51 protein-coding genes and 1 pseudogene (2 of these 52 running past the window's edge) are annotated in these 56,019 nt (G+C 67.2%); 13 read left to right on the top strand and 39 right to left on the bottom strand.

Going from position 1 to position 56,019, the window contains the following annotated elements:
- Nucleotides 1-816, top strand: the 3' portion of a protein-coding gene (gene tauD, locus NOM55_RS00915) for a taurine dioxygenase (RefSeq protein ID WP_047967260.1). Its footprint begins 18 nt before the window's first position; only the last 816 of its 834 coding nucleotides appear in the window; the start codon falls outside the window, past its left edge; it ends in the stop codon at nt 814-816.
- A 192-nt stretch (nt 817-1,008) separates the two neighbouring features.
- A complete protein-coding gene (locus NOM55_RS00910) occupies nt 1,009-2,007 on the top strand; it encodes a sulfate ABC transporter substrate-binding protein (protein WP_255907056.1) in 999 nt (332 codons plus the stop codon).
- Between the two features lie 243 nt (nt 2,008-2,250).
- On the opposite strand, the gene NOM55_RS00905 is transcribed toward NOM55_RS00910, so the two are convergent.
- On the bottom strand, nt 2,251-3,144 hold the full coding sequence (locus NOM55_RS00905) for a LysR family transcriptional regulator (RefSeq protein WP_255907055.1): 894 nt from the start codon (nt 3,142-3,144) through the stop codon (nt 2,251-2,253).
- 97 nt (nt 3,145-3,241) lie between these two features.
- On the opposite strand from NOM55_RS00905, the gene NOM55_RS00900 reads away from it, so the two are divergent.
- Nucleotides 3,242-4,444, top strand: coding sequence for an MFS transporter (locus NOM55_RS00900; protein WP_255907054.1), 1,203 nt, complete (start codon nt 3,242-3,244; stop codon nt 4,442-4,444).
- Nucleotides 4,445-4,550: 106 nt separating this feature from the next.
- On the opposite strand, the gene NOM55_RS00895 is transcribed toward NOM55_RS00900, so the two are convergent.
- The 4 genes from NOM55_RS00895 to NOM55_RS00880 all read right to left on the bottom strand — a co-directional run bounded on the left by NOM55_RS00895 (nt 4,551) and on the right by NOM55_RS00880 (nt 8,505).
- The gene (locus NOM55_RS00895; protein WP_255907053.1) at nt 4,551-5,231 is read right to left on the bottom strand and encodes a Crp/Fnr family transcriptional regulator; all 681 of its coding nucleotides are present in this window, start codon (nt 5,229-5,231) and stop codon (nt 4,551-4,553) included.
- A 201-nt stretch (nt 5,232-5,432) separates the two neighbouring features.
- Entirely contained in the window at nt 5,433-7,016 is a 1,584-nt protein-coding gene (locus NOM55_RS00890) for a nitrite reductase (protein ID WP_255907052.1), read from the bottom strand.
- Nucleotides 6,977-8,188 (bottom strand): heme d1 biosynthesis radical SAM protein NirJ, encoded by a 1,212-nt coding sequence (gene nirJ / locus NOM55_RS00885; RefSeq protein WP_255907050.1) that lies wholly within the window; start codon nt 8,186-8,188, stop codon nt 6,977-6,979. The genes NOM55_RS00890 and nirJ overlap by 40 nt, the downstream gene beginning before the upstream one ends.
- A gap of 98 nt (nt 8,189-8,286) precedes the next feature.
- On the bottom strand, nt 8,287-8,505 hold the full coding sequence (locus tag NOM55_RS00880) for a hypothetical protein (protein ID WP_047967253.1): 219 nt from the start codon (nt 8,503-8,505) through the stop codon (nt 8,287-8,289).
- A gap of 179 nt (nt 8,506-8,684) precedes the next feature.
- On the opposite strand from NOM55_RS00880, the gene NOM55_RS00875 reads away from it, so the two are divergent.
- Nucleotides 8,685-9,557: an EamA family transporter gene (locus NOM55_RS00875; RefSeq protein WP_255907048.1), complete on the top strand. Its 873-nt coding sequence runs from the start codon at nt 8,685-8,687 to the stop codon at nt 9,555-9,557.
- Nucleotides 9,558-9,765: 208 nt separating this feature from the next.
- On the opposite strand, the gene NOM55_RS00870 is transcribed toward NOM55_RS00875, so the two are convergent.
- From NOM55_RS00870 to NOM55_RS00840, 7 genes are all read right to left on the bottom strand, one after another.
- On the bottom strand, nt 9,766-11,166 hold the full coding sequence (locus tag NOM55_RS00870; RefSeq protein WP_255907044.1) for a diguanylate cyclase domain-containing protein: 1,401 nt from the start codon (nt 11,164-11,166) through the stop codon (nt 9,766-9,768).
- A gap of 158 nt (nt 11,167-11,324) precedes the next feature.
- Nucleotides 11,325-12,365, bottom strand: coding sequence for an Lrp/AsnC family transcriptional regulator (locus NOM55_RS00865; protein ID WP_255907042.1), 1,041 nt, complete (start codon nt 12,363-12,365; stop codon nt 11,325-11,327).
- A 13-nt stretch (nt 12,366-12,378) separates the two neighbouring features.
- Nucleotides 12,379-13,353 carry an Lrp/AsnC family transcriptional regulator gene (locus NOM55_RS00860; RefSeq protein ID WP_255907039.1) on the bottom strand — a complete coding sequence of 325 codons (975 nt, stop codon included), beginning with the start codon at nt 13,351-13,353 and terminating at the stop codon, nt 12,379-12,381.
- Nucleotides 13,353-14,531, bottom strand: a complete 1,179-nt coding sequence (locus tag NOM55_RS00855; RefSeq protein ID WP_305118815.1) for a cytochrome D1 domain-containing protein — start codon at nt 14,529-14,531, stop codon at nt 13,353-13,355. The genes NOM55_RS00860 and NOM55_RS00855 overlap by 1 nt, the downstream gene beginning before the upstream one ends.
- Nucleotides 14,528-14,893, bottom strand: coding sequence for a cytochrome c (locus NOM55_RS00850; RefSeq protein WP_120809606.1), 366 nt, complete (start codon nt 14,891-14,893; stop codon nt 14,528-14,530). Before NOM55_RS00850 ends, NOM55_RS00855 begins: the two co-directional genes overlap by 4 nt.
- A gap of 109 nt (nt 14,894-15,002) precedes the next feature.
- Nucleotides 15,003-15,311, bottom strand: a complete 309-nt coding sequence (locus NOM55_RS00845) for a c-type cytochrome (RefSeq protein ID WP_047967249.1) — start codon at nt 15,309-15,311, stop codon at nt 15,003-15,005.
- A gap of 42 nt (nt 15,312-15,353) precedes the next feature.
- Entirely contained in the window at nt 15,354-17,048 is a 1,695-nt protein-coding gene (locus NOM55_RS00840) for a nitrite reductase (RefSeq protein WP_255907036.1), read from the bottom strand.
- 269 nt (nt 17,049-17,317) lie between these two features.
- Here NOM55_RS00840 and NOM55_RS00835 point away from each other — a divergent pair, with 269 nt between their 5' ends.
- Nucleotides 17,318-18,235, top strand: coding sequence for a bestrophin family protein (locus NOM55_RS00835; RefSeq protein ID WP_255907032.1), 918 nt, complete (start codon nt 17,318-17,320; stop codon nt 18,233-18,235).
- A 228-nt stretch (nt 18,236-18,463) separates the two neighbouring features.
- Here NOM55_RS00835 and NOM55_RS00830 read toward each other — a convergent pair whose 3' ends face one another.
- From NOM55_RS00830 to yfcF, 7 genes are all read right to left on the bottom strand, one after another.
- Entirely contained in the window at nt 18,464-20,290 is a 1,827-nt protein-coding gene (locus NOM55_RS00830) for a nitric oxide reductase activation protein NorD (RefSeq protein WP_255907030.1), read from the bottom strand.
- Nucleotides 20,291-20,307: 17 nt separating this feature from the next.
- Complete coding sequence (locus NOM55_RS00825) at nt 20,308-20,697, bottom strand: hypothetical protein (protein ID WP_255907029.1); 390 nt, start codon at nt 20,695-20,697, stop codon at nt 20,308-20,310.
- On the bottom strand, nt 20,687-21,496 hold the full coding sequence (locus NOM55_RS00820) for a CbbQ/NirQ/NorQ/GpvN family protein (RefSeq protein ID WP_120809603.1): 810 nt from the start codon (nt 21,494-21,496) through the stop codon (nt 20,687-20,689). The genes NOM55_RS00825 and NOM55_RS00820 overlap by 11 nt, the downstream gene beginning before the upstream one ends.
- A gap of 12 nt (nt 21,497-21,508) precedes the next feature.
- On the bottom strand, nt 21,509-21,766 hold the full coding sequence (locus tag NOM55_RS00815; protein WP_255907027.1) for a hypothetical protein: 258 nt from the start codon (nt 21,764-21,766) through the stop codon (nt 21,509-21,511).
- 85 nt (nt 21,767-21,851) lie between these two features.
- On the bottom strand, nt 21,852-22,808 hold the full coding sequence (locus NOM55_RS00810) for a DMT family transporter (protein WP_255907026.1): 957 nt from the start codon (nt 22,806-22,808) through the stop codon (nt 21,852-21,854).
- A 268-nt stretch (nt 22,809-23,076) separates the two neighbouring features.
- Nucleotides 23,077-23,943, bottom strand: coding sequence for an AraC family transcriptional regulator (locus tag NOM55_RS00805; RefSeq protein WP_255907025.1), 867 nt, complete (start codon nt 23,941-23,943; stop codon nt 23,077-23,079).
- Nucleotides 23,944-24,020: 77 nt separating this feature from the next.
- Nucleotides 24,021-24,650 carry a glutathione transferase gene (yfcF, locus tag NOM55_RS00800; protein WP_255907024.1) on the bottom strand — a complete coding sequence of 210 codons (630 nt, stop codon included), beginning with the start codon at nt 24,648-24,650 and terminating at the stop codon, nt 24,021-24,023.
- A 150-nt stretch (nt 24,651-24,800) separates the two neighbouring features.
- On the opposite strand from yfcF, the gene NOM55_RS00795 reads away from it, so the two are divergent.
- A complete protein-coding gene (locus tag NOM55_RS00795; protein WP_255907020.1) occupies nt 24,801-25,721 on the top strand; it encodes a LysR substrate-binding domain-containing protein in 921 nt (306 codons plus the stop codon).
- A gap of 6 nt (nt 25,722-25,727) precedes the next feature.
- Here the strand turns inward: NOM55_RS00795 and NOM55_RS00790 are convergent, their stop codons facing one another.
- From NOM55_RS00790 to NOM55_RS00780, 3 genes are all read right to left on the bottom strand, one after another.
- Nucleotides 25,728-26,312 (bottom strand): cytochrome c oxidase subunit 3, encoded by a 585-nt coding sequence (locus tag NOM55_RS00790; protein WP_255907019.1) that lies wholly within the window; start codon nt 26,310-26,312, stop codon nt 25,728-25,730.
- A 62-nt stretch (nt 26,313-26,374) separates the two neighbouring features.
- Entirely contained in the window at nt 26,375-27,829 is a 1,455-nt protein-coding gene (locus tag NOM55_RS00785; protein ID WP_245961051.1) for a cbb3-type cytochrome c oxidase subunit I, read from the bottom strand.
- Nucleotides 27,830-27,870: 41 nt separating this feature from the next.
- A complete protein-coding gene (locus tag NOM55_RS00780; protein WP_047967298.1) occupies nt 27,871-28,296 on the bottom strand; it encodes a cytochrome c in 426 nt (141 codons plus the stop codon).
- A gap of 162 nt (nt 28,297-28,458) precedes the next feature.
- Here NOM55_RS00780 and cobA point away from each other — a divergent pair, with 162 nt between their 5' ends.
- A complete protein-coding gene (gene cobA / locus NOM55_RS00775) occupies nt 28,459-29,253 on the top strand; it encodes a uroporphyrinogen-III C-methyltransferase (RefSeq protein ID WP_255907018.1) in 795 nt (264 codons plus the stop codon).
- A gap of 141 nt (nt 29,254-29,394) precedes the next feature.
- Here the strand turns inward: cobA and NOM55_RS00770 are convergent, their stop codons facing one another.
- The 3 genes from NOM55_RS00770 to NOM55_RS00760 are packed head-to-tail and all read right to left on the bottom strand — an operon-like array spanning nt 29,395 to nt 31,278.
- Nucleotides 29,395-30,630, bottom strand: a complete 1,236-nt coding sequence (locus NOM55_RS00770) for a hypothetical protein (protein ID WP_255907017.1) — start codon at nt 30,628-30,630, stop codon at nt 29,395-29,397.
- Nucleotides 30,631-30,638: 8 nt separating this feature from the next.
- The gene (locus NOM55_RS00765; protein ID WP_170152084.1) at nt 30,639-30,854 is read right to left on the bottom strand and encodes a DUF2249 domain-containing protein; all 216 of its coding nucleotides are present in this window, start codon (nt 30,852-30,854) and stop codon (nt 30,639-30,641) included.
- Entirely contained in the window at nt 30,841-31,278 is a 438-nt protein-coding gene (locus tag NOM55_RS00760; RefSeq protein WP_120809593.1) for a hemerythrin domain-containing protein, read from the bottom strand. The genes NOM55_RS00765 and NOM55_RS00760 overlap by 14 nt, the downstream gene beginning before the upstream one ends.
- A 163-nt stretch (nt 31,279-31,441) precedes the next feature.
- Between NOM55_RS00760 and NOM55_RS00755 the strand changes: the two genes are divergently transcribed.
- The 4 genes from NOM55_RS00755 (at nt 31,442) to NOM55_RS00740 (ending at nt 36,253) form a co-directional block, all read left to right on the top strand.
- Nucleotides 31,442-31,951: a MarR family transcriptional regulator gene (locus NOM55_RS00755; protein ID WP_120809592.1), complete on the top strand. Its 510-nt coding sequence runs from the start codon at nt 31,442-31,444 to the stop codon at nt 31,949-31,951.
- A 125-nt stretch (nt 31,952-32,076) separates the two neighbouring features.
- On the top strand, nt 32,077-33,483 hold the full coding sequence (locus NOM55_RS00750) for an efflux transporter outer membrane subunit (RefSeq protein WP_255907015.1): 1,407 nt from the start codon (nt 32,077-32,079) through the stop codon (nt 33,481-33,483).
- 19 nt (nt 33,484-33,502) lie between these two features.
- Nucleotides 33,503-34,699, top strand: coding sequence for an HlyD family efflux transporter periplasmic adaptor subunit (locus NOM55_RS00745; protein ID WP_255907009.1), 1,197 nt, complete (start codon nt 33,503-33,505; stop codon nt 34,697-34,699).
- Nucleotides 34,700-34,711: 12 nt separating this feature from the next.
- Complete coding sequence (locus tag NOM55_RS00740; protein WP_255907008.1) at nt 34,712-36,253, top strand: DHA2 family efflux MFS transporter permease subunit; 1,542 nt, start codon at nt 34,712-34,714, stop codon at nt 36,251-36,253.
- A 107-nt stretch (nt 36,254-36,360) separates the two neighbouring features.
- Here the strand turns inward: NOM55_RS00740 and NOM55_RS17315 are convergent, their stop codons facing one another.
- Nucleotides 36,361-37,452 carry a methyl-accepting chemotaxis protein gene (locus tag NOM55_RS17315; RefSeq protein ID WP_082133658.1) on the bottom strand — a complete coding sequence of 364 codons (1,092 nt, stop codon included), beginning with the start codon at nt 37,450-37,452 and terminating at the stop codon, nt 36,361-36,363.
- 409 nt (nt 37,453-37,861) lie between these two features.
- Between NOM55_RS17315 and NOM55_RS00725 the strand changes: the two genes are divergently transcribed.
- Both NOM55_RS00725 and NOM55_RS00720 read left to right on the top strand, forming a co-directional pair.
- Entirely contained in the window at nt 37,862-39,709 is a 1,848-nt protein-coding gene (locus tag NOM55_RS00725; RefSeq protein ID WP_255907006.1) for an ATP-binding protein, read from the top strand.
- A complete protein-coding gene (locus NOM55_RS00720) occupies nt 39,702-41,030 on the top strand; it encodes a sigma-54 dependent transcriptional regulator (protein ID WP_047966401.1) in 1,329 nt (442 codons plus the stop codon). Before NOM55_RS00725 ends, NOM55_RS00720 begins: the two co-directional genes overlap by 8 nt.
- A gap of 170 nt (nt 41,031-41,200) precedes the next feature.
- Here NOM55_RS00720 and prmB read toward each other — a convergent pair.
- From prmB to NOM55_RS00655, 13 genes and pseudogenes are all read right to left on the bottom strand, one after another.
- Nucleotides 41,201-42,088, bottom strand: a pseudogene (prmB, locus tag NOM55_RS00715) (50S ribosomal protein L3 N(5)-glutamine methyltransferase); the annotation flags it as partial.
- Between the two features lie 127 nt (nt 42,089-42,215).
- Nucleotides 42,216-43,589, bottom strand: a complete 1,374-nt coding sequence (locus tag NOM55_RS00710; protein WP_255907005.1) for a phosphomannomutase/phosphoglucomutase — start codon at nt 43,587-43,589, stop codon at nt 42,216-42,218.
- A gap of 70 nt (nt 43,590-43,659) precedes the next feature.
- The gene (trpD, locus tag NOM55_RS00705; protein ID WP_120809585.1) at nt 43,660-44,682 is read right to left on the bottom strand and encodes an anthranilate phosphoribosyltransferase; all 1,023 of its coding nucleotides are present in this window, start codon (nt 44,680-44,682) and stop codon (nt 43,660-43,662) included.
- A gap of 35 nt (nt 44,683-44,717) precedes the next feature.
- Nucleotides 44,718-45,287: an aminodeoxychorismate/anthranilate synthase component II gene (locus NOM55_RS00700; protein WP_047966405.1), complete on the bottom strand. Its 570-nt coding sequence runs from the start codon at nt 45,285-45,287 to the stop codon at nt 44,718-44,720.
- Between the two features lie 262 nt (nt 45,288-45,549).
- Entirely contained in the window at nt 45,550-45,936 is a 387-nt protein-coding gene (locus NOM55_RS00695; RefSeq protein ID WP_255907002.1) for a ParB N-terminal domain-containing protein, read from the bottom strand.
- Between the two features lie 115 nt (nt 45,937-46,051).
- Nucleotides 46,052-46,807, bottom strand: a complete 756-nt coding sequence (locus NOM55_RS00690) for an ABC transporter ATP-binding protein (RefSeq protein ID WP_255907000.1) — start codon at nt 46,805-46,807, stop codon at nt 46,052-46,054.
- Entirely contained in the window at nt 46,801-47,862 is a 1,062-nt protein-coding gene (locus NOM55_RS00685) for an iron ABC transporter permease (protein ID WP_255906998.1), read from the bottom strand. The genes NOM55_RS00690 and NOM55_RS00685 overlap by 7 nt, the downstream gene beginning before the upstream one ends.
- Nucleotides 47,859-49,052 carry an ABC transporter substrate-binding protein gene (locus tag NOM55_RS00680; RefSeq protein ID WP_255906997.1) on the bottom strand — a complete coding sequence of 398 codons (1,194 nt, stop codon included), beginning with the start codon at nt 49,050-49,052 and terminating at the stop codon, nt 47,859-47,861. Before NOM55_RS00680 ends, NOM55_RS00685 begins: the two co-directional genes overlap by 4 nt.
- Nucleotides 49,053-49,133: 81 nt before the next feature.
- Nucleotides 49,134-50,360, bottom strand: coding sequence for an MFS transporter (locus NOM55_RS00675; RefSeq protein WP_255906996.1), 1,227 nt, complete (start codon nt 50,358-50,360; stop codon nt 49,134-49,136).
- Nucleotides 50,361-50,528: 168 nt separating this feature from the next.
- The gene (locus NOM55_RS00670; protein ID WP_255906994.1) at nt 50,529-52,727 is read right to left on the bottom strand and encodes a TonB-dependent siderophore receptor; all 2,199 of its coding nucleotides are present in this window, start codon (nt 52,725-52,727) and stop codon (nt 50,529-50,531) included.
- A gap of 589 nt (nt 52,728-53,316) precedes the next feature.
- Nucleotides 53,317-54,330: a TRAP transporter substrate-binding protein gene (locus NOM55_RS00665; protein WP_255906992.1), complete on the bottom strand. Its 1,014-nt coding sequence runs from the start codon at nt 54,328-54,330 to the stop codon at nt 53,317-53,319.
- A 50-nt stretch (nt 54,331-54,380) separates the two neighbouring features.
- Entirely contained in the window at nt 54,381-55,658 is a 1,278-nt protein-coding gene (locus tag NOM55_RS00660) for a TRAP transporter large permease (protein ID WP_255906990.1), read from the bottom strand.
- A gap of 10 nt (nt 55,659-55,668) precedes the next feature.
- Nucleotides 55,669-56,019: the 3' portion of a TRAP transporter small permease gene (locus NOM55_RS00655; protein ID WP_047966449.1), read on the bottom strand. It continues 168 nt past the right edge of the window; the window shows 351 of its 519 coding nt (coding positions 169-519); the start codon falls outside the window, past its right edge; the stop codon is at nt 55,669-55,671.

Raw genomic sequence — 56,019 nt, 5'->3', positions numbered from 1 at the left:
CGCCTCAGCCCGGCACTGGGCGCCATCGTCAGCGGCATCGACCTGGCACAGCCGCTGGACAGCGCACGGCAACAGGCGCTCAGCGCCGCGCTGCTGCAACACCAGGTGCTGTTTTTCCGGAATCAGGACCTCAGCCCGCAGCAGCAGCGCGATTTCGCCGCCTGGTTCGGCGACCTGCACATCCACCCGCTGTACCCGAAGATAGCGGACACGCCGCAGATCATGGTGCTGGATACCGCGCTGAACGACCTGCGCGACAACGCCATCTGGCACACCGACGTCACCTTCATCGACACCCCGCCGCTGGGCTCGGTGCTGGTGGCACGGCAGCTGCCGGAATACGGCGGCGACACGCTGTGGGCCAGCGGCACCGCCGCCTACGCCGCGCTGTCGCCGCGCCTGCAGCAGCTGCTGGACGGGCTGACCGCGACGCACGACTTCACCAAGTCGTTCCCGCTGGAGCGCTTCGGCCACACGCCGGAGGCGCTGGCCAATTACGAGGCCACCCGCCGCAGCACGCCGCCGGTCAACCATCCGGTGATCCGCACCCACCCGGTGAGTGGCGACAAGGCGCTGTTCGTCAGCGACGGTTTCACCACCCGCATCAACGAGCTGCCGCCGGCGGAGAGCGACGCGCTACTGGCGTTTTTGTTTGCCCACTTTGCCAAGCCGGAGTTCAGCGTGCGCTGGCGCTGGCAGCCGGGTGACATCGCGTTCTGGGACAACCGCGTCACCCAGCACTACGCGGTGGACGACTACCGCCCTGCGCACCGCATCATGCACCGCGCCACCATTCTGGGCGACAAGCCGTTCTGAACGGCCACGCAGCACAACACAGGCCGGCCTGCGGGCGCGGCCTGTGTTGCGTTGTCGCCGCCACAACGTTGGCCGCAACGGGTCCGCCCCGGCATCGGCCGCCAGCGTTGATTAGCTTGTGAATTTTGCTTGGTTCACCGCCGCCGGCCGCCCCCGGACAATGACAGTCACATTCAACACCGGGGTGCACCCATGAAACTGAAACCACTTGCCGGCGCGCTGCTGTTTGCCAGCCTGCTGAGCCAAACGGCCATTGCCGATGTCAGCCTGCTCAACGTGTCCTACGACCCGACGCGCGAGCTGTACCAGGAGTTCAACGCCGCCTTCGCCAAGCACTGGCAAGCGCAAACCGGCGAAACCGTCAGCGTCAAGCAGTCGCACGGCGGCTCCGGCAAGCAGGCACGCTCGGTGATCGACGGGCTGGAGGCGGACGTGGTGACGCTGGCGCTGTCCAACGACATCGACGAACTGAACAAGAACGGCGCGCTGGTGCCGGCCAACTGGCAAAGCCGCCTGCCGCACAACAGCACGCCGTACACCTCCACCATCGTGCTGCTGGTGCGCAAGGGCAACCCGAAAGCCATCCGCGACTGGAACGACCTGGCCCGCCCCGGGGTGGAGGTGATCGCCCCCAATCCGAAAACCGGTGGCGGCGCACGCTGGAACTACCTGGCGGCGTGGGGCTACGCGCTGCAACAGCCCGGCGGCAACGACGCCAGCGCCCGCGCACTGGTGCAGAAGATCTACCGCAACGTGAAGGTGCTGGATTCCGGCGCCCGCGGCTCGCTGGTCACCTTCTCGCAACGCGGCATCGGCGACGTGCTGATCTCGTGGGAAAACGAGGCCTTCCTCGCCAGCAAGGAGCTGGGGCCGGACAAGTTCGACATCGTGGTGCCGTCGGTGTCGATCCTGGCCGAGCCGCCGGTGAGCGTGGTGGACAAGGTGGTCGACAAGCGCGGCACGCGCAAGGTGGCGGAGGCCTACCTGCGCTACCTGTACAGCCCGCTGGGGCAGGAGCTGGCGGCGCAGAACTACTACCGCCCGCGCGACGCCAAGGTGGCCGCCAAGTACGCCGCCCAGTTCAGCAAGGTGAGGCTGTTCACCATCGACCGGGTGTTCGGCGGCTGGGCCCGCGCGCAGAAAACCCACTTTGACGATGGCGCGATCTTCGACCAGATCATCAGCCGTTGAGGCCGCCGCCGCGCCGGAGCAGGCACCGTTCCCGGTCCGGCGCGTGCCCCATTACACCGGCAATACCGCGGCCCAGCGCTGCTGCCTGGCTTACCGCCACGCAGCAGCGCGAGCGGGCCTCCCGGCGCAGCGAAGCTGCCGTGTCTCGCACCAAGGTTGGCCGCAACCCGGCGGGCCGCGCGCGGCGGCCGCCTGCCCCATATCGACCTGCGCACGGTAACACCGCCGCCGGCGCGGATCGCCCTAGCTACGCTGCAGCGGCAGCTGCCGGGCCAGATAGTCGACCAGGCACGCCACCCGCGGTGCCAGCTGCCCCTGCTTGTAGAACACCGCCCAGACCTGCTGCCGCCACGGCAGCACCTCGGCCGCCAGCACCGGCTGCAGCCGGCCGGCGCGCAGGTCGTCGCCAACCAGAAAATCGGCGAGACAGGCAATGCCGGCGCCGGCCAGCGCCAGATGGCGCAGCGTCTCGCCGCTACTGGCGCTCAGCGCCGGTTCGACCGGCCAGCCGTGCTGCCCCGCCTGTGCCAGCGGCCACACATTCAGCGCTGCCGGACTGCTGAAACCGAGCAGGCGGTGCTGCGCCAGCGCCGCGGCCTGTGTCGGCTGGCCGCAGCGCTGCAGGTAGTCCGGCGCCGCCACCAGCCGCAACGGGCTGCTGCCGAGCAGGCGCGCGTTGAGGGTGGAATCCGCCAGCGCACCGACGCGGATGGCGACATCGGCCCCCTCCTCGATCAGGTCAACAATCGCTTCCGCCCCGGTCAGCTCCAGCCGGATCTGCGGGTAGGCGGCCAGGAAGCCGGGCACCAGCGGCGCCAGCAGATGGTTCAACACCGGGCTGGCGGCATTGACGCGCACCACGCCCGCCGGTGCGGCGGCACTGGCCTGCAGCCGGGCCTCGGTGTCGCCCAGGCGCGCCAGGATGTCGCGGGCGCGCTCCAGCAGCCAGCGCCCTTCTTCGGTCAGCTCCAGCCGGCGCGTGGTGCGCGTGATCAGGCGCACCCCCAGCTGTGCCTCCAGCCGCGACAGGGTGCGGCTGATGCCGGACGGCGTCTGCTGCAGCCGGGCCGCGGCGGCGGAAAATGAGCCGCCATCTATGATTGCGACAAAGGCAATCAGCGCATCGGTGGCAATCATTATTGACTCCCAGTCAAAAGTATTTGCCAGTAGAGACGGTTTTTCCGTGGCTGGCAAGCGGTGACAATCGCCGCACACCCACCAACCGGAGCACATCATGCCTCTTGCCCTGTGGGCGCTGACGCTCAGCGCCTTTGCCATCGGCACCACCGAATTTGTCATTGTCGGGCTGATCCCAACCATTGCCGCCAACCTGCAGGTATCGCTGCCTTCTGCCGGCCTGCTGGTCAGCCTGTACGCGCTGGGGGTGGCCATCGGCGCACCGGTACTCACCGCGCTGAGCAGCCGCCTGCCGCGCAAGCCACTGCTGCTGGGACTGATGGCGCTGTTTACCATCGGCAACCTGGTGGCGTGGCAGGCGCCGGGCTACCAGGCGCTGATGGCCGCCCGCGTGCTGACCGGTCTGGCGCACGGCGTGTTCTTCTCCATCGGCGCCACCATCGCCACCAGCCTGGTGGCCAAGGACAAGGCGGCCAGCGCGATTGCACTGATGTTCTCCGGCCTGACCGTGGCACTGGTCAGCGGCGTGCCGCTGGGTACCTGGATCGGCCAGCACTTTGGCTGGCAGAGCACCTTTCTGGCGGTGTCGCTGCTGGGGGTGATCGCCTTTGTCGGCAGCCTGCTGCTGATCCCGCGCAACATCACCACCCCGGCGACCGGCGGCCTGCTCACCCAGCTGGCGGTGCTGGGCCGGCCACGGCTGCTGCTGGTGTACGCGATGACGGCGCTGGGCTATGGCGGTTCCTTCATCGCCTTTACCTACCTCGCGCCGATCCTGCAGCAGGTCAGCGGCTACGCGCCGTCCAGTGTCGGACTGGTCATGCTGGTGTACGGCGTGTCGGTGGCATTCGGCAATATCTGGGGCGGGCAACTGGCCGACCGGCACGGGCCGGTGCGCGCGCTGCAGATCATCTTCCTGCTGCTGGCGCTGGTGCTGCTGGTGCTGACCTTTACCGCCAGCTCGCCGTGGCTGGTGCTGCTGACGGTGCTGGCCTGGGGTGCGGTGGCGTTCGGCAATGTCGCCGGCCTGCAGGTGTACGTGGTGCAGCAGGCGGAGCGCGAAACACCGCATGCGGTGGACGTGGCCTCCGGGCTCAACATCGCCGCCTTCAATGTCGGCATCGCCGGCGGCGCCTGGGGCGGCGGCCTGATCGTGAGCAAGCTGGGCTTGCTGGCCACGCCGTGGATCGGCGCGCTGGTGGTGCTGGGCGCGGTGGGGCTGACCAGCTGGTCCGGGCACCTGGATCGCCGCGCCGGCATCGGGCCGCGGCCGCTGGCGTCGCCTTTTCACGGACACTGAAATCCGGCGACGGCACGGCAAGGTTGGCCGCAATGCCAACACCGCCCCGGCCGCTACGGCGGGGGCGGTGTGCTCAGTGCAAATTCAGTACGACGGTGCGGCCGGCTCAGGCAAAGCCGAAGTCGCGCAGCGACTCCAGGTCCTTCAGCACGATATCGCGGCCGCGCACCTCGATCAGGCCCTCGTCCGCCAGCTGGTGCAGCACGCGGGAGAAGGTTTCCGGCGTCAGGTTCAGCCGGGACGCGATCAGGTTCTTGTTGACCGGCAGGTGCACCACCGAGCCGCTGCTGGCGTCGTCTTCCACCTGCAGCAAGTAGCCGACCACGCGTTGCACCGCGCTCTCCACCGAGTAGCGTTCCACGTCGCGCACCAGGCTGTGCAGGCGCAACGACAGCCCGGCCAGCATGCGCTGGGCAAAGGCCGGGTCCTGCGCGATGGCGCCGAAGATCACTTCGGCGCTGACATGCAGCAGCAGGCCGTCCTCGACAAACTGCGCCATCACCGGACACGGCCGGCGCAGGAACATCACCGCCTCGGCAAAGCTCTGGCTCGGGTGCAGGATTTCCATCACCTTCTCGGTGCCGTTCTGCGCGGTCAGCGCCAGCTTGACCTTGCCGTACACCACCAGATACATGCCGTCACAGGGATCGCCCTTCTGGAAGATCACCTGCCCCTTCTGGCCGCGCACCTCGCGGGTGCCGGGCACCAGCGCCTCGCGCTGCGCCTCGGACAGCTGCTGGAACAGTGGCTGATGCTGCAAAAAGGTCCGAATATCAATCTGGTTCATTGCTGTTTTCCTGCGGATGTCGCACCCGCGCGTAGGGGGATGCTGCAAGGCTACGCGCGGCCGGTGCGCGCCACCATGCGCCAAAAGGCGGTGGCACCCTAGCCGAAAGAGCTAGTCGTGCCCCGCCGCCTGCGGCCAACCCTGGCCGGCATGGTCAGCCGTTCGTGGCCGGTGTGGTCGCTGAATCAGGCCTGGCCGGCGCTAATGGCTGGTGCCTTCCGACCGCGTCACCTTGTTGTACACGTTGTACTTGCCGATCGGCTTCATCATCGGCAGCGCGGCCACCTCCTTGAACGTCGCCGCATCGACCACCACCAGCTCACCCGGCGTTTCCATGATGCTGACCAGCGCGTAGCGGCCGTCGCGGGTGAATTCGACGTGGGCATTGGTCTTGCCCGGCCGCAGCGTCAGCTCGCGTACTACCTTGAAACTGCGCTTGTCGATGATGGACAGCGTGTCGCGGCGTGGAGACATCATCGCGTCCACCCAGGCATAGGGCGTGTTTTCGTGGCTGCGCAGAAAGAAGCCCGGCCCCGGGGTGGCGATGTTGGCCGCCACCTGCCAGCGGTCCATGTCGATCACCGTCACACGGCCGCCCTTCAGGTTCGGCGTCGCCATGTAGTGATGGCCATCCTGCTCGAAGGTGATGCCGGAGCCCAGGTGCGGCATGCCGTCCAGCGGCAGTGTCGCCACCTTGCTGCGCGCGTCGAGGTTGATCACCTGCGCTTGGCCGTCGCGCGAGGCCGCCATCACGTGACGGTAGCCGCTATCGAAAAAGAAGTCATCCAGCACCATGGACAGCGGCGTCACCCGCGGATTGAGGAAGCCGGGCAGCGCCAAGCCCTCGCCCATCTGGTAGTCGTGCACCAGGCCGGGATAAATCTTGTCGGCCTGCGGGTTGTAGGAGATTTCCCACAGCTCGGCGGCGTCCTTCAGCGCCACCACGAAGCTCTGCCGCGGCGCGGCGTCGTACACCGCCGACACCCGCGACGCCCTGCCGGCGCGATCCCGCACCGCGATGGTCTTCACCGGCTTCAGGCCGTTGGCGTCGAGCAGCACCAGCGTCTCCGGCAGGGTGTTGCCGGCCAGCACCCAGCGCCCGTCGCCGGATACCGCCACGTTGCGGGTGTTCAGCCCGACGCGGATCTCGGCCACCGGCTGCAGCGTGTACAGGTCGTACTGCGTCACCCAGCCGTCGCGGCTGGCAAAGTAGACAAAGCGGCCGTCGGGCGAGAACTTCGGCCCGCCGTGCAGCGCGAAGCGGCTCTTGAAGCGGGTCAGCGGCGTGAAACGGTCGCCGTCCAGTACCGTGACATGGTGATCGCCGGCCTCCACCACCACGAACAGGTTGTGCGGATCAACGTTGGCCGCAAAGCCTGGCCGCGGCGGCAGCTTGGCCGGATCGAGGTATTGAATGCGCGACGCGGCGGTATCCGCCTCGCGCCAGCGCGGTGGCGTCGCCGGCGGGGTGGCCAGCCAGGCGGCCAGCTCGCCGATGTCGGCGTCGGACAGCTTGCCGGCAAAACCGGCCATCTGCGTGGCGGCGCGGCCGTCGCGGATCACCGCCAGCACCTCGGCCGGCTTGATCCGCTCCAGGCTCTGCGGCAGCAGCGCCGGCGCCATCGCGCCCATGCGTTGCGCGCCGTGGCAGCTGAGGCAGTGCTGCTGGTAGAGATCGGCGGGATTGGCGGCGGTGGCCGCCAGCGGCAGGCTGGCGATGGCGGCCAGTAACAGGCTGGCGAGTTTCATCGGCTGCCCCCCACCACCGGCGTGATGCGCTGCCATGGCGTCAGCTGCGGCAGCGGATAGGCGCCGTCCGCCACGCCGATCTCGGCGTCGCTGAGGTAACAGGCCGGATCGGAAGCCCAGAAGTCGTCGCTCAGCTCCCACGCCCGCACCCGGGTATTGCCGTTACAGATCGCCAGATGGGCGCAGGCTGCGCAGCGGCCGTGCACCGGCCGCGGCCGCTGCTTGAGGCCGGCCATCAGCGGGTGCGACACATCCGGCCATATCTCGGAAAACGGCCGCTCGCGCACATTGCCCAGCGTCACCTTCCACCACATGGTGTCCGGGTGCACGTTGCCGAGGTTGTCGATATTGGCGACGTTGACGCCGCTGGCGTTGCCGCCCCACTGCGTCAGGCGCTGGCGCAAGGCGTCCAGCTGCTCGGGATAGTGCCGCGCCGCCCACTGCAGCAGGTAGACGCCGTCGGCGTCATTGTTGCCGGTGACGAATTCCTTCGCCTTGCCGGCACGCAGGTGGGCAAGACAGGACTCGATCAACAGCTCCATCGCCCAGCGCGTGCGCGCGTGGCGGGCGTCGCTGTCGCGGTGCTTGTTGCCGCGCCCGGCGTAGTTGAGGTGCGAGAAGTAGAACTTGTCGATGCCTTCGTCGCTCACCAGCTGCAGCAGCGCCGGCAGGTCGTGGGCGTTGTCCTCGGTCATGGTGTAGCGCACACCAACCTTCATGCCGGCGTCGCGTGCCAGACGGATGCCGTTCAGCGCCAGCGCGAAGCCGCCGTCCAGGCGGCGGAACTTGTCGTGGGTGGCGACGATGCCGTCGAGGCTGACGCCGACATAGTCGAAACCGACGTCGGCGATGCGGCCAACGTTGGCCGCATCAATCAGCGTGCCGTTGCTGGACAGGCCGACGTAGAAGCCCATTTCCTTGGCGCGGCGGCCGATGTCGTAGATGTCCGGGCGCAGCAGCGGCTCGCCGCCGGACAGGATCAGCACCGGCACGCCAAAGGCCTTCAGGTCGTCCATCACCGTGAACACCTCGGCGGTGCTCAGTTCACCGGCGAAGTCCTTGTCGGCGGAGATGGAGTAGCAGTGCTGGCAGGTCAGGTTGCAGCGGCGGATCAGGTTCCAGATCAGCACCGGGCCGCCAGGCTGGCGCGGCGGTGCGACGGGAGCGGGTTGCAGCAGGCTTTGCAGGTAGTGGGTGAGGCGCAACATGACAGCCTCCGGCAATGACGATGGCGTCATCGTCGGACTTGTCCCGCCCGCGCTCCTTGACCGCAGTCAAGGCTTGCCGGTCCGGCCGGCCATGTCGCTCAGTGCCGGTGCCAATGCCAGTCCGGACTATGCTGGCTCAGCCACTGTTTCAGGTAGTGGCCGCCGCGCGCGATGCCGATCACGATGCCGGCGCCGGCCAGCGCCGCCAGCAGCAACAGCGGCAACCACGGCTGCGACATGAACAGCACCAGCACGAAGATGGCGGTGAATAAATAGGCGCCGTTATACCAGCCGCGCTGCTTGCGTAAGGATGTCATGATGCGTCCCTCCGCGACCCGCCTCGGCCGCATGACGGCGGACAGGCCGTTACCGTTTCGCGCCCTGCGGCGCTTACTTCATTGTAGTGCCTGCCGCGCCATACGCTGGCGCCCGCCGTTCCCAAGCGGCGCGCCATCGCCTATCATCGCCACCCGTCCCGACATTGCAAAGCCATTCCATGCGTCACCTGATCATCGTTACCATCCTGTGGGCGTTTTCCTTCAGCCTGATCGGCGAATACCTGGCCGGCAAGGTCGACAGCGACTTCGCCGTGCTGCTGCGCGTGTTGATCGCCGCCGCGGTGTTCCTGCCGTTTACCGTCTGGCGCGGACTGCCGGCGCGGCTGGTGGCCGGCTTCTGGCTGGCCGGCGCGCTGCAGTTCGGCGTCACCTACCTGTGCCTGTACCGCAGCTTCAGCGTGCTGACCGTGCCGGAGGTGCTGCTGTTCACGGTGCTGACGCCGATCTACGTCACCCTGCTCGACGACGCGCTGGCGCGCCGTTTCAACCGCTGGGCGCTGCTGGCGGCCGCGGTGGCGGTCGGCGGCGGCATCATCATCCGCTTCCAGCCGCTGGAGGGCGAGTACCTGACCGGCTTCCTGCTGCTGCAGTTGGCCAATGCCACCTTTGCCGCCGGCCAGGTGCTGTGCCGCCGCCTGTTGCAGCAATATCCGGTGTCGCAGCCGCTGCACTGCTTCTTCGGCCATTTCTTCCTCGGTGCGCTGTTGCTGGCGCTGCCGTCCTACCTGATCTTCGGCAACCCGGCGCGTCTGCCGCATACCGCGATGCAGTGGGGGGTGCTGGTGTACATGGGGCTGTTCGCCACCGCGCTGGGCATGTACTGGTGGGTAAAGGGCAGCACCCGCGTCAGCGCCGGCACGCTGGCGATCATGAACGAGCTGCACGTGCCGGCCGGCCTGCTGGTCAACGTGCTGATCTGGAACCGCGACGCCGACCTGCCGCGCCTGGCACTGGGCGGCACGGTGATCCTGGCCTCGCTGTGGGTCAACCGCTGGGGCCGTCAGCAGCTGCCGGCACCCGCCGCCAGCTGAGCGGGCTGCATGAAAACGTTGGCCGCAAGCACCAAGTGCTTGCGGCCAACGTTTTGTCTGGCGCAGCGGTTTACGCTAGCCGGATTCGGGATTCGGACGCTAACGCCGCGCGCTCAGCACGGGCGTGTCGCCGGCGGACTGCGCCGCGCCCTTCATACAGGCGCGGCCAGCGCAGGCTTCAAGCCGCGGCGCGGCATCGCCGTAACGCTCACGCCGGCTGCGGCGCACAACCGCCGTCACCGGGCAAGGAATGATCCTGCGGTAACGGCAGGTACGGCTCGCCGCCCTTCTTCACCTGGTACATCGCGTCGTCGGCGTGGCGCAGCAGCGCCTGTGCGGTGTCGCCGTGCTCCGGATACAGCGCGATGCCGATGCTGGGCAGAATGCGCAGACTGTGGCCGTCGATGGTCAGCGGCTGGTCCAGTGCCCCGCGCAGCTTGTCGGCGGTCGGCAGCGCGTGTTCCGGCTGCTGCAGGCTTTCCAGCAGCACCACGAATTCGTCGCCGCCGATGCGCGCCACGGTGTCGGCCTCGCGCACGCACTGCTGCAGCCGCCTGGCCACCGCGTGCAGCAGCTGGTCGCCCACCGCGTGGCCGTGGGTGTCGTTGACCTGCTTGAACTTGTCGAGATCGAGATACAGCAGCGCCAGCCGCCCCTGCTCGCGCCGCGCCCGCGCCAGTGCAGTGTGCAGGCGGTCGAACAGCAGGCCGCGGTTGGGCAGCCCGGTCAGCTCGTCGTACTGCGCCATGTACTGCAGCCGCGCGTGCAGCTGGTGACGCTCGATGGCGGTGGCGATCTGGTTGGAGACGAACTGCAGCAGCTCCTTGTCCTTTTCGCCGTAGCGCACGCCACCGCAGTAGCTTTTCAGCACCAGCGCGCCGATGGTGCCCTTGGAGGAATTGAGCGGCACCCCCAGCCAGCACAGCGACTTGCGGCCAACGATCTGGCGCAGGTGCGCCGGAAAATCGACCAGCGTCTCCGGGGTCAGCAACAGCGGCTGGCCGCTACGGATCACCTCGGCGCAGAGCGTGCCGGCGGCCGGCTTGCGCAGCAGCGGCGTCGGCTCCTGCACATCGGCGTGGTAGGGAAAGCTCAGCTGGTCGCGCGCCGCGTCGTACAGCGCCACCGAGAAATTGTCTGCCGGCAGCAGCTCGCCGATGATGCGGTGTATGCGCCGGAACAGCGCCAGCATGTCCTCCGCCGCGTGCGCCGCCTCTGAGATGGCGTACAGCGCCGCCTGCATCGAGGCCGCCTGCTTCAGTTCGGTCACGTCGCGCGCCACCGCCACGCGCACCTGCTCGCGCTCCGACCAGCGCGCCGACCACATGATGTGCACCACCTGCCCGTCCTTGCGCAGGTAGCGGTTCTCGAAGTGGGGCTTGGGCTGGCCGGCCATGATCTGGTTGGCCGCCTGCAGCGTGCGCGGCCGGTCTTCCGGCAACACTAGCTCGATCATCGGCTTGCCGATCATCTCTTCCGGCGCGTAGCCGAAAATACGTTCGCAGGCGGCGCTGACAAATACGAAACGACCCTCGGCGTCGACCACGCAGATGGCGTCGAGCATCAGGTCGATGAAATTGCCCAGCGGCGCGCAGGTGTTGGTTTCCATATCGGCAAGCATACCGGCAATTGATATTGGCGGGCAGTGCCTGCAAACCATTCATGCATCTGTACTGCCGCTGACTGCAGTGTTGGCGATAGCCGTGACAATTGCCAGTGCCGCCGGCAAAAAAAATGCCCGGCAGCGCAGCGACACGCGGCGCGGACTCAGATGCGCAGCCCGCTCTTTTTCAGCATGCGGGTGGAGAACAGCACCTCGTGACCGCGGCAGGCGGCACCCAGCAGCTGGCGGATGGCGGCCACCTGCTGCATCACCTCGTCGCGGCTGCTGCCGTGACACATCGCGAACAGGCTGTACGGCCACTGCGGTAGCCGGCGCAGCCGGCGGTAGCAGTGACTGACATACGGCAGGCCGCCGACCCGCTCGCCCAGCGCGTCGATCTGCGCATCGTCGACATCGAACACCGCCATGCCGTTGGCGGCGTAGCCGATGGCGTAGTGATTGGGCACCGCGCCGATGCGGCGGATGACGCCGTTTTGCAGCATGCGCCCCAGGCGCTGGCAGACTTCGTCTTCCGTCATCGCCAGCATATCGCCCAGCTCCCGGTACGGCTGCGGCAGCAGCGGCAGTCCGCCCTGACTGGCGCGGATCAGCTGCCGGTCGCGCTCGTCCAGCTCTACCTCGTGATTGCCCTGTGTGCTGTCCGGCAGCGTGCCGACCGGTGCCTGGCCGCCAACGGTAAAGCGCATGCCGACGTAGTACTCGCGCAGCTTGGGAAAGTCGTATACGCGCAGGCCGGTGGCGGTCTCGATGTCGATGATGGCGTCGGCGATGCCGCCGGGGGTGGCGGTGGCCAGCACGAACCACATGTTGAAGTGGTGCTCGCGGCGGTAGTTGTGCGCCACCGCCGGCAAGGCGTTCACCTGTGCCGCCACCGCGTCGAAGCGCGCCTCCGGCACCGCCAGCGCCGCCAGCACGAAGGCGCCGCCCATGCGCTCGATCTGGTACATCGGGCCGAAACGGGTCAGCACCCGGCCGGCCAGCAACCGTTGCAGCCGTTTCAGCAGTACCGCCTCGCCCAGACCGATGCTGTCGGCGACGGCGGCATACGGGCGCGGCAGCAGCGGAAAACCGCCCTGCAGCGTGTCGATGATCAGGCTGTCCAGCGCGTCCAGCGTCGCATCCGGCACGTCGGCCGCGTGCGAGGTGTCGGCGGCGGGCGCGGCCAGGGGCAGTGGTGCGTTCATGGCAGGACTCCGGTCAGTAACGGGCGCCGCGCTGGGTGTAGCGGCGGGTGGAAATCAGCACCGCCTGCGGCAGCGCGGCCAGGCCGTGGCTTGCGGCCAACCTTTGCGCCTCGGCGCGGGCGCTGGCGGCATCGCGGGCGTGGATCATGCAGAACAGGTTGTACGGCCAGTGCGCGCCCTGCGGCGGCCGCGCGTAGCACAGCGTCACCGCCGGGTCGGTGGCCAGCGCCGTACCGATGGCGTCGCGCGCCGCCGGCGGCACCTGCCACACGCACATCGCGTTGGCGCGGAAGCCCAGCTCGTGATGGCGCAGCACCATGCCGAAGCGGCGGATGACGCCGCTGGCGACCCAGTGTTGCAGCCGCTGCAGCACCTCGTCCTCGGCAAGGCCGCAGGCGTCGGCCAGCAGTGCGAACGGACGCGGCTGCAGCGCGATGCCCCCGTTCAGCGCCGCGATCAGGCGACGGTCGCCGTCGTCCAGCCGCGGTGCGGCCGGGCTCAGGGTTGGCCGCCGTGACGGGCCGCTCGCCCCCAGCGCGAAACCGAGGTCGATGTGGTATTCGTGCTGCAGCGGCAGGTCCAGCGGCGGGTAGCCGGTGCGGCTGGCGATCTGCGCCAGCGCGGCGTCGATGCCGGCGCGATCCGGCGCGGTGAGCACGAACCACAGGTTGTAGTGGTGCTCGCGCGCGTAGTTGTGGTTGACCTGCGGCAGCGCGCTGATCTGTGCGGCGATGGCGTCGCGCTGCGCCGGTGGTACCGCCAGCGCCGCCAGCGTGCTGACGCCGACGGTATTGGGGGCGAACACCGCGCCGAGGCGCCCAAGCAGGCCGTCGGCGCGCGCCTGCGCCAGTGCCGCCAGCAGGGCGTGCTCGCTCATGTCCGCCTGCTCTGCCAGCAGGCGGAATGGCTGCGGCTGCAACGGAAAGTCGCGCTGGTAGCGGTCCAGCAGCGCCAGCAGCGGCGAGTCAGGTTCTCGCGGCGCGCCCATCACATCCCCATCCGGCCGGCACGCCAGCTGAAGAAGATGCCAGAAGGGTTGGCCGCCGGCAGTTCGCGCCGCGTCTGGAAGGTGGCGGTGTCGATCACCACCAGCTTGTCGTCGTCGCGGCTGGACAGCCACACCGCGTCGCCACGGGCGGTGAATTCCATGTGCAGGATGGCGCGTCCCGGTTTCAGCGTCCGGATCACCTGCATCGTCGGCACGTCGATCACCTGCACCGTGTCGTTGTGCGGAAAGGCAAAGTTCACCCACACGCGGCGCCCGGACGGCTCCGCCATCACGAACACCGGCTGGCCGTATACCGGCACCCGCGCCGCCTCCTGCCAGCTGCGGTTGTCCGCCACCAGCACCTCGTGAAGGCCGATGGCCGGCAGGAAGGCGTAGTCGCCGGCGATGCTCCAGCCGCGCAGGTGCGGCATCTTGTACACCGGCTGCTTGTCCCGGCCCTGGCCATAGCCGGGCAGGATGCGGCGCACCCCGGCCTGCGGCTGCCAGTTGTCCAGCAGGGCCAGGCCGTCGTCGCCGTACAGGCCGGCGATGTAGTAGCGGCCGTCGCTGCTGGCGAGGCCGTCGTAGGGATTGCGGCCAACGTTGCGGTATTTGGTGACTTGCGGCGCGCGCGGGTCGGCCGCGTCCAGCACCCAGATCTCGCCGGCCTCGAACAGGCTGAAGGCGAAGCGGTTGCCCGGCAGGTCGGCCAGGCCGACCACCTTGGACGGCTGGCCCTTGTCGTCCAGCGCCGGAATGTCGGCCAGCAGCGCCAGCGTGTCGGCGTCGAACAGCTTGACCCCGCCCGGGCTGTAGTTCTGCGCCGCCACGATGCGGCCATCGCTGGAGATGGCGCCGCCGATGCTGTTGCCGGCCTGCAGCACCCGCGCCACCAGCTTGCCGGCGAGGATGTCGACCTTGCTGATGCCGCCGTCGCGGCCGAACACGTACACGTAGCGCGCGTCGCGGCTGTACACCAGCGACGCGTGCGACAGGTCGCCCAGCCCGCCGATGCGCGCCAGCATGGTGTTGCTGCTGTTGCTGACCACCTGCACGCTGCCGGCGGCGCGCTCGATCACCACGCCGAGATCGCCACTGCCGCGCAGCGCCGGCGTGGCGCAACCGGCCAGCAGCAGCATGGCAGCCGCCGCTGCGGCCAACCTTGTCATCGCCTTCATGGTGTCACCCCCTGCTGCAATTGCCGGATCAGCCACTGCGCCTCGGCCTCGCTCATGAACGGCCGCCACGGCGGCATCGCGCTGCCGGGACGACCATCGAGCAAGGTGGCGACCAGGCTGTCGCCGGGCTTGCCGGCCAGCGCGGCGGCGGTCAGCGGGCTGCCAAGGCCGCCGTTGAGGGTCAGCCCGTGACAGGCGCCACAGTCCTCGCGCAGCAGGTGACGCAGCTCGGCGACGCGTTGCGGTGCGGGGGAGACGATGCCGCTGTCGGCATAAACGGCTTCGGAGATGAACAAGGCGGCGCAACAGCCCAGCAGCAGGCACTTGGCGGTCAGCGTACGGCAACAGGCAGGCAGTTTCATGGCGGGATTCCGGTCAGGCTTTCACGGCAGCAGGCGGCGCCTGCTGCGATCAAAGTCCGTGCCGCGGCGGCCAGCCCAAAGCGGGCCGGCGCGCGTCGGGATGCGGGGCTTACTGCGCCAGCACCCACTTCACCAGTAGCTTGATGTCGGCATCCGGCACCTGCGGGTTGGGCGACATCGGGATCGGGCCGAAGCTGCCGGCGCCGCCCTTCTTCACCTTCTCTTCCAGCTTGGCCTGCATGTTCTGGCCCTTGTACTTGCTGCCGATGTCCTTGAACGCCGGGCCGACCACTTTCTTGTCCATGCCGTGACAGGCGAAACAGTTGTACTTCTTCGCCAGCTCCGGCGAGGCGTTGGCGCTGGTGGCCAGCAGCAGGCCGCCACTGAGCAGCAGCGCGGTAAGCAGGGATGTTTTCATGATGATCTCCGTGGCGGGCCGGATCGCGGCCCGCGCTGAGGGTTAGTAAACGTCGTGCTGGGTGTTGTAGACGTTGAACTTGCCGGTCGGGGTAATCAGGCGCTTGTCCTTGATCACCGCCTTGCAGCTGCGGGTCTTGTCATCGACCACCACGATGGCCGATTCCTTGTTCTTGGCGCTCCACACCGAGAACCACACCTCGTCGCCGCCCTTGTTGTACTCCGGCTGCACCACGCGCTTGGCACCGTCGTCCGAGAGTTTGGCGCAGGCGGCCACGTCGATCACCTGCGGCCCCTTGGCCAGGTTGTTGATGTCGTAGACCGCCACGCTCTGGCTGACCTTGGCATCCGGGTTCAGCGGGGTATCCACCCACAGGTTCTTCGATTTCGGATGGGTCTTGATGAACAGCGAACCGCCACCCTGGCCCTTGAACACGCTGACCGCCTTCCACGCGTACTGCGGATGTTTCACCGGATCGGTACCGATCAGCGTCACGTCCTCGCTGCCCAGGTGCGAGGTACTCCACACCGGACCGTATTTCGGATGCACGAAGTTGGCGCCGCGGCCCGGGTGCGGGATCTTGCCGACATCGACCAGCGCCGCCAGCTTGTCTTCCTTGGTGTCGACCACCGCGATCTTGTTGGAGGCGTTGGCGGCGACCAGGAAGTAGCGACCGCTGCTGTCGAAGCCGCCGTCGTGCAGGAACTTGGCGGAGTCGATGGTGGTGGTTTTCAGGTTATTGAGGTCGGAGTAATCGACCATCATGATCTTGCCGGTTTCCTTGGCGTTGATCACGAATTCCGGCTTGTAGTGGCTGCCGACGATGGAGGCCACCCGTGGCTCGGGGTGATACTCGTTGTCCACGGTCATGCCGCGGGTGGACACCACCTTGCGCGGCTTCAGCGTGTCGCCGTCCATGATCACGAACTGCGGCGGCCAGTAGGTGCCGGCGACGGCGATCTTGTCCTCGAAGCCCTTGAACTTGGACGTCTCCACCGAGCGCGCCTCGAGGCCGACCTTGACCTCGGCGACGTTGTCCGGCTTCGGCAGCCACAGGTCGATCAGGTTGAGGCGGGCGTCACGGCCGATCACGTACAGGTAGCGACCGGATTTGGACAGCCGCGAGATGTGCACCGCGTAGCCGGTCTTGATGATGTTGATGATCTGCTTGCTGTCGCCGTCGATCAGCGCCACTTCGCCGCTGTCACGCAGGGTGACGGAGAAGATGTTGTCCAGGTTGTAGCTGTTCATCTTCTTGGTCGGGCGTTTTTCCACCGGCAGGTAGATCTTGCGCGACTTCTCGATGTCAGCCAGCGAGAATTCCGGCGGGGTTGGCGGCTCCTGCTGGATGTAGCGCGCCATCAGGTCCACGTCCTGCTCGCTCATCTCGCCGGAGGTCTGCCAGTTCGGCATCCCGGCCGGGCTGCCGTAGGCGATGAACACCTTCAGGTAGTCGGTGCCCTTGCCCAGCGTGATGTCCGGCGTCAACGGCTTGCCGGTGGCACCCTTGCGCAGCACGCCGTGACAGCCGGCGCAACGCTCGAAGTAGATCTGCTTGGCGCGCTCGAATTCGACCTTGGTGATCGGCGGCGCCTTGGGGTTGATGTTCTGGTGCATCTCCTGCTGAGACTGGGCCGCCGGACTGCCGGCGGCGTCCGCCAGCGCCAGTGATGCAGCAAACGGCAAGGTTGCCAGTAATACGCCCTGTGCAAGTGCACTTATCCTGAAGCTTTTCATGATGCTCTCCACCACGCTATGAGGGAATTCATGCGCGCATCATCCGCCGGTGGTGACATTGGCATCATTGATTCGTATCAACGGATCGGAATCCGGTGCCAGACGGCGTGAACTTGTCGTCCGCCGCCCTTGCCCGCGGCGGCGGCTTGCCGCAGTGCACAAAAAAAAGGCGCCGTGGCCGCCGCCGCGCCTTGTGGTCGCAGGCCGGCAGCGCCTATGATGTCGGGCTGGTCTCTCTCTCGCTGCCCTCACTGCCCCCGCTACCCATCATGATCATCCACTCTCGTCACAACTGGTTCGAGCTGCTGTTCGTCTGGCGCGGCTCGGTGCTGCCGCGCATCCTGCCCCGGCTGTGCCTGGTGTTCCTCATCTCGCTGCTGTCCGCCTTCGCCACCAACTGGTGGATCAGCCAGCACGCGCAGTCGTCGCTGAACATCTACATCTTCACGCTGATGGGGGTGTCGCTGGCGATCTTCCTCAGCTTCCGCAATTCGGTCAGCTACGAGCGCTTCTGGGAAGCGCGCAAGCTGTGGGGCACGCTGCTGATCGTGGCGCGCACCCTGGCCGGCAAGCTGCTGGCGGTCGCCGATGCGCGGCCGGAGTCGCGGCAGATGCTGCACGGCATCTGCGCCTTTGCCTATGCGCTGAAAGGCCAGCTGCGCCAGGACGACGTCGCCGCTCACCTGCAGCGGCTGCTGCCGGCGGCGGAATGGCAGGCGATCGCCGACGCGCCCGGCAAGCCGGGGCTGATCCTGCTCTACCTGCACCGCCTCAATGCCAGCCTGCGCCACAGCGGCAGCATCGACCAGTGGCAGTGGCAGAGCGTCGACCGCAACCTGGACGCGCTGTCCGACGTGGTCGGCGGCTGTGAACGCATCCGCAACACGCCGATCCCGTTCACCTACCGTGTGCTGCTCAACCGCACCGTCACCATCTACTGCATGCTGCTGCCGATCGGGCTGACCACCAGCATCGGCTGGCTGACGCCGTTGATCGCGGTGTTCATCGCCTACACCTATATGGCGCTGGACGTGCTGGGCGAGGAGCTGGAAGAGCCGTTCGGCAAGGAAGGCAACGACCTGCCGCTGACTGCGCTGTGTTACGGCATCGAGTCCGCGGTGTGCGACATGCTGCGCCAGCCGGTGCCGGTGCCGGCACCGCAGCCGGACGGCGTCTACCTGTACTGAGCCGCACCGCGGCGCATCAACAAAAAAGGTTGGCCGCAGTGTTGCGGCCAACCTTTTTTGCTGGCATGTGCGTATCAGAGCGTGTTCATGATCTCGGTGCTCACGCGAGACAAGGCGAAAATGGCTGAGGAAGCGGCATTTATCCAGACATGAACAAGCATTCCGAAGACGCTTTCAACGCCGTATCGCGCCATTACGATCAAGTCACAGCAGATCGTGAACAGGCTCTCAGGCGGTCAGGCTGGCGTACAGGCTGGTCAACACCTGCGGCAGGCGCCGCGCGTCGTGCACCACGCTGTAGCCGCGGCGGCCGAACAGGTGCGGCAGGTACTCGCCGGCCTCCTTGTCCACCGTGACGCAGAACGGGATCAGCCCTGCCCGCTTCGCCTCCAGCACCGCCTGGCGCGTGTCTTCCACGCCGTAGCGGCCTTCGTAGTGGTCGAGGTCGTTGGGCTTGCCGTCGGACACGATCAGCAGCAGGCGGCGCTGCGCCGGCTGCTCCAGCAGGATGCGTGTGGACTGGCGGATCGCCGCGCCCATGCGCGTGTAGTAGCCGGGACGCAGCGCCAGGATGCGGCCGCGGGTGGTGTCGTCGTAGCGCTCGGCAAAATCCTTCAGCAGCAGGTAGCGCACCTCGTCGCGGCGGATCGAGGAAAAGCCGTACAGGCCGAAGGCGTCGCCGCAGGCGGACAGCGCCTCGGCGAACAGCAGCAGGCTGTCGCGGATCACGCCGATCACCTGCCCGGCTTCGCCGAGCCAGCTTTCGGTGGACAGCGACAGGTCGGCCAGCAGCAGGCAGGCCATGTTGCGCCCGCCCGGCGGCCACGCCTGGTACAGCGGCGGCTCGGCCACCGCCACGCCACTGCGTTTCTCGGCGAGGAAGCGGATCAGGCGGTCGAGGTCGATGTCCGGACCGCTGGCCTCACCACTCTTGCGGGTGCGCTCCGGCGACAGCGCCTGGAACTGGCGGCGCAGGCGCCGCGCCAGCGGTTGCAACTTGTCCGGCAGCGGCGCCGGGGTGGCGTCGCGCGGCAACATCGGCTTCAGGCAGCAGTGCTCGGCCACCAGCCGTTGCCGCTTGTAGTCCCATTCCGGCAGCAGGATGCCGCTGCCCAGCGGCGTGTCGTCGTAGGCGGCGGCCGGCAGGTCGAGGTCGAACTTCAGCCGGCTGGCGCGGCGGCGGTTGTCGCGGCTGATGGTCAGCGTGTTCATGTCCTCGGCGGCGGCGCCGGCGTCGTCCATGTCATCGTCGTCGGTGTGACGGTTGACGCGCACGTACTCGTCCCAGGTGAAGATGCTCTCGGCGCGGAACACCAGCAGCATGCCGTTCTTGCGCTCGTCGGCGGTATCGCGCCGCGCGCGGTAGCGACGCTTTTTCTTCGTTTCCTTGCTGTCGCTGTCCTCCATCTCCGGCGTCTGCTTGTCGTCGGCGCCGGCGGTCGGCGCGGTCGGTGGCGTCGGGTGCAACCACAGCAGCACCGGCTGCGGCGGGGTGCGGCACGGCGGCAGCACAATGGCAGCTTCCGGTTGCCGCAGTGCCTGGCGGATCGCCGCCTCCTGCGCCGCCGCGGCGGCATCGCGCGGCGTATCACGCAGCGGCAGCAGCGCCGTCACCAGCCGCTGGTACAGCGCGGCGAGGCCGGGCATCGCCGCGAGGCAGGCGGCCGTGGCGCGGCGGTTGCGCGTCAGCCAGTCACCATCGTCGCCGTGCTGCGGCTGTGCCGCCAGCGCCATCAGCCAGAAATACAGTTCACGGTTGTGCGCCGCATCGGGGAACAGGTCGATCTTCTCCGGCAGGTACAGCGACTGCCCGTCGCGCCACGCCAGCTCGACCTGCTCGCCGGTGCCGGCGATGCGTTCCAGCAGCCGGCGCCGTGCGCCGTGGGCGGTACCGACGGCGGTGCGCAGGGTCAGCGCCGGGTCGCCGCCCATGGCGCGGAAGAACAGCGGCGCCTGTTTCTCGATCTGGGCCAGCGCCACCGCTGCCTGCGGATAGCCACGGTAGGCGGTACGGCGGATCAGCTTGTCCCACCAGCCGCCAACAAGGTCTTCCATAGCATGTGTCTTTCAAGTCAGGGTTGCCGCCACAGGCCGGGCAGCGGGTAACGGCAGGGCAAGCCGGCCATGGCGCGCGACAGCGCATAGGCACCCAGCAACACCAGTGCGGCATGGATCACGGTGAAATACAGGATCAGCAGCACCCAGGTGGCCGGCTGCTGCAGGCCGCCCAGCAACACCAGCAGCAGGCTGACCAGCACGATCAGCGCCCCGCTCCACAAGGCCGCACCGAAGGCCTGGTCCAGATGCCGGCGCAGTGCGGCGCTGGCGGCCGCGGCCCAGTGGCGGCGGCACCACCACAGCACGACAAAGGCGAGGCCGGGCAGCAGCAACAGGTTCAGCAGGTACAGCGCGTGCGCGCTGATCGCCCGCGTGCGCTCCGTCTCCGCCAGCTCAGTGGCCAAACTGGGTATCCACCACCGCCATCAGCGCCGCCAGGGTGTCGGCTTCGTCCGACAGCGGCTCCACCAGCGCGGTACGGCAGGCCAGGCGCACGGCCATGCCGCTGGCGATCAGCTTGGCGCAGTACACCAGCAGGCGGGTGCTGACCGCTTCGTCCAGATCGTAGCCGGTGAGGCGACGGATCTGGCCGGCCAGCGTCACCAGCTGTGCGGCCAACCTTTCGTCCACCCCGCCCTCGTGCTGCACCACCGCGCGTTCCACTTCCGGCAGCGGGAAGTCGAAACTCAGCGCCACGAAGCGCTGGCGGGTGGATGGTTTCAGCGTCTTCAGCACGTGCTGGTAGCCGGGGTTGTACGACACCACCAGCATGAAGCCGGGCGGTGCCTGCAATTCTTCGCCGGTGCGTTCGATCGGCAGGATGCGGCGGTCGTCGGTGAGCGGGTGCAGCACAACGGTGGTGTCCTTGCGCGCCTCCACCACTTCGTCCAGATAGCAGATGCCGCCCTCGCGCACCGCGCGGGTGAGCGGGCCGTCGCACCAGCGGGTATCGCCGCCGGCGATCAGGTGGCGGCCGACCAGGTCGGCGGCGGACAGGTCGTCATGGCAGGACACGGTGAACAGCGGCAGGCCCAGTTTGGCCGCCATGTGTGCGACGAAGCGGGTCTTGCCGCAGCCGGTGGGGCCCTTGATCAGCACCGGCAACTGCTGGCGCCAGGCGGTCTCAAAAACGGTGCATTCATCGGCTACCGGCTGGTAGAACGGAAGCTGGCTTGCCAGCTTGGCATGGACGGGTGCATTCATGGGGGTGGGTTCCTAGGCGAAGCTGATCAGCAGCCCCCCGCACACCAGCAGCAGCCAGCCGTGGACGATGCCGCGCAGCCACAGCGGCGCATGGCGCAGCGCCATCAGCGACTCGACGATGGCGACGCCCTTGAGCCAGGCACCGCCCAGCGCCAGCGTCGCCAGCAGCGTGCTGCCGTGCCATTCGCTCAACAGCGCCAGCAGCAGGGTCAGCGACGACAGCCACAGCCAGACCGGCCACACCGGCGGGGAGAGACGGGAGGAGTTCATGGCCGCATCATGCCGCAACGCCGCTGCGGCCAACCTTGATGACAGATAAGGAAAGCCCGCCGCTGCGCGGGCGGCGGGCAAGACCTCAGCCGGCGTGGGCGGCGGTGGCCACCGCCTGCGGCTTGACGCGCAGCGCCGACAGCACGCCGGCGACCAGCAGGGCGATGCCGAGCAGGGTCAGCGGTGCCGGCCACTCGCCGCGCAGCAGGAAGGCATAGCCCAGCGCCGCCAGCGTCTCGAACACGATCAGCTGCCCGGCCAGCGCGGTCGGCAGCCGCTGGCTGGCCTCGTTCCAGCACAGCGTGCCCAGCCACGAGGCGAACAGGCCGATCACCGCCATCAGGCCGAGAAAGACCAGCGGCCGCGGCCCGAACGGCATCGCGAACGGGCTGTCGGCGACGGCCATGCCGCCCCACAGCAGCGCGTAGCCGAGCAGCGCCAGCGGCAGTGTTGCCACCCCCTGCGCGGTGGCCCAGCTGCGCGGGCTGCGGCCGGGATGATGGCGCAGCCAGTCGGCGTTGCGCAGCGGGTACCAGGTCCAGCACGCCACCGCCACCGTTGCCAGCAAGGCGCCGCTGAGGTAGCGGCCGAGATCGCCGCCCGCCTCGCGCTGCAGCGCCGCCAGCTCGACACTGTTGACGCAACCGATGCCAACGCCGATCAGCAGCAGCGACGGCCACAGCTGGCGCCACGGCAGGCGGCCGTCGCGGCGCTGGTCGCGCAGGTTGGCGCTCACCGCGATCACCACCGGCAGCGTGCCGATGATCATGGTCGGCAGCGGCGCGCCGGCGCGCTGGATGGCGCTGGCCAGGCACAGGTAGTACAGCAGGTTGCCGATGGCGGCCAGTTTCAGCGCCTCCAGCCAGTCGTCGCGCGTCAGCTCGCGCAGCCGTACCCGGTCCAGCCACGCCAGCGGCAGCGCGATCAGGCCGAAGGCGAGGTAGCGCCCCACCGACTGCAGCGCCGCCGGATATTCCGGCAGCAGCAAGGGGCCGACGAAGACCAGCCCCCACATCAGCCCCGCCGCCAGTGCATACAACACGCCCGTTCCCATCACCCTGCCCTCCACCAAATAAGCGCACGGTAGCCCGCGGCGCCGGCGGCGTCTTGTACCAGATTGCGGCCAACCCTGGCGCCACAAAACCGGCGCGCGGCGTTGGCCGCGGCTCAAGCGCGCGCGCACTCACGCGAGGCCAGGCAAAGCGGCGGCGCCAGCGGCGTTTATCCAGCGATGAACCGGCAGGCCGAAGTGTTGCCCGTGCTGCAGCGCCCGATGGCGATCAAGCCGCCGCCGCGCCTGGCATCGCGCCCTAGACGCGCACCTGTTTCTGGTAGCGCGCCGGGGTCACGCCGTAGCGGCGCACGAAGGCGCGCGTCAGGTGCGCCTGATCGGCCAGCCCGGTAGCAGCGGCCACCTGCGCCGGCGCGACGCCGGCCGCCAGCAGCTGCTTGGCCTCGAACAGGCGCAGCGCCATCAGCATCTGCTGCGGCGTGACATGGTATTGCGCCTGGAAACGGCGCAGAAAATGGAAGGGACTGAGGCCGGCCACCGCCGCCAGCTGCGGCAGCGTCAGTTTTTCGGCGAGGTTGGCGCGCAGGTAGTCCAGCACCGGCGCGAAACGGTGCGCCGCCTCGGCAGGCGCGGGCTGCGGCACCCGCGCATGGCGGCGGAACTCGGCCAGCAGCCGGAACAGCAGGCTATCGAAGGCCAGCGGCTCGTGCGCCTGCCACAGCGCGGCCAGCAGCTGGCTGACGCGCTGCGCGCTGGCGACATCGTGGCGCACCGCCTCGTCGAACCACCAGCCGTCCTCGCCGCTGACCCGCGCCAGCACCGCCGGATCGAGATACAGCATGCGGTAGCGCCAGCCGTGCGCGGTCTCGGCGCGGCCGGTGTGCAGCTCGTCCGGGTTCATCAGCACGATGGAACCGGGCGGCGCCAGGTGCTCGCCGCCACCGTAGCGAAAGCGCTCCACCCCGGCCTCGATCGCGCCCAGCCCGAACGCCTGGTGGGTATGCGGCTCGAAGGCGTGGCGCACGATATGGGCGCGGTACAGCTCCACCCCCGGCGCCGGCAGGCAGAATTCGGCGCGGTCGGTGGTGTGCTCGAACACCTCCGGCACCCCGGCCAGCTGCAGCGGCGGGGTGGCGGTGGTGGCGGAAGCGGCGGCAACAGTCATGGCGGGGATGGCGGGTCGGGTCACGGGCGGCAAACACAGAGTATGCACCCCGTGCCGTGATCGCGGAAGGCGGCCGATCAGTCGCGCGGCAGCTGCAGCCAGCCCTGCAGCGACGGCCGCTGCCACTGTCGCCGCGCGTACTCGGCCAGCCGCGGCGGCACCGCGTCGCCGTTCTGCAGCAGCCGCTGCAGCATCAGCGCGAGGTCGGTGTCGGCGATGCACCAGTCGCCGAACAGGTGCTCGCCACCGTGGGCCAGCAGCTGGCTGGCGGCGGCGAACAGCTTGTCGGCCGCCTGCTGCCCAGCGGCATCCAGCGGGCAATCGACCGGCCGGCAGAACACCACCTCGGTGCTGCGCTGCGCCCGCAGCGGCAGCAGGTCGCTACGCAACCACGCCTGCACCTGCCGCGCCAGCGCACGCTGCCGCACCTCGGCCGGATACACCGCCGGCGTCGGGTACTGCTGCTCCAGGTACTCGCTGATCGCCGACGATTCGGCAAGGCGGAAGTCACCGTCGAGCAGCAACGGCACCCGCTGCGACAGCGACAGCGCGGCGTAGGCCGGCTGCCGGTTGGCGCCGGCCTCCAGATCCACCGTCTGCAGCGTGAAGGGCCGCCCTTTTTCGGTCAGGGTGACAAACACCGACATCGCGTAGGGGCTGGTGAAACGGCTATCGGCATAGAGGGTGAACACGGCTGGCGACGACATTTTCTTCCTTTCCTGGCGTGGGACCGGACGGCACACATGTAAGCGTTACTGCATTACCTGCCACCGGCTGGCATTGAAGAAAGCACTATAAAGGCCATTTCCGCACGCGAAAATCGATATTTATTTGGGTTTTCTGTTAGATTTTCTTACATGAAAAACCTACCACCGTTAGCGGCGCTGCGCAGTTTCGAGGCGGTGGCGCGACTGGGCAGCGTCAGCCTCGCCGCCGCCGAGCTCAATGTCACCCACTCCGCCGTCAGCCAGCAGATCCGGCTGCTGGAAGAGCAGCTCGGCAGCGTGCTGTTCCTGCGCGAGGGCCGCGGCCTGCAGCCGAGCGAGGATGGCCGCCTTTACGCGCTGCAGGTACGCGTGGCGCTGGGCGAATTGAGCGAGGCCACCCGGCTGGTGCGCGCCAGGCCGCGCGGCGACGAGCTGGTGATCGCGGTACTGCCCTCCTTCGGCCAGCACTGGCTGCTGCCGCGGTTGCCACGCTTCTACGCCCGCCATCCGCACTATCGCGTCACGCTGCGCGCCAGCCTCGACATCCAGGACCTGCAGCAGGGGCTGGTCGATATCGGCATCCGCATGGGGCGTGGCGGCTGGGAAGGCGTGCAGCAGCAACGGTTGTTCGACGACGAGCTGCTGGCGGTGGCGGCACCGCACTTCAACGGCGGCCAGCTGCCGCGCACCGCCGCCGAGGTGGTGGCCTGCCCGGTGGTGCGCACGGTGGAATCCTGGCTCGGCTGGTGCAGCGCCGCCGGGGTGGCGGAGCCGGCGCACGCCGCGCTGTGGATCAACGACAGCAATCTGGTGCTGGCGGCGGTACAGCAGGGGCTGGGCGTGGCGCTGCTGCGGCGCAGCCTGGTGGCCAGCGCGCTGCAGCGCGGCGAGCTGGTGCAGCTGACCAATCTCCGCGTGCCGCACCTGTCGCCGCACTGGCTGGTATGGCCGCAGCGCGAGAGCGCCGCCACCAAGCAGCAGGATTTCCGCAGCTGGATCAACGCGGAAACCGCCGGCTATCTCGCCGCCTTGCAGCCGCCGCCGCTGCACGACACCGCTCCCGGCGGCTGAGCCTGGTCAGCGCGCCACGTACACCAGCGCGAACAGCACCACCCACACCAGATCGACCATGTGCCAGTAGGCGGCGGCGGTTTCCACGCCGTCGTGGTTGGCCGCATCATAGGCGCCACGGCGGGCGTGGAGGTACACCGCGCCCACGATCACCAGGCCGAGGATCACGTGCAGGAAATGGAAGAAGGTCAGCGACAGGTAGAACATCCAGAAGTCGCTGCTGGACAGGGTGATACCGGCGGAGAACTTGCCGGCGAACTCCCAGCCCTTGAGCAGCACAAAGCCGCCGCCCAGCAGCAGCGTGGCCAGCAGGTAGCGGCATCCGGCGGCGACAAGGTTGGCCGCAAAGGCGCGCACCGCCGCCGCCACCATGGCGCTGCCGGCGATCAGCAGCAGGGTGTTCAGCAGCGCCGGCCACAGCAGCAGCTGCGCCTGACCGGCAGCAAACAGCGCCGCATCGCGCTGCCGCGCCACGCCGTAGACGGCAAAGAAGATGCCGAACACCGCCAGCTCGGCGAGGATGAAGAACCACATCGCCAGATCGCCGGGCACGCGTGGCGGGGCGACAAGACCGGGTGCGGCTGTGTTCATGGCAGGCTCCGTCGTGAAAAAGGCGCCCGCAAGGGGCGCCCGTGTTGCCGGATGCGGCGGGATCAGGCGCTGGCGCGCTCGTTGCCGCGGATAAAGAAGCTGACGATGTACAGCAGCAGGCCGATGAAGAACACCACGCCGGACAGCTCGCGCAGCCAGTAGAAGAAGGCGATCTTGTCCTGGGTGGCCATGAACGACAGCGGGGTGTCACCCATGCGCTGCATCCACACCTGCAGGATGCCGGCGGCGGTCAGGAACAGGGTGATGAACACCATCGCTACCGTCATCAGCCAGAACGACCACATCTCCACCACTTGCGCGGCATTGCTGTTGGCCTCGCGGCCACGCATCAGCGGCATGGTGTAGGAAATCATGGTCATCACCACCATCGCGTAGGCGCCGTAGAACGCCATGTGGCCGTGGCTGGCGGTGATCTGCGTGCCGTGGGTCAGGTAGTTGACCGGAGCCAGGGTGTGCAGGAAGCCCCACACGCCGGCGCCGAGGAAGGCCATCACGCCGGTGCCCAGTGCCCACAGTACCGCGGCCTTGTTCGGATGCTCACGACGGCGCTTGTTGACCACGTTGAAGGCGAACAGCGTCATCATGAAGAACGGAATCGGCTCCAGCGCGGAGAACACCGAACCCCACACCTGCCAGTACGCCGGCGCCCCGATCCAGAAGTAGTGGTGACCGGTGCCGATGATGCCGGAGATCAGCGTCATGGCGATGATCACGTACAGCCACTTCTCGATGATTTCGCGGTCAATACCGGTCACTTTCACCAGCACGAAGGCCAGCATCGCGCCCATGATCAGTTCCCATACCCCTTCCACCCACAGGTGCACCACCCACCACCAGAAGTACTTGTCCAGCACCAGGTTGTCCGGGTTGTAGAACGAGAACAGGAAGAAGATCGCCAGCCCCCACAGCCCCAGCATCATCACCATGCTGATGCTGGTCTTGCGGCCCTTGAGCACAGTCATGCTCAGGTTGAACAGGAAGGACAGCGCCACCAGCACGATGCCGATCTTGGTAATGGTCGGCTGTTCCAGGAACTCGCGACCCATGGTCGGCAACAAGTCGTTGCCGGTGATCTTGGCCAGCGTGGCGTACGGCACCGCCAGATAGCCGACAATGGTCAGCGCCCCCGCCACCAGGAACACCCAGAAGGTGATGATGGCCAGTTTCGGGCTGTGCAGCTCGCGTTCCGATTCTTCCGGAATCAGGAAGTAGCCGGCGCCCATGAAGCCGAACAGCAGCCACACGATCAAGAGGTTGGTGTGCACCATGCGTGCCACGTTGAACGGGATTTCCGGGAACAGGAAATCGCCGATCACGTACTGCAGGCCCATGATCAGGCCGAACAGGATCTGGCCGACAAACAGGCCGATCGCGGCGACAAAGTACGGCTTGGCTACCGCTTGCGAGCGGTACTTGAGCTGGACATTGGTGAGCGGGTCATTGGCCGCCGCCGAGACGCTGGCAGCGCGCGCGGTGGCCATTGCGGAGGAAGTCATCTGGTTCTCCTTGGATGATGAATTACCGGGATCGACAGGCATCAGCCTTCGATATTCGGCGGCCAGTTATTGGTATTGATTTCCGAGCTGTACTTCAGGAAGGCCACCAGGTCGTCGAGTTCGGCATCGTTGAGATGGAAGTTCGGCATCTGGCGACGTCCCGGCGCGCCGGTCGGCTGCGCCTTGATCCAGGCCTTGATGAATTCCGGGCCGCGACGCTGGTAGACGTTACCCAGCTCCGGCGCGAAATAGGCGCCCTCGCCCAGCAGCGTGTGACAGCCGATGCAGTTGTTGACCTCCCACAGCTTCTTGCCGCGGGCGACCTGTTCGGTCAGGTTGGCGCGGTTGTCGCGCTTGGGCAGCGCCTGCACCGTATCCAGTGTCAGCGCCACGAACAGCAGGAAGAAAAATACCGCGCCACCGTAAAAGATGTTGCGCGCGGTCGATTTGGTAAAACTGGCGCTCATCGCGTCCTCCTTTTCTTGCGTCACCGGGAACCCGGCGTGTCAGGGCGAACTGTACGTTTCCACCCATCCCGATAGCATTGATGCGAATCAACGATTCCCGGCCGCCGCCGTTCCTACACTGGCGTCATCCCCTTAGCGGCCGCCGGCCAGACTGGAACAGCAATGAACGCCCCTGCCTCCTTCCCCCATCCCTACCCGCTGCGCCACGGCCAGGTCAGCCTGGTCGGTGCCGGCCCCGGCGACCCGGACCTGCTGACGCTGAAGGCGCTGCGCCGCCTCAGCGAGGCCGACGTGGTGCTGTACGACCTGCTGGTTTCCGACGCGGTGCTGGCGCTGGTCAACCGCCGCGCCGAGCAGATCTGCGTCGGCAAGCGCGCCAGCCGCCACACCCTGCCGCAACAGGACATCAACCAGCTGATCGTGGACAAGGCGCGGCAAGGACTGCGCGTGGTGCGGCTGAAAGGCGGCGACCCCTTCCTGTTCGGGCGCGGTGGCGAGGAGCTGGAAACGTTGGCCGCAGCCGGTATCGCCTGCGAGGTGATCCCCGGCATCAGCGCGGCGATGGGCGCAGCGGCGGCGGCCGGCATTCCGCTGACGCACCGCGACTACGCGCAGGGCGTCAGCTTCGTCACCGGCCATCGCCGCGAGGGACAGAGCGCGCTGGCGTGGACCAGCCACACCGGCGCCGAGGAAACGCTGGTGGTGTACATGGGGCTGGGCGAGGCGGCCAACATCGCCGAGCAGCTGCAGGCCGCCGGCCGCGCCGCCGCCACACCGGTGGCCATCATCGAGAACGCCACCACCGCGCAGCAGCGGGTGCTGTGCTGCGAGCTGGCCGGCCTCGGCGCCTGTGTGCAGCAGCACGCGGTCAAGCCGCCGGCACTGCTGATCATCGGTGAGGTGGTCAGATTGCAGACTAAGTTACAGGCAACGCTGGCCCAGGCGTTGGCGGGCTGAGCGCACGCGAGACAAGGCGAAACGGCTGGGGATGCGGCGTTTATCCAGGGATAAACAAGCATACCCAGCCGTTTTCAACGCCGTACCACGCCATCCAGATCAAGTCGCGCCAGATCGTGAACAGGAGATCGCGAACACGTTCTAGGACGGCAAGGCGCGGCGGGCGGCGCGGTACTGCCGCGCCGCCGCGGCGAAATGCCACAGCAGCAACGCCAGCAGGCCGAGCAGCGCCAGCGCCAGCGGCCAGCCCAGCTGCGGTTGCCACACCCACAGCGCCGCCAGCGGCTGCAACAGCAACAGCGCGCGCCAGCTGTGCCGCGCGGCGGATTCCGGCACGAAGGCGTGCAGCGCCGGCACGCGATGGCGCGGCGGCGCCGCATTCTTCAGGTGCAGCCACAGCAGGAAGGGCACGATGCGGTACAGCATGCCGACCACCAGCGTCAGCGCGAAACCGCCGAGCAGGCACCACGCCAGCGCGCGCGCCAGCCACGGCGTGCTGCCCTGCCATGCCAGCAGCGGCAGCAGTGCCGCCAGCAAGGCCAAGAGCGCAAACGCCAGCCACCAGTACGGCAGCAGCCACTCCTGCGGCCGCCGGCTGGTGCGCAACAGCCGCAGGCTGAGCACGGCAAACAGCGCCAGCGGCAGCCACGCCAGCCACCACCACGACCACTGCGGTTGCCACAGCAAACCGCCCGCGCCGGCCAGCAAGGCCAGCAGCCACAGCGTGGCGCCGTGGCGCTGCCACCAGCCGGGATAGGCCGGCGTCAGCAGGAACATCGGCGCAATCACCTGCGCCACCGCCATCACCAGCAGCAACACCCAGCCCTGCGCCGCCAGCCGGTGCAGTGGCAACAGGCTCAGCAACGGCCACGGCCGGCCCCAACCCAGCACCGCCAGCATCGACAGGCCCAGCAGCAGGGTCAGCAGTAAAAGGCCGAGGGCCAGGCGCAGGCCGCGGCTGCTGCCGTCCGCCGCCGGGCTGCGCCACAGCCCGTACAGCAGGCCCGACAGCGCGGCGGCCAGCAGCGCAAACAGCACGCTGGCCAGCTGCAGCCACGGCGGCGCCAGCCCCTGATAAAAGCCCCAGCACAGGCTGGCGGTGGCCAGCTGCCACAGGCTCCACACCCCCAGCCGCCACCACGTTGGCCGCAGGCAAGGCACGCCGGACACCACCGCCACCATCTGCAGCAAAGCGCCCAGCATGGCGTTGCCGAGCACGCCCAGCGCCAGCAGGTGCAGCGGCAGCAGCAGGCTCAGCGACGGATAGTCGTTGTCGGTCCGCAGCAGGCTGGCCGCCAGCGGCAGCAGCCAGAACGCCGCCGCCAAAAAATAACGCACCGGCAGCGAAAGCGGCGGTGCGCGGTCAAAACTGGGCATGGCCTGCATCAGGGCAGCACCAGCTTCAGCACCACCCCGCTCATGTCCGGCAGCATTTCACTGTCAAAACTGACCTTGCGCTGCTGCAGCAGCGGGATCAGCGGCCCGGGGAAGTGTGGCAGCACATAGGCCAGCTGCTGGCCGCTGCTGCCGTTGTCGACGTCGTCGAGAATGATTTCCATCGGTTCCGGCGGCACCAGGCCGCGCAAATCACGGGGTGACATGGCGTAGCTCCTGCAACAGGGCGGCGGCATCCGGAATCCGGCTGTCGCACATTGGGTAGAGGATATTTTCCTCCTTCATATTGTGCTGCTGCATCAGTACCAGCAAGGTGTCGCAGGTGGCGGCCACGCCGCGGGCGTCGCGCTGCAGCAGATCGCGGTTGAGGTCTTCCATCAGCTCTCGCATCTGTTCGTGCTCGTAGCGCATCACCGCGGTCGGCCCGCCGCGCATGCCGGTGGCCGCTTCCAGCGCCTGGAACAGCCGGTTTTCCTCGTCGGCAAAGTGCTGCGCCATTTCCTCGCAAAAGCTGGCGCACAGCGCATCGGCGCCGGCCCAGTCCTGCTGGCGCACCGCCTGCTCCAGCGCGGCAAATGAGTCGTCGCAGTGGCGGTGCACCGCGCTCAGGTGGGTTGTCAGGTTCATCATCAGGCTCCGGTGGGGTGTTGCCGACAGTATTGCCGCGGCGCAGCACACGGCTGAATGATGCCGATCAAGAAACCCGCGCCCTGTCAGCCGCCTCAGGGCAGCACCGGCGCCGCGAGCTGAATTCCATCTTGAACCAAATAGTAACGCACGTTATCATTACCCAATGAAAGCACCTGCCTGCGGCCACAGCTTTGCGGCCACCGAACACGCCATCGACACCATCGCCCGCCGCCTGCCCGGCAGCCCGCGCGAAGAGGTGACCCTCACCCGTCTGCTGCTGCACATCCAGCCGCTGTTGCTGGGCTACTTCAACCAGTCGCTGGCGGTGCACGACATGAACGAAACCACCTGGATGGCGCTGATGGTGCTGTACGCGCGACCGGAAGAACGGCTGATGCCGTCCGAGCTGTCCGATGCGCTGGCGTTTTCGCGCACCAATGCCACCCGGGTGGTGGACGATCTGGTGAACCGCGGCCTGATCCGGCGCCAGCCCTGCAGCGTCGACCGCCGCCGCACCTATCTGGAGCTGACCGACAGCGGCCTCGCCTTCATCGAGCAGGTGATGCCGGAGCAGCGGCAGCAGGTGCGCGAGCTGTGGGCCGTGTTCAGCGGCGAGGAGCGTGCACAGCTGGAAGCGCTGCTGCGCAAGCTGATGCAGCAGCTCGGCGGCTAAGCGCCAGCCCCCACTATCCGAATCAGCGCAAGGTTGGCCGCAAGCCTCACGGCATTGCCGCCAGCCACCCCAATCCGCCCCCGGCGGTTTTTTTCGACACAAGTAGTCACGCAGGTGACAATCAAATGAGAAACTACAACACCACGTTACTGCCCGTCAGCGCCTTGCTGGCACTGCTGGCCGTGTCCGGCTGCGCCACCCCGGCGGTGGCCCCGCTGCAAAGCCAGCCGCTGACCCCGGCCGCGCTGGCGGTCAGCGAAGCCGTCACCCCCTTTGCCGCCGACTGGTGGCGCGCGCTGAATGACGCCAGCCTCGAGCAGCTGCTGGCGCAGGCGCTGCGCAGCAATCCGGGGCTGGACGCCGCCGACGCCCGTCTGCGCGCCGCGCGCGCCGGCATTGCCAGCGTCGCCAGCAACGACGGCCTGAAGGTCAACGGCAACCTCGGCGCCAGCCGCGCGCGCACCTCGGAATTCGACGCGCTGCCCCCGGCGATGCTCGGCCAGTGGACCACGCTGCAGACGGTGTCCGCCGATTTCAGCTACCGCTTCGACTTCTGGGGCAAGACCCGCGCCCAGCTCGCCGCCGCCCGTGGCCAGGCCCGCGCCGCCGAGCTGGAAGCCAGCGACGCGCGCCAGAGCGTGGCCTACGCGCTGGTCGGCAGCTATCTGGAATGGCGCGGCGCGCAGGCCGCCCTGACGCTGCTGCAGCAAGACCGGCAGCAGGCTGCCAGCCTGCTGCAAAACGCCGAACAGCGCGTCAAGCACGGTCTGGCGCAGCCGGACGAGGTGCTGCAGGCACGCGCCCAGCTGGCCGACAGCGACGAGCGACTGCTGCGCGGCGAGCAGCGCATCAGCGCCGCCGCCCACGCCCTCGCAGCGCTCAGCGCCCAGCCGCAGGCCGCCATCGACGCGCTGCCCGCCGCCGCGCTGCCGCAGTGGACGCTGGACACCGCGCCGCTGCACAGCGGCCAGCTGGGCCTGCGCGCCGACGTGCAGGCGGCGCGGGAACGGGTGGAGGCCAGCCGCGGCAACGTCGCCGCGGCGCGTGCCGACTTCTATCCCGATGTCCGCCTCAACCTGATGGCCGGGCTGTCGGCGCAGGAGCTGGGCGACCTGTTCAGCCCCGGCGCGCGCGTGCTGCGACTGGCGCCGGCGCTGACACTGCCGCTGTTCAGCAACGGCGAGCTGAACGCGCGCCTCGACAGCCGCAGCGCCGAGCTGGAGGCCGCCATCGCCAGCTACAACCAGACGCTGCTGAACGCGATCCGCGACACCGCCGACCACAGCAGCCAGCTGGCACGACTGCGCCAGGCCGAGGCCGCCAAGCAGCAGACGCTGCTCGCCCGCCGCGACAGCGTCGCCAAGGTGCAAAGCCGTGCCAGCGCCGGTCTGGCCACCCCCGCCAGCCTGCTGGCGGAGCAGCGCCAGCTGACCCAGGCCAGCCTCGCCGCGCTCGAACTCCACACCCAGCGCCTGCAAAGCCAGGCCGCCCTGATCCGCACGCTGGGCACCGCCCCGGCGGCCACCCGCTGAATTCCGGAGCAAGAAGATAATGGATAACACCACCCCGACTACCGCCCCCAATACCGCCCGCCGCACCGCCCTCACCCGCCTGAGCGTGGCGCTGGCCATCGCCGGCCTCGCCGCCGGTGCTTACTGGTTCCTTGCGCTGCGCCACCACCAGGCCACCGACGACGCCTACGTCGCCGGCAACCTGATCCCGGTATCGTCGCAAGTGGCCGGCAGCATCGTCGCCATCCACGCCGACGACACCCAGAGCGTCAAGGCCGGCGACCTGTTGCTGACACTGGACCGCAACGACGCACAGCTGGCCTACGCCCGCGCCGCGGCCGAACTGGCGCAGGCGGTGCGCCAGACGCGGCAGCTGATCTCGGTCAGCGGCAAGTCCGACGCGCTGGTGGCGCAGCGCGCGGCCGATGTCGCCCGTGCAGAGGCCGACGTCGCCCGCGCCAGCGGCGATCTGGCGCGCCGCGAGGCCGCCGCCCGCGATCAGGCCATCGCCGGTGAAGAACTTCAGCACGCCCGCGACGCGGCCAACAGTGCCCGCCTCGCGCTGAGCGCTGCCCGCGCCGCGCTGAAGGTCGGAGAGGAAGAACAGCAGGCCAGCCGCGCGCTGGTGCTCAGCGACAGCGCCGAGCAACAACCGGCGGTGGCGCGCGCCGCCGCCGCGCTGCGCGAGAGCTACCTCGCGCTGGCACGCACCGAGATCCGCGCGCCGGTCGCCGGCCAGATCGCGCGCCGCAGCGCGCAGCCGGGCGCCCGCATCCAGCCCGGTACCCCGCTGCTGGCGGTGGCGGCGCTGGACAGCGCCTGGGTCGACGCCAACTTCAAGGAAGGCCAGCTGCGCGAGCTGCGCATCGGCCAGCCGGTCGAGCTGCACGCCGACCTGTACGGCGATGACGTCACCTATCACGGCACGGTCGCCGGCCTCGCCGCCGGCACCGGCAGCGTGTTCTCGCTGCTGCCGGCGCAGAACGCCACCGGCAACTGGATCAAGGTGGTGCAGCGCGTGCCGGTACGCATCGCGCTGCAGCCGCAGGAGCTGCAGCAGCACCCGCTGCGCCTCGGCCTGTCGATGTCGGTCAGCGTCGACACCAGCCAGCAGGACGGCCCGCTGCTGACCGCCGCCCGCCGCAATCCGGCGCTGAGCACCAGCGTGTTCGAGCGCCAGCTGGCGCAGGCCGACCAGGCGGTGGCCAAAATCATTGCGGCCAACCTTGGCCGCTAAGGGAGCGTGATCATGTCGCATCCCCCACTGGAAGGACGCTCGCGCACGCTGGTCACCCTGGCGCTGTCGCTGGCCACCTTCATGCAGGTGCTGGACACCACCATCGCCAACGTGGCGATTCCCACCATCGCCGGTGATCTGGGCGCGTCCACCAGCCAGGGCACCTGGGTGATCACCTCCTTCGGCGTCGCCAATGCCATCTCGGTGCCGATCACCGGCTGGCTGGCCAAGCGCGTCGGCGAGGTGCGCCTGTTCCTGCTGGCCACCATCGGCTTCGTGATCAGCTCGTGGCTGTGCGGCCTAGCGCCGAGCCTGGAGCTGCTGATCCTGTTCCGCGTGCTGCAGGGTCTGCTGGCGGGGCCGATGATCCCGCTGTCGCAAAGCCTGCTGCTGCAGAGCTATCCGCCGGACAAGCGCGCCATCGCCATGGCGCTGTGGACGATGACCATCATCGTGGCGCCGATCTTCGGCCCCATCCTCGGCGGCTGGCTGTCGGACAACTGGCACTGGAGCTGGATCTTCTACATCAACATCCCGATCGGCGCCGCCGCCGCCGCGCTGGCCTGGCGCGAGCTGCGCCACCGCGAAACCACCATCCTGCAGCTGCCGATCGACAAGGTGGGGCTGATCCTGCTGGTGCTCGGCGTCGGCTGCCTGCAGATGATGCTGGACCGTGGCAAGGAGCTGGACTGGTTCCACTCCGGCGAGATCATGCTGTACGGCATCATCGCGCTGCTGGCCCTGTCCTACCTGGTGGTGTGGGAGCTGACCGACCAGCATCCGGTGATCGACCTGTCGCTGTTCCGCGACCGCAACTTCGCGGTTGGGGTGACCTCGGTCAGCATCGGCTTCATGCTGTACTTCGGCGCCATCGTGCTGATGCCGCTGCTGATGCAGACGCAGATGGGCTACACCGCCACCGAGGCCGGCCTCGCCACCGCGCCGATTGGCATCCTGCCGGTGCTGCTGTCGCCGCTGATCGGCAAGAACGCGCACCGGCTGGACATGCGCTGGGTGGTGACCTTCAGCTTCCTGATGTTTGCCGCGTGTTTCTACTGGCGCTACAGCACCTTCAATCCGGCGATGGATTTTGCCAGCGTGGCGTGGCCGCAGTTCGTGCAGGGTTTTGCCATCGCCGGCTTCTTCATGCCGCTGACCACCATCACCCTGTCCAACATGAAGCCGCAGCAGCTGGCCAGCGCTTCCAGCCTGTCCAACTTCATGCGCACGCTGGCCGGCTCCATCGGCGCCTCGCTGACCACCTGGCAGTGGGAGCACCGCGAAGGGCTGCACCATACCCAGCTGACCGAGCACGTCAGCCTGTATGACAGCGCCACCCGCGATACGCTGGCGGCGATGCAGCAGGCCGGGCTGAGCGCCGAGCAGGCGGCGGCGGTGATCGCGGGTGACATCAGCCGCCAGGGGCTGTTCCTCGGTGCCAACGAGGTGTTCTGGCTGGCCACGGTGCTGTTCCTGCTGCTGACCGGGCTGGTCTGGCTGTCACGACCGCCGAAAGCGGCGGCCGGGGTGGTGGTGGTCGACGCCGGCCACTGAGCGGCATCAGGGTTGGCCGCAAGCACGACCGGCAACACCAATGAAAACAGGGCATGGTGATCACCATGCCCTGTTTGCCTGACTGCCCAGCTATGGCTTAGCGGCGCTTAGTGGCTGAGGTGCACCAGCCGGTCCAGCAAGCCCATCACCTCTTCGGACGACTGTTCCATGGTCGCCAGCGCCTGCGATGCCGCGCTGTAGTCGGCGGCGTAGAACGCCTGCAGTGCCGCCTTGCCGCTTTCGTGCACCCGCGCGTGCGGTGCTTCCAGCTGGCCGTAGCTGGTCTGGTCGCGGCATTGCTGATGGCCGCGGCCCTCGTAGTACCACTTGCCGAGACGGCAGTGGGTGTGGCCGGACAGCTGGCCGGCGTCCAGAGTGTGGTAGCCGATGAAAGCCTTGTAGATCTCCATCTTGTAGACGACGTGATCCAGCTTCACCACTTCCATGAAGCTGGCGTTGGTGCCGGCGGTGATCGCCTTCGCCATCTGCTCGCTACCGTCGACCAGTTTCTTGATCGCCACCGCGATTTCCTCGCCGGTGTGGCGATACTTCTCCGCCTGCTCCGCCGCCTCGCTGACCTGCTGCTTGGTGTCGCTGGACGCCTTCTCCACGTCGCCCACCAGGCTGGCGATCTCGTTGGTCGCCTGCGAGGTGCGCTCCGCCAGCTTGCGCACTTCGTCGGCCACCACGGCAAAGCCGCGGCCCTGCTCGCCGGCGCGCGCCGCCTCGATCGCCGCATTCAGCGCCAGCAGGTTGGTCTGGTCGGCCACGTCCTTGATCAGCTGCACGAACTGGCGGATTTCGCCGGTCTTGCTGTTGAGGGTGTCCATCTGCCGCGCGGTCAGCTGCTGCGCGTTGGCGATGTCGCTGAAGCTGTTGGCGAGGGTGTCGACGACGTTGCGCGTGTGGTCGAGGCCGGCCGCGGTGTCGGTGGCCAGGCTGAAGCAGCCTTCCATGTCCTCGGCCAGCTTGCTGAAGCTGCCGCGCAGCTGCGCGACACCGTCACAGAACTGCCCGAACGGCTGGCGGTAGCTGTGGCGCTTTTGCTGGGCGAGCTCGTTTTCGCGGCTCAGTTGTTCGCAGTTGCCCAGCGCCTGGCGCGCCTGCTCCAGTTGCTGCTGCAGTGTCGCGCGCTCCTGATCCAGGGTGGCGAGGCGTTCTTCCAGTGCGGCGATCTTTTTCTTGCTGTTGCCAAACATGTTTATGTTATCTCCAAGTCCCGGATGCGGCGCAAACTCGCCGCAATGGTGTGACGACAGGTCATCGGCCAGCCCTGCGGCTGGCCAACCCGTGAATATTACCGCCTGGCCGCCGGCTTGACGATGGCTTTCCGGACGGCATGGCGTACGGATTTCCGGATGCTGCCGCGGCAGTGGTTCGGTTTTGCGATGGCCGGCGGCGGCAAGTGCTTGTTATCGCTGCCGCTTGTCACTGGCACGAATAGTGCAAGGCAGAAGCACCGCAATGGTGCGCCTGGCGCGCCATGTTAAGCGCGGGGTGCAACAAAAATGGCACCCCGCCGTGCCGCAATTTTGCTGACGCCGGCCATGGCCTGTGTTAGAACCGGAATCCTGTCATCCCATGTTGGCCGCAACGCTTTTTTCCGCCATGTCTGTCCGTATCCGCAAACCGCTGTTCCTGAGCTGCCTGTTGCTGGGGCTGGTGCTGCTGTGCAGTACGCTGACCTACCAGTTTTCGGTGCAGCACGGCATCGACGCCCTGCGCGAGCAAGGCAACCGTCAGCTGGAGCTGCACACCCGCGGCGTGGAAAGCGAGATCGAACGCTTCGTGTGGCTGCCCGGCCTGCTGCAGCTCAACCCGGTGACGCTGCAACTGCTGCAGTCGCCGGACGCCAGCCACCAGCTGGAGGTCAACCGCTACCTGGCGGCGATGAACGAGCGCAGCGGCACGCTGGCGGTCTACGTGCTGGACAGCGGCGGCCGCGTGCTGGCCGCCAGCAACTGGCGCCGCAGCGACAGCTATGTCGGCGAAGACCTGTCGTTCCGCCCCTACTACACCGACGCCATGGCCGGCCGCCCCGGCCGCTTCTACGGCATCGGCAGCACCATCGGCGAGGCCGGCTACTACCTGTCCAGCCCGCTGCGCGTCAACGGCCGCATCGCCGGCGTGGCGGTGGTCAAGGTCCGTCTCGGCCAGCTGGAGGCCGGCTGGCGCAAGGCCGGCGCTGACGTGTTCATCGCCGATGAAAACGGCGTCATCATCCTCGCCTCCAAGCCGCGCTGGCGGCTGAACGTGATCCACCCGCTGTCGCAGGAGCGGCGCAACCAGCTGGCGCAAAGCCTGCAATACCACTGGGCGTCGCTGCCGCTGCTGCAGCTGAAATCGCGGCGCACGCTGTCGCCGGGGCTGGACCGTTGGGAGCTGTCCGACCCCGACGTCGCCGCGCCGGAGGGTCGCCTGTTCCTGGCGCAGTCGCGCACCCTCAACGACACCCGCTGGCAGCTGACCCTGCTCAGCCCGCTGGCGGCAGTGAAGGCGGCGGCGTGGACACACGCGATGCTGGCGGCCACCATCGTCGCGGTGCTGACGCTGCTGCTGATCGCGTGGAACGAGCGGCGCAAGGTGATCGCCACCCGGCTGTCGGCGCGCGAGGCGCTGCAGGCCGCCAACAGCGAGCTGGAGCGCCGCATCGAAGAGCGCACCGCCGACCTGTCCGCCAGCAACGAGCGCCTGCTGGCCGAGATCCGCGAACGCGAACTGGCGGAGCAGACGCTGCGCAAGGCGCAGAACGAGCTGATCCAGGCCGGCAAGCTGGCGGTGATCGGCCAGATGTCGACCAGCATCGCCCACGAGCTGAACCAGCCGCTGGCGGCGCTGCGCACGCTGTCCGGCAACACCGTCAAATTCCTCGCCCGCGGCGCCTACGACACCGCTGCGGCCAACCTCAAGACCATCGGCGAGCTGGTGGAGCGCATGGGCAAGATCACCGGCTCGCTGCGCTCCTTCGCCCGCCGCTCCGAACATGCCGACGGCCAGGCACGGCTGGAAACCGCGGTCGACGCCGCGCTGTTCCTGCTGCAGCCGCGGCTGTCGCGCCATCCGGTCACGGTGCAGCGCGAATTCGACGACGTGCTGCTGGCCATCGACCAGACGCGGCTGGAGCAGATCCTGGTCAACCTGATCGGCAACGCGCTGGACGCGCTGCAAGGCGTGCCCGCCGCCTGCGTGCGGCTGAGCGGCCAGCGCGACGGCGGTCGCTACCAGCTGACCGTGGCCGACAACGGCGGCGGCCTGCCGGAGCAGGTACGCCAGCATCTGTTCGAACCCTTTTTCACCACCAAGCCACAGGGCAGCGGGCTGGGGCTGGGGCTGACCCTGTCCGCCAGCCTCGCCGCGGCGGCCAACGGTACACTGCAGGCACAGCCGCTGCCACAAGGCGCCGCCTTCGTGCTGCAATTGCCGCTGTGCCCGGAACAGGAACTCCATCATGTCTGAAGCATTGCGCGTCCTGATCGTAGAAGACGATCCCCATGTCCTGCTCGGCTGCCAGCAGGCGCTGACGCTGGAAGACATCCCGGTCACCGGCGTCGCCAGCGCCGAAGCCGCGCTGCCGCTGATCGACGGCCAGTTCCCCGGCATCGTGATCAGCGACATCCGCCTGCCCGGCATCGACGGCCTGACCCTGATGCAACAGCTGAAGGCGCAGGACCGCAGCCTGCCGGTGGTGCTGATCACCGGCCACGGCGACGTCAGCATGGCGGTGCAGGCGATGAAGGACGGCGCCTACGATTTCATGGAAAAACCGTTCTCGCCGGAACGGCTGGTGGAAGTCGCCCGCCGCGCGCTGGAGCAGCGCCGGCTGAGCCTGGAGGTGGAAAGCCTGCGCCGCCAGCTGGACGGCAAGCAGACACTGGAACAGCGCCTGATCGGCCGCTCCGCCGCGATGTGCCAGCTGCGCGAGCTGATCCTCAACGTCGCCGACACCGGCGCCAACGTGCTGATCAACGGCGAGACCGGCACCGGCAAGGAGCTGGTCGCCAGCTGCCTGCACGAATTCAGCCGCCGCCAGCAGCACAACTACGTGGCGATCAACTGCGGCGGCCTGCCGGAACACCTGTTCGAGAGCGAAATCTTCGGCCACGAGGCCAACGCCTTCACCGGCGCCGGCAAGCGCCGCATCGGCAAGATCGAGCACGCGCACAAGGGCACGCTGTTCCTCGACGAAGTCGAGACCATGCCGATCAACCTGCAGATCAAGCTGCTGCGCGTGCTGCAGGAACACAAGCTGGAACGCCTCGGCAGCAACCAGATGGTCGATGTCGACTGCCGCCTGATCGCCGCCACCAAGGAAGACCTGGGCGAGCTGTCGCAACAGGGCAAGTTCCGCGCCGACTTCTACTACCGCCTCAACGTGGTGACGCTGGAAATCCCGCCGCTGCGCGAACGGCGCGAGGACATCCCGCTGCTGTTCGAGTGCTTCTTGCAGCAGGCGGCGCTGCGCTTCGACCGCGAGCCGCTGGAGGTGGACCGCAAGACGCTGTCGCGACTGATGGCGCACGACTGGCCCGGTAACGTGCGCGAACTGCGTAACGTCGCCGAACGCTACGCGCTGGGGCTGCCGGCGTTCAAGGACAGCGGCGACGGCCACAACTCGCCCAGCCTCGCCGAATGCGTGGAGGCCTATGAAAAGAGCCTGGTCGTGGAGGCGCTGCGCCGCCACGGCGGCAACCTGACCCAGGCCAGCGCCGCGCTGGGCACCCCGAAGACCACGCTGTTCGACAAGGTGAAGAAATACGGGCTGCAGGGCAGCAACTAGCCCCCTGCCCGCCGACACAAAAAAAGGCAGCCCGTCCGCGGGCTGCCTTTTTCGTGCACTCAGCCTTGCGGCCAACGTTGGCCGCAAGCCGCAACCGCTCAGATGTCTTCGTCCTCGATCACCAGATCGCCGAAGTCGGCGTCGTTCAGCGGATCGCCGAGGCCGGCGGCGACCAGATCCTCGCGCGTCAGCAGGAACACGAAGCCGTCGCCGCTCTGCGTTTCCATCCACATGAACGGCAGGCTCGGGTAGGCCGCTTCCAGCACGTCGCGGTTGTGGCCGATCTCGACCAGCAGCACGCCCTGCGGATTGAGCAGGCGCGCGGCGTTCTGCAGGATCACGTGGGTGGCGTCCAGGCCGTCCTCACCGGAGCCCAGCGCCAGTTCCGGCTCGTGCAGGTATTCCGCCGGCAGCGCGTCCACCGATTCGGCGTCGACATACGGCGGGTTGGAGATGATCAGGTCGTACGGCTCTTCCAGGCCTTCCACCAGGTCGCTGTGGATCAGCTGGATGCGGTCTTCCAGACCGTAGTTCTGCACGTTGATGCTGGCCACTTCCAGCGCGTCCAGCGAGATGTCGACGGCGTCGATCTCGGCGTCCGGATAGTGGTGCGCCAGCTGGATCGCGAGGCAGCCGGAACCGGTGCACAGGTCCAGCGCGCGGTGGACCAGCTCCGGGTGTTCGATCCACGGTTCCAGCTGCTCGCCCAGCAGCTCGAAGATGAAGGAGCGCGGCACGATCACGCGCTCGTCGACGTAGAAGTTGAATTCACCCTGCCACGCCTCGTTGGTGAGGTAGGCCACCGGCACCCGCTCTTCGGCGCGACGCTCGATCAGCGCCACCACCTGCTGCACCTCGCGCGGCAGCAGCTGGGCGTCGAGGAAGGGCTCCAGGCGGTCGATCGGCAGCTTCAGCGTCGACAGGATCAGGTAGGCGGCCTCGTCGTAGGCATTGCTGGTGCCGTGGCCGTAGGTCAGCCCGGCATCGGTAAAACGCGACACGGCAAAGCGCAGCAGGTCGCGGACGGTTTGAAAAGTGCTGGCGGCTTCGGCGTACATGGCATTCCCTTTAAAAAGCCGGCGGCACGAGTGCGTCGTGCCGCCTTGATAATGCGAAAGGTTGGCCGCGGCCAACCTTGGTCTGATCAGACCGCCATCGCGGCGGTCAACTGGCGGCGATTATCGCTCAGAACGGCAGCGTTGCGCTGGTTTCCTGTGCCAGCACGCGGCGGAAGTCGTCCTGGATGCGCTCCAGCGCCGCCTGGTTGTCGGCCTCGAAACGCAGCACGATCACCGGCGTGGTGTTGGAGGCGCGCATCAGGCCGAAGCCGTCGGCGTATTCCACGCGCAGGCCGTCGATGGTGATGATGTCCTCGGCGCCGTCGAACTGCGCCGTCTGCTGCAGGCGTGCGATCAGCGCATGGTTCTCGCCCTCGGCGGTCTTCAGGTTCAGCTCCGGCGTCGACAGCGCGTTGGGCAGCGCATTGAGCAGCGCCGACGGATCGGCCACCTTCGACAGGATCTCCAGCAGGCGCGCGCCGGCGTACAGGCCGTCGTCAAAGCCGTACCAGCGCTCCTTGAAGAACACGTGGCCGGACATCTCGCCGGCGAGGCCGCCGTCCGGGTTGGCTTTCAGCGCCGCCTTCATGAAGCTGTGGCCGGTGCGGTTGATCATCGGCACGCCACCGGCGGCGGTGATCGCCGGCGCCAGCAGGCGGGTGCACTTCACGTCGTAGATGATCTTGCTGCCCGGCTGCCGCGACAGCACGTCCTGCGCGAACAGGATCAGCTGACGGTCCGGCCAGATTATGCTGCCGTCCTTGGTAACCACGCCGAGGCGGTCGCCGTCGCCGTCAAACGCGAGGCCGATCTCGGCGTCGGTGTCACGCAGCGCGCGGATCACGTCCTGCAGGTTTTCCGGCTTGGCCGGATCGGGGTGGTGGTTGGGGAAAGTGCCGTCCACCTCGCAGAACAGCTTGTGCACCTCGCAGCCGAGGCCGCGGAACAGCTCCGGCGCGAAATCGCCGGCCACGCCGTTGCCGCAGTCGACCACCACCTTCATCGGCCGCGCCAGCTTGATGTCGCCGGTGATGCGGTTGAGGTAGGCATCGACGATGTCGTGCGTACTGTAGCCGCCGTGGCCGTCGGCAAAGTCGTTGTCGACGATGCGCTGGTACAGCTTCTGGATCCAGTCGCCGGCGAGGGTGTCGCCGTCCAGCATCATCTTGAAGCCGTTGTAGTCCGGCGGGTTATGGCTGCCGGTGACCATCACGCCGGAGAAGGTTTCCAGCTGGTAGGCGGCGAAGTACAGCATCGGCGTGGCGACGCGGCCAACGTCGATGACGTCGACGCCGGTGGCGCGGATGCCATCGGACAGCGCATGGCACAGCTCGGGGCCGGACAGGCGGCCGTCACGGCCGATACAGATGGTGCCGACCTTGCGCTCGCGCGCTTCGGAGCCGATGGCACGGCCGATCAGACGGGCGGCGTCGGCGGTGAGGGTGTCGCCGACGATGCCGCGGATGTCATAGGCCTTGAAAATGGAGGGAGAGATGGTCATTGCTCAAACCCGATCAGGAGTAGAAGGTTGGCCGCAACCGCCGGCGCGCTGCCGGCGGCCGGGAAGTTCATTATAGCGACTGGCTCAGCTGTACCAGCGCGTCCAGCTTGGCGCGCGCCGCGCCGCTGTCGATCACGCTGCGAGCCAGCGCCACGCCATCGGCGAGGCTGGCCGTAATGCCAGCGGTGTAGATCGCCGCCGCGGCATTGAGCAGCACGATGTCGCGCGTCGGGCCGGACTGGCCGTCGAGCACTGCCAGCAGCATGGTTTTCGACTGCTCGGCGCTGTCGGCGCGCAGCGCGGCCAGTGGCGCGTGGGCGATGCCGAAATCGGCCGGGTCGATGCGGTATTCGCGGATGGCGCCGTCCTTCAGCTCGGCGATGCTGGTATAGCCGGACAGGGTGATCTCGTCGAGGCCATCTTCGCCATGCACGATCATCACGTGGCGGCTGCCCAGCTCGCGCAGCACGCGTGCCTGGATGCCGACCAGATCGGGGTGGAACACGCCCATCACCTGGTTGGGGGCGCCGGCCGGGTTGGTCAGCGGGCCGAGGATGTTGAAGATGGTGCGTACTGCCAGCTCGCGCCGCACCGGCGCCACGTACTTCATCGCGCTGTGGTAATTGGGCGCGAACATGAAGCCGACGCCGATGTCGTCGATGCAGCGGCCGACCTGCTCCGGGCTGAGGTTGAGGTTGACGCCGAGCGCTTCCAGCACGTCGGCGCTGCCGGAGCTGGACGACACCGAACGGCCGCCATGCTTGGCGACGCGGGCGCCAGCCGCCGCCGACACGAAGGCGGCGGTGGTGGAGATGTTGAAGGTGTGGCTCTTGTCACCACCGGTGCCGCAGGTATCCACCAGCCGCGCGGTATCGCTCACCGGCACGCGGGTGGCGAACTCGCGCATCACCTGTGCCGCGGCGGCGATTTCCGACACGCTTTCCGTTTTCACGCGCAGGCCGATCAGGATGGCGGCGATCAGCGTCGGCGGCACTTCGCCGCGCATGATCTGGCGCATCAGGTCCAGCATTTCATCGTGGAACAGTTCGTTCTGGTCGATCAGGCGATTGAGGGCGGCCTGCGGTGTGATCATCTTCTTTATCTCCGGCGTCTGCGGCGCTGTGCGGTTTAGGCGAATTCTTTCAGGAAATTGTCCAGCATCCGGTGGCCGTGCTGGGTGAGGATGGACTCGGGGTGGAACTGCACACCCTCGATCGGCAGCGTCTTGTGGCGCACGCCCATGATCTCGCCGTCGTCGGTCCAGGCGGTGATCTCCAGGCACTCCGGCAGCGACTCGCGCTCGATCACCAGCGAATGGTAACGGGTGCAGGTCACCGGGTTGGGAATGTCGCGGAACATGCCGATATCGTGGTGCGACACCGGCGACACCTTGCCGTGCATCAGCTGCTTGGCGTGAATGATCTTGCCGCCAAAGGCCTGGCCGATGCTCTGGTGGCCGAGGCAGACGCCCATGATCGGCAGCTTGCCGGCGAAGTGGTGGATGGCCGGCACCGAGATGCCCGCCTCGTTCGGCGTGCACGGGCCGGGCGACAGCACCAGGTACTGCGGCGCCAGCGCCTCGATTTCTTCCAGCGTGATTTCATCGTTGCGGAAGACCTTGACCTCCTGCCCCAGCTCGCCGAAGTACTGCACGAGGTTGTAGGTGAAGGAGTCGTAGTTGTCGATCATCAGTAACATAGCGGGTCTACAAGCCTTATTCCTGGCGGCTTACGGTGCCGCATCTATGGGTTTTAATCCTGTCCTTTATCCTGTTTTGCCGTGGACTTTATGGGAAGTCAGCGCAACAGAGTGACAGGATAACATGATGGAATTCAGGCTGCCTCCTGGTGCCAGCATCTCTGGCTAGCGTGAGGTGTGCGACCAATCTCGATTGGACGAGTGAGTCCCTCCTTGATTGATCGTGACGATCCTTTGATTGACCACTACAAGGTGATGTCGCTCAAGGCTTTTGGACCGTGCCTCTCAGCATGCCCAGTTGAATCTCGGTCTCGGGTAGCGCTGGCGCGAAAAGATGCCGGGTCGTTTTGTATGGAAAGCGCTTTTTGTGCAACAAGATCTGGCTATGGATGCTGTCGACGCAAAATGGCTCTCCGCTGCGCCAATGGGTGACGACCACTCTGGGGTCCCGATAGCCCAGCAGTACGCACGGCAGATAATGCAGCCCCAGCAAAACCGCCGCGCGCGCGCGGTGGTTGCCGTCCATGATGATGCCGGTTTCCCTATCGACGGGAATGGGCGTCGTCCACATGCCCGCCTGGGCGATGGAAGCCGCCAGCAGGAGCACGGCCTCATCATCGACCTCTTCGGAAGGCAGGAAAAAGTCCACCGGCTTGAGAGCGACACAGACGGGTAATCACGCATTTGTCTGTTCCCTGGAGATGGTTTCAATGGCTGGCACAAGCACCTCGACCTCCCGCTCAGCGTTGCAGCATGGCCGTTTCCTAGACCACACCATCGACGATGACGTGGCCGGCGCCCTGCGAGCAGCGCTCGATGCGGGCGTCGATCTTGTACACCGCACGCAGCATGTCGACCGTGATCACCTCTTCGCACGGGCCACTGCCCTGCCCGCTACCGCCGGCGATCACCAGCGCCTGGTCGGCGAAACGCAGGGCCTGGTTGAGGTCGTGGATCGCGATGAACACGATCATCCCCTGCTCGCGCGCCAGTTGGCGCATGAATCCGAGCACCTGCATCTGCCGGTGCAGATCGAGCGCGCTGGTCGGTTCGTCCATCAGCAGCACTTCCGGATCGCGCGCCAGCGTCTGCGCGATCGATACCAGTTGGCGCTGCCCGCCGCTCAGCTCCCCGAGGTTGCGAAACGCCAGCGCATCGATGCCGAGTGCGGCCAGGATGTCGTCGATGCGCGCCAGATCCGTGTCGTGCACCGCCCAGGACGGCGTCTGCTGCTTGCGCGCCAGCAGCACCGACTCGTACACCGTCAGCCGCGCGTTGGCACTGATGTCCTGCGGCATGTAGCAGATGCCGTCCCGGCCCTTGCTAGACCCTTCCAGCAGCACGCGTCCGGGGCCGTCGATCAGCCCGGCGATGCGCTTGAACAGGGTGGATTTGCCGGCCGCGTTGGGGCCGATGACCGCCACCACCTCACCGCCCAGGAAGACCGGGGTGGTGATGCCGGAGATGACTTCGTGGCGACCATAGCTGGCGCCGAGATTTTCCAAACGTAGTGTCACCATGCGTTCTTTTTGCTGCCGAGTATGAGTGAAATGAAGAACGGCATGCCGATGAGCGAGGTGACCACCCCGATGGGGAAGATCGCCCCCGGGATCAGCGTCTTGCTCACCACGGAGCTCGCGGACAGCATCAGCGCGCCGGCCAGCATCGACGCCGGCAGGAAGAAGCGCTGGTCCTCGCCGATCAGCATGCGTGCAATGTGCGGGCCGACCAGGCCGACGAAACCGATGGAGCCGACGAAGGCCACCGGGAACGCGGCCAGCAGGCTGACCAGGATCAGGGTCTGGAAACGCAGCCGGCGCACGTCCACGCCGAAGCTGGCGGCCTTGTCGTCGCCCAGGCGCAACGCGGTGAGCGCCCACGCGCGCTTGGCGAAGACCGGCAGCGTGACCAGAATCACCAGGCACACCACGCCAAGCTTGGGCCAGGTGGCCTTGGTCAGGCTGCCCATGGTCCAGAACACCACGGCGGCCACCGCCTGCTCGCTGGCGAAGTATTGCGCCAGCGCCAGCAGCGCGTTGAAGGTGAACACCAGCGCGATGCCGAGCAGCACGATGGTCTCGGCGCTCACGCCGCGGCGCAGGCTCAGCACGTGGATCAACAGCGCCGACAGCATCGCCATCAGGAAGGCGTTGAGCGGCACCATGTATTCGGCCGCAGCCGGAAACAGCTTGAGCCCGAATGCCAGCCCCAGGGCCGCGCCGAAGCTGGCGGCGGCGGAAATGCCGAGCGTGAACGGGCTGGCCAGCGGGTTGTTGAGGATGGTCTGCATCTGCGCACCGGCCAGCGACAGCGCGGCGCCCACCGCCAGCGCCATCAGCGCCACCGGCAGACGGATCTCCCACAGCACCACCCGGGTCTGCAAGGCGGCACTGTCCGGACGGAACAGCGCGTGCATCACGTCGCCCAGGCTGTAGCTGGCCGGGCCAAGCGCCAGATCAAGCAACAGGCTCAACAGCAGCAGGATGACGAAGCCCCCCAGCATCAGGCGCTTCTTCTGCACCAGCCCGCGGTACGTCGCACTCCGGTTGGGGGTGCTCATGTCGGCGACGCTCATGATTGCCCCTCCTTATCGTGCAGGCTCACGAAATAGCCCGGCTGATACGGAATCGGCAAGAAGCGCTCGTGCAGCTCGCGGAAGGTGGCATCCGGGTCGAGATCGGCGAACAGCTCGGGGTGGAACCACTTGGCCAGCTGCTGGATCGCCACGAACTGGTACGGACTGTTATAGAACTGGTGCCAGATGGCGTGGAATGCGTGGTTCCGCTTGGCCGTGATGCCGGCGTAGGCCGCGCGATTCGGGTAGGCGGCCAACTTGTGTGCGGCTTGCGTCAGGTTGGCCCCCGGCCCCACGCCCACCCAGCTGCCATTCGGCACGAACGCCTCCCAGTTGGCGCTGGTCACCACCACCTGCTCAGGGTCGGCGGCGATCACCTGCTCCGGGTTCAGCTGGCCGAACGTGCCACGGATCGCCTGTTTGGCGACGTTGTCGCCGCCCGCCATCTCCACGAAGCGTCCGAAGTTCTCGTTGCCGAAGCTCAGACAGCAGTCCTCGGTGTAGCCGCCGATGCGCTCGATGAACACCCTGGGGTGCGCCGGCTGGCGGGCCTCAATCACGTCGGTGACACGCTTGACCTGCTCGTTGTGGAACGCGATGAATGCCTCGGCACGCTGTTCCTTGCCGAACAGCTTGCCGAACAGACGCATGGTCGGCTCGGTGTTTTCCATCGGGGCGTGGCGGAAATCCACGTACACCACCGGAATGCCGAGTGCGGCCAACTTCTCAATATAGCGCGCATCCTCGGTGGCGCGCTGAGCCTCGATGTTCATCACGATCACGTCGGGCTTGAGCGAGATCGCCTGCTCGATATCGAAGGTGCCGTCCTCGAAGCCGCCGAAAGTGGGAAGGTCGGCGATCCCGGGAAACTTGCGCAAATAGGCGCGATAGGTGTCCGGATCGGACTGGATCAGATCCTTGCGCCAGCCGGCGATACGCTTGAGCGGGTTGTCGGTATCGAGCGCGGCCACCAGGTACAGTTGGCGCCCCTCTCCCAGGATCACGCGCTGTACCGGCAGACGCACCTGCACCTTGCGACCGGCCAGATCGGTAACGGTGCTGGTCCCCTCGGCAAGCACCGTGGGCGCATCCGGCTTGGCCGGCCCCGTCATGAAGAACAGAGCCCCCAGCGCCGCCATCAGGCAGAGCGCCACGAGTACCACCAGCGTCCGTCGGCGTTGAAATAGCATGGTCAATATCCTCAAAAAATAACTGCTTCATATTGGATTCGTCTCTCGGCATCCCGGGGCCGCCGGAAAACGAAGCGGCGATTACGCACCCTGCTGCTGAGGCGTGGGCATGCGCTCCCTCCGCACCACCAGCACCGCCGCCACGGCCAGCAGATAGCACGCCGCCACATAGAAATAGGTGTATTGCAGCCCGAAGCTCTGCGTCAGCCAGCCACCCAGTGCGATGCCGGTGATGGACGCAAACTGCGCGGTGCTCTGCGCCACCCCGAGCACGTAGCCCTGCCCCAGGCTGCCGGCCGACCTGGAGATCAGCGCCATCAGCACCGGCGTGGTCGCGCCAAGCAGCACGCCCCAGGCAAAGTGGATGGCAAAGAAGGCTCCGATGTCGCGCGTGATGCCGGCGGCAGCCGTCAACACCGCGCAGGCCATCGCCACATGGCTGATGCGGCGCAGCGCCAACGGCAAGCTGACGTGCTCGAAGTAGCGCGCCCACAGCGAGGCGGACACGACGAAACCGAGCGCCAGCAGCCCATAGCACAATCCCACCAGCCAGTTGCTCACCCCGAACACCGAACTCACGTAGAGCGAGAACGGCGTCTGGGTGACCATGCGACTGACCAGCAGGATGCCGGTCACCGCCAGCAGCCCGGCGATCGGCGCGCGACGCCACGCGGAGGAAAGGTCGGCCGGCGCCGTGGTGGTAGCGGCTACGACCCTGGCGGCCGGCGCCACGCTAGGCAGCAGCAGCGCCACGGCGGCGGCGCAGGCGGCGCACAGCACGGCGGCACCGATATTGATCCAGCGGAAATTGGCATGATCCAGGATCAGGCCACCCATCACCGCACCGGCCAGCGATCCGATATTGGTGGACACCTGCAGATAGGCGAACAGGCGCGCCCGGCGCGCCGGCGACTCAATACTGACGCCATAGGCCTGCGCTGGCGCGATGAAGCCGGCGCAGGCCCCCTGCACGAAGCGCAAGGCCAGAATGGTCCACACATCCTGCGCGTAGGCCAGTGCAAACTGGGTCAGCGCGAGACCGAGCAAGGCGCGGATCATCATCAGCTTGTGGCCGAAACGGTCGCCGACCCGGCCCCAGAACGCACTGGTAAGCACGATGCCGAGCATCGGTACGACGTAGACGGCGACCCCCGCAAAGCCGAATTCCCAACTGGCGGTACTGAGCGCCTTCAGGTGCAGCGGCCAGAACGGGCCACTCATCTCCATGGCCCCCATCGACACCAGTTGAATCACGAACAGCAGGTGGACCAGGCGCGACGCCGGCCCCGATGCGACGACATTCGACATGACTCAAGCCATCCGCAGCGGATTGGGCAGCTCGTGCTGCAGCCTTTATCCGCGACGGCCGGATTCAGGATGGACCGGAGCACACTGGGCGCCCAAGCCTTCAGGCGCCCAGTGTCGGCCTCAAGGAGCAAGGCATTGCTTTGCATTGGCGACATTCCCCCACCCGGTTTAGAAGTCCACCGTGGCGGACAGCTGCAGCGTGCGAGGCGCCCCTTGCGATAGGGTGCTGTAGGAGGCCACGCCCGACCAGTAATCGCGGTTGAACACGTTCTGAACGCCGGCCCGGAACGTGGTGAGTTTGCCGTCAATCTTGGTGCGATAGCGCGTGGCGACGTCGACCTTGGTCCAGGACGGAAGGCTTTGCGTATTGGCCTGATTGACGTATTGCTTGCCCGTATAGGCCACGCCGCCCGTCAGCGTGAGTCCCGACAGCCACGGCGTGTCCCATTCGGCATTCAGGTTGGCCTGCACCGACGGAACACCAACCGGCTCTTTGCCGCGGGTTGCGCTGCTGTTGGTCTTGGTCAGCTCGGCGTCGAGCAAGGTGACGCCAGCAAACAGCCGCACCGACTTCGCCACTTCGCCGGCCACATTGAACTCCAGACCACGGTTGCGCTGCTCGGCATCGACCGCGAACACGCCGTTGGTGAGCTGGCCGCTCGGCTTTGTGATCTGGAAAGCGCTCACCGTGGTCATCAGGCCACCGTGATCGATCTTCACGCCGACCTCGTACTGCTTCGACTTGTACGGTGCGAACACCTCCCCCGAGTTGGATGCCGTCGCAGGTGCGATGTCTCCCTTGCTCAGCCCTTCGATACGGTTGGCGTAAAGCGAGACCTTTTCCCATGGCTTGAAGACGATGCCGAACAACGGCGTCACCGCACTCTTGTCGTAGGAGGACGTCACGGCGCCGGTGGTCGCGTTGAAGTTGTCCGATTCGACCTGCTGCCGGCGCACGCCGACCATGAGCTGCAGACGCTCGTCGAGCATGGATAGCGTGTCGGCCAGGGCGACGCCGGACAGCGTGGTTTCGGACACCTTCGGAACCGTCGACGGCGCGCTCACGTTCTGGCTCGGGCTGTCCACCGGCGAGTAGATGTTCGACAGCACGGCCGTGCCGCTAGTGGAGCCCCGCGCCAGTTGGTCACGATAGGTGCTGGCCTGCAGGGTGACCGCATGACGCACCGGGCCGGTATCGAAGCGGGCACGCGCGCCCGCGTCGGCCGTGAAGCGCTCGATGTCGAACTTGAAGTGCATCGGCGTCGCCGTCGTATCGCCCGCGGCATTCAGAATCGTCGGTGTCTGATCGGACAGGCGCGACACTTCCGTGTGAGCGGCGCCGACATTGGCAAACAGCGCCAGCTTGTCGCTCAGTTCGTATTCGGTGCGCAACATGGCCGAGCGGTCGTTGATCTTCGACCACGCCCACTGCTGGGTCACGTTGTTCTGGCCGTCCGGCGCCGATGGCACGGCGACGCCGGCGGCGACCAGAAACGGCCGCGACGGCGCGTCGAACTCCTCCTGCTGGCTGATCAGGTCCAGCGTCGCCTTGAAGCGCTCGCCCTGATAGTCGAGCGACAAGGCCCCGACATCCGCGGTGCGGGACTGCTTGTCCACAGCGGTGTCGCCCTGGTGGTGACTGCCGTTGAAACGCACGCCGAACTGCTCATCCGTGCCGAAGCGCCGGCTGACATCGAGATGCCCGCCCCCCTGTGTATCCGACGCGTAGTCGGCGGTGAACCGGGTCAGGTCCTGGGCGAGCGCCCGCTTTGGCACCACGTTGATCACGCCGCCGACGCCACTGTTCGGCGACATGCCGTACAGCAGCGCGGCCGGCCCCTTGATCACCTCGACCCGCTCGGCGTACTCGGTGAACACCCGGTAGTTGGGCGCCACACCATAGAGCCCGTCGAGCGCGACTTCCCCCAGATTCCCCTCGCCAATCGGAAAACCCCGGATGAAGAACGAATCGACCACGCCCCCGGTCTGGCTGGCGCGGACGGACGCATCCTTGGCCAGCACATCGGCCACCGTTGCCGCCTGCTGGTCCTGTATCGCCTGCGAGGTATAGCTGCTGATGCTGAACGGCGACTTCATCGCGTCCGCATTGCCCAGCAAGCCCAAGCGCCCCCCACGGGCAACCTGGCCGCCGGCATAAGGCCGGGAAAGCAGCCTGGACTGGTCCGCGCTGACCTGCACCGCCGGGAGCTCGGCGACTTCTTCGGCATAGGCATGGCCTGCAAACCCGACCATCAGCATTCCGGAGAAGGCCATGCGCGTGGCAAAAGCCAGCGGCTTGAGCAGGGATGCTGTTGTGGTAACCGGAGCGGCTGAATGGGAAAGAGATAAAGGAGACTGGGGCTGCATGGCGAGCGATTTCCTGTTTTGTTAAGCGATAACTTTAACTATCGGATGACTGCCCACGACAATAATGCAAATGCAAATGATTTGCAACAACAAATGCATTTCGATTAAAACTGCTGTCAAACAAGATGACCAAATGGTGGGCGTGGCGGCAGGAAACAGTCGCCCAACACGGCGCAGGCGCTGCGACAAGCGCCGGGCACCAGCAAACCGGCACGAGCCAAGTGCCGTTTGACGGATCATTTCCATGCAGGGAGACGGAAGGTTTTGCGGGAGAAATCGTGGGGAGGGTGCGAGTGCGGATGGTATCTACAGCCAGCAGCGCGAGTACGAGCAGGCAGCACAGGCAACGCATCGCCGAGGCCGCCGGAGCGACCACTACCGCCAGTCAGACTGGCACTACTGCACAACGCGCCCGATGCGGCACACGACAAGCAAGCCGTCTCAGGGGTGGCTGGCCGCGCCAGAGCTGGCGACCGCGCTTGCGGCCAACCTTTGAGCGGACGTGGGCAAAACGAAGCGCCGGCAACTGCCAGCGCGGGGAACGACAGCGTGGCGGCGCACGCTGGCGCCGCCACTGGGAGACAGAAACTTACTTGCGCAACTGGCCCAGCGCGCCCTGCAGCTCCTTCAGCACTTCTGCGCCACCGTTGGCCGCGAACTTGTCGAAGGCCGGCTTGGCTTTGTCGCGCATGCGCTTGAGCTCGGCGTCGCTGACCATGTTGATCTTCATGCCCTGCTGGGTCAGGAATTTCACGCTGCGCATCGCCTCGGCGCGGGAATCCTTGCGCTCGAAGGTGCGCGACGCCAGTGCAGCGTCCTGCAGGATCTTCTGCTCGTCGCGGGACAGGCCGTCCCACCACTTCTTGCTGGCGGTCATCACCCATGGGCTGTACACGTGCTTGGTTACCGACAGGTACTTCTGCACTTCGTAGAACTTGCTGGACTGGATGGTGTTGACCGGGTTTTCCTGACCGTCCACTGCGCGGGTCTCCAGCGCGGTGAACAGCTCGGCGAAGGCCAGCGGCACCGCATTGGCGCCGAAGCTGTTGAACATGTCGATGTACACCGGGTTCTGCATCACGCGCAGCTTGATGCCCTGGAAGTCCTCGAAGCGGGTGATCGGCCGCTTGGTGTTGGTCACGTTGCGAAAGCCGTTTTCCCAGTAGGTCAGGCCGACCAGGCCCTTGGCCGGCAGCCTGGCGATCAGTTTCTGCCCGAACGGACCGTCCAGCACGGTGTCGGCTTCCTTCTCGTTGGCGAACAGGAACGGCAGGTCGTAGACGCCGAAGTCCTTTTCCACCCCCACCAGCGTGGCGGTGGAGCCGACCATCATTTCCTGCGCGCCGCCGATCAGCGCGTTCTGCATCTGCACGTCGTTGCCGAGGCTGGCGGAGCCGAAGCCCTTTACCTTCAGCTTGCCGCCAGAGCGCTTGGCCACTTCGTCGGCAAACAGCTTCACCGCGCGGCCCTGGTTGCTGTCTTCGGCCAGGCCGTAGCCAAAGCGGATGATGCGCGGTTTGATGTCGGCGGCCAGCGCCTGCGGCGCGGCCAGGGCACCGGCGGTGATCAGGCAGGCCAGCAGCGGTTTGAACATTGTTTTCATGAGTCTCTCCTCGGTTGTGTTGTTACAGCTGTGATCGGGCTGGCTTGCGCTCAGCGGAAGAACTGGGCGGGAACGGTGACCACTTCCGGCACCGCCACCAGCAGGCTAAGCAGCAGCAGGTAGGTCAGCAGGAACGGCCACACGCCGCGGGTCGCGCTTTCCAGCGAAATCTTGGCCACGCCGCACACCACGTTGAGCACGGTGCACACCGGTGGCGTGATCAGCCCGATGGAGCCGACCAGCACGAACATCACGCCAAAATAGGTGCTATCGATGCCGGCCTGCTGCACCAGCGGCATCATTACCGGCCCCAGCACCAGAATGGTGGGGGTCAGGTCCATCACGATGCCGACCACCAGCAACAGCACCATCATGGCGGCCATCAGCAGGCGCGGCTGCTCCATCAGCGGCCCCAGCATCTCGGCGATCTGTGCCGGCAGATCGGCCAGCGTGATCATGTACGACGACACCAGCGCGGCGGCGCACAGGAACATCACCGTGGCGGTGGTGCGCGCAGCGTGCACGAAGACCGGCTGCAATACCGACAGCTTCAGCTCGCGGTACACCAGCAGGCTGACCAGCAGCGAATACATCGCCGCCACCACCGCCGCCTCGGTCGGGGTGAAGATGCCGAACTTCAAGCCGCCGATGATGATTACCGGCAGCATCAGCGCCCAGACCCCGTCGCGCAGCGCGTAGCGACGCTGTGCCCAGCTCTGCTTCGGTTGCGGCGTGACATTCATGCCGCGCGACACCAGCAGCCAGGTCAGTACCAGGCCGACACCCATCAGCAGCCCCGGCACGATGCCGGCGAGGAACAGCGCGGTAATCGAGGTGTTGGTGGTGACACCGAAGATGATGAACGGCATGCTCGGCGGAATGATCGGCGCGATGATGCCGCCGGACGCGATCAGGCCGGAGGCCCGCTCCACCGGGTAGCCGTGGTCGCGCATCATCGGGATCAGCAGCGTGGCCAGCGCCGCGGTATCGGCAATGGCGGAGCCGGACAGGCTGGCCAGCAATACCGAGGCGGCGATGGCGACAAAGCCGAGACCGCCGGGAATGTGGCCGACAAAGGCCACCGCCAGATTGATGATGCGGCGCGAGATGCCGCCGGCGTTCATCAGCTCGCCAGCGAGGATGAAGAACGGCACCGCCATCAGCGGAAAGTTGTCGGCGCCGGACAGCAGGTTCTGCGCCACCAGCTGCGCGTCGAAGAAATCGAGGTGGAACATCAGCGCGATGCCGGTCAGCATCAGGGCAAAGGCCACCGGCATGCCCAGTGCCATGCAGGCAAACAGCACGGCCAGAAAAATCACGATTGTCATGGTGTATTCCTTACAGGTCCTGGCCAGTGGAGTGGGTGTCCGGGCTACCGGGGATTTGTGCCTGCGGGTGGCGGCGGACGATGCGGTAAAGGTTGGCCGCAATCAGCAACAGCATGGCCACGGCGCACAACAGCCCGGCGCCGGCAAACAGCGCCATCGGGAAGCCGAGCACGGTGGAGTAGGTTTCCAGCCCGATCAGGGTCTGGCTCCAGCTGCCTTGCAGGAACAGCCACAGCGCATACAGCATCAGCAGATGGCTGAGCACGGCACAGCCGCGGCGCCACGCCGGCGACAGCCGCGCCTGCACCATTTCCACGCCGAGGTGCGAGTTCTGCCGCACCGCGAGAATGGCACCGAGAAA

The sequence above is a fragment of the Vogesella sp. AC12 genome, assembly GCF_024437575.1.
Lineage (GTDB): Bacteria > Pseudomonadota > Gammaproteobacteria > Burkholderiales > Chromobacteriaceae > Vogesella > Vogesella indigofera.
This window is presented reverse-complemented; position numbering and strand designations above follow the sequence as displayed.

What these genes read in the sequence shown, in the direction of transcription:
- NOM55_RS00675 (WP_255906996.1), bottom strand. Translation starts at nt 50,360, where the DNA reads ATGTCGAATGTCGTCGCATCGGGGCCGGCGTCGCGCCTGGTCCACCTG.
- yfcF (WP_255907024.1), bottom strand. Translation starts at nt 24,650, where the DNA reads ATGTCGTCGCCAGCCGTGTTCACCCTCTATGCCGATAGCCGTTTCACC.
- NOM55_RS00860 (WP_255907039.1), bottom strand. Translation starts at nt 13,353, where the DNA reads ATGGGCGCGCCGCGAGAACCTGACTCGCCGCTGCTGGCGCTGCTGGAC.
- NOM55_RS00760 (WP_120809593.1), bottom strand. Translation starts at nt 31,278, where the DNA reads ATGATGAACCTGACAACCCACCTGAGCGCGGTGCACCGCCACTGCGAC.
- NOM55_RS00895 (WP_255907053.1), bottom strand. Translation starts at nt 5,231, where the DNA reads ATGAACCAGATTGATATTCGGACCTTTTTGCAGCATCAGCCACTGTTC.
- NOM55_RS00850 (WP_120809606.1), bottom strand. Translation starts at nt 14,893, where the DNA reads ATGAAACTGCCTGCCTGTTGCCGTACGCTGACCGCCAAGTGCCTGCTG.
- NOM55_RS00795 (WP_255907020.1), top strand. Translation starts at nt 24,801, where the DNA reads ATGAAAAACCTACCACCGTTAGCGGCGCTGCGCAGTTTCGAGGCGGTG.
- NOM55_RS00750 (WP_255907015.1), top strand. Translation starts at nt 32,077, where the DNA reads ATGAGAAACTACAACACCACGTTACTGCCCGTCAGCGCCTTGCTGGCA.
- NOM55_RS00830 (WP_255907030.1), bottom strand. Translation starts at nt 20,290, where the DNA reads ATGGAAGACCTTGTTGGCGGCTGGTGGGACAAGCTGATCCGCCGTACC.
- NOM55_RS00815 (WP_255907027.1), bottom strand. Translation starts at nt 21,766, where the DNA reads ATGAACTCCTCCCGTCTCTCCCCGCCGGTGTGGCCGGTCTGGCTGTGG.
- NOM55_RS00875 (WP_255907048.1), top strand. Translation starts at nt 8,685, where the DNA reads ATGCGTCACCTGATCATCGTTACCATCCTGTGGGCGTTTTCCTTCAGC.
- NOM55_RS00865 (WP_255907042.1), bottom strand. Translation starts at nt 12,365, where the DNA reads ATGAACGCACCACTGCCCCTGGCCGCGCCCGCCGCCGACACCTCGCAC.
- NOM55_RS00790 (WP_255907019.1), bottom strand. Translation starts at nt 26,312, where the DNA reads ATGAACACAGCCGCACCCGGTCTTGTCGCCCCGCCACGCGTGCCCGGC.
- NOM55_RS00685 (WP_255906998.1), bottom strand. Translation starts at nt 47,862, where the DNA reads ATGAGCGTCGCCGACATGAGCACCCCCAACCGGAGTGCGACGTACCGC.
- NOM55_RS00910 (WP_255907056.1), top strand. Translation starts at nt 1,009, where the DNA reads ATGAAACTGAAACCACTTGCCGGCGCGCTGCTGTTTGCCAGCCTGCTG.
- NOM55_RS00740 (WP_255907008.1), top strand. Translation starts at nt 34,712, where the DNA reads ATGTCGCATCCCCCACTGGAAGGACGCTCGCGCACGCTGGTCACCCTG.
- NOM55_RS00725 (WP_255907006.1), top strand. Translation starts at nt 37,862, where the DNA reads ATGTCTGTCCGTATCCGCAAACCGCTGTTCCTGAGCTGCCTGTTGCTG.
- NOM55_RS00855 (WP_305118815.1), bottom strand. Translation starts at nt 14,531, where the DNA reads ATGAAGGCGATGACAAGGTTGGCCGCAGCGGCGGCTGCCATGCTGCTG.
- NOM55_RS00710 (WP_255907005.1), bottom strand. Translation starts at nt 43,589, where the DNA reads ATGACCATCTCTCCCTCCATTTTCAAGGCCTATGACATCCGCGGCATC.
- NOM55_RS00890 (WP_255907052.1), bottom strand. Translation starts at nt 7,016, where the DNA reads ATGGCAGCGCATCACGCCGGTGGTGGGGGGCAGCCGATGAAACTCGCC.
- NOM55_RS00660 (WP_255906990.1), bottom strand. Translation starts at nt 55,658, where the DNA reads ATGACAATCGTGATTTTTCTGGCCGTGCTGTTTGCCTGCATGGCACTG.
- NOM55_RS00765 (WP_170152084.1), bottom strand. Translation starts at nt 30,854, where the DNA reads ATGTCACCCCGTGATTTGCGCGGCCTGGTGCCGCCGGAACCGATGGAA.
- NOM55_RS00690 (WP_255907000.1), bottom strand. Translation starts at nt 46,807, where the DNA reads ATGGTGACACTACGTTTGGAAAATCTCGGCGCCAGCTATGGTCGCCAC.
- NOM55_RS00745 (WP_255907009.1), top strand. Translation starts at nt 33,503, where the DNA reads ATGGATAACACCACCCCGACTACCGCCCCCAATACCGCCCGCCGCACC.
- NOM55_RS00755 (WP_120809592.1), top strand. Translation starts at nt 31,442, where the DNA reads ATGAAAGCACCTGCCTGCGGCCACAGCTTTGCGGCCACCGAACACGCC.
- NOM55_RS00665 (WP_255906992.1), bottom strand. Translation starts at nt 54,330, where the DNA reads ATGAAAACAATGTTCAAACCGCTGCTGGCCTGCCTGATCACCGCCGGT.
- NOM55_RS00805 (WP_255907025.1), bottom strand. Translation starts at nt 23,943, where the DNA reads ATGACTGTTGCCGCCGCTTCCGCCACCACCGCCACCCCGCCGCTGCAG.
- NOM55_RS17315 (WP_082133658.1), bottom strand. Translation starts at nt 37,452, where the DNA reads ATGTTTGGCAACAGCAAGAAAAAGATCGCCGCACTGGAAGAACGCCTC.
- cobA (WP_255907018.1), top strand. Translation starts at nt 28,459, where the DNA reads ATGAACGCCCCTGCCTCCTTCCCCCATCCCTACCCGCTGCGCCACGGC.
- NOM55_RS00835 (WP_255907032.1), top strand. Translation starts at nt 17,318, where the DNA reads ATGATCATCCACTCTCGTCACAACTGGTTCGAGCTGCTGTTCGTCTGG.
- NOM55_RS00720 (WP_047966401.1), top strand. Translation starts at nt 39,702, where the DNA reads ATGTCTGAAGCATTGCGCGTCCTGATCGTAGAAGACGATCCCCATGTC.
- NOM55_RS00770 (WP_255907017.1), bottom strand. Translation starts at nt 30,630, where the DNA reads ATGCCCAGTTTTGACCGCGCACCGCCGCTTTCGCTGCCGGTGCGTTAT.
- NOM55_RS00820 (WP_120809603.1), bottom strand. Translation starts at nt 21,496, where the DNA reads ATGAATGCACCCGTCCATGCCAAGCTGGCAAGCCAGCTTCCGTTCTAC.
- NOM55_RS00785 (WP_245961051.1), bottom strand. Translation starts at nt 27,829, where the DNA reads ATGACTTCCTCCGCAATGGCCACCGCGCGCGCTGCCAGCGTCTCGGCG.
- NOM55_RS00880 (WP_047967253.1), bottom strand. Translation starts at nt 8,505, where the DNA reads ATGACATCCTTACGCAAGCAGCGCGGCTGGTATAACGGCGCCTATTTA.
- NOM55_RS00845 (WP_047967249.1), bottom strand. Translation starts at nt 15,311, where the DNA reads ATGAAAACATCCCTGCTTACCGCGCTGCTGCTCAGTGGCGGCCTGCTG.
- NOM55_RS00670 (WP_255906994.1), bottom strand. Translation starts at nt 52,727, where the DNA reads ATGCAGCCCCAGTCTCCTTTATCTCTTTCCCATTCAGCCGCTCCGGTT.
- NOM55_RS00780 (WP_047967298.1), bottom strand. Translation starts at nt 28,296, where the DNA reads ATGAGCGCCAGTTTTACCAAATCGACCGCGCGCAACATCTTTTACGGT.
- nirJ (WP_255907050.1), bottom strand. Translation starts at nt 8,188, where the DNA reads ATGTTGCGCCTCACCCACTACCTGCAAAGCCTGCTGCAACCCGCTCCC.
- NOM55_RS00905 (WP_255907055.1), bottom strand. Translation starts at nt 3,144, where the DNA reads ATGATTGCCACCGATGCGCTGATTGCCTTTGTCGCAATCATAGATGGC.
- NOM55_RS00700 (WP_047966405.1), bottom strand. Translation starts at nt 45,287, where the DNA reads ATGTTACTGATGATCGACAACTACGACTCCTTCACCTACAACCTCGTG.
- trpD (WP_120809585.1), bottom strand. Translation starts at nt 44,682, where the DNA reads ATGATCACACCGCAGGCCGCCCTCAATCGCCTGATCGACCAGAACGAA.
- NOM55_RS00680 (WP_255906997.1), bottom strand. Translation starts at nt 49,052, where the DNA reads ATGCTATTTCAACGCCGACGGACGCTGGTGGTACTCGTGGCGCTCTGC.
- NOM55_RS00840 (WP_255907036.1), bottom strand. Translation starts at nt 17,048, where the DNA reads ATGAAAAGCTTCAGGATAAGTGCACTTGCACAGGGCGTATTACTGGCA.
- NOM55_RS00900 (WP_255907054.1), top strand. Translation starts at nt 3,242, where the DNA reads ATGCCTCTTGCCCTGTGGGCGCTGACGCTCAGCGCCTTTGCCATCGGC.
- NOM55_RS00870 (WP_255907044.1), bottom strand. Translation starts at nt 11,166, where the DNA reads ATGGAAACCAACACCTGCGCGCCGCTGGGCAATTTCATCGACCTGATG.